Source organism: Streptomyces sp. NPDC031445 (genome assembly GCF_055581365.1).
Map to the genome: position 1 here is coordinate 395,048 of NZ_JBVIJO010000006.1, position 55,154 is coordinate 450,201.

A 55,154-nucleotide genomic window follows, 5' to 3' on the forward strand; every position below is an offset into this window, starting at 1 on the left:
GCGCGGCCATCAGGTTCTTGAACGCCTCGCGCCCGCTGGCGTCGCAGGTGTTGCCACAGGCGTTCGGGTACTCCCAGTCGATGTCGATGCCGTCGAAGACCCCCGCCCACTTGGAGTTCTTCACCAGGTCGTAGCAGGACTGGGCGAAGGCGGCCGGGTTCTTCGCGGCCTCGCCGAAGCCGCCGGACCAGGTCCAGCCGCCGAAGGACCACAGGACCTTCAGGCCGGGGTGCTTCTTCTTCAGCTTCAGCAGCTGGTTGAAGTTGCCGCGCAGCGGCTGGTCCCAGGTGTCGGCGACGCCGTCGACGGACTCGGCCGCGGTGTAGGCCCGGTCGGTGGCCGCGTAGGAGTCGCCCATGGCGCACTTGCCGCCGGTGACGTTGCCGAAGGCGTAGTTGATGTGGGTCAGCTTGGCGGCGGAGCCGGAGGTCTCGACGTTCTTGACGTAGTACTTGCGGTCGTAGGTGCCCCATTCGGTGAAGTAGCCGACGACCTTGGATCCGGCCGCCAGCCGCGGGGCGCTCGGCGCCGCCGCGGTCGCCGTGCCCGTCCCGGCCAGCAGGCCGGCGCCCAGGGCGGCGGTACACGCGGCCGAGACGAGGGTCCGGACGAGGGAGCGGTGGGGAGTGTGCATTCGGGTGTCTCCTCGTGGGGGAGAGGGGAACGCGCGCCGATTGGCATGAACGCGGTAAAGCGTTGGTCATGCACCCTAGGAGGACTAGACCATTAGGTCAATGGTTCGGACCAATCCCGGCCCCCGCGCGGGCCCCGGCTGGACTCCTGAAGTAAGCGGTCGTTAACTGGTGACGGGAGGTCGCTGATCGGGCATACTCACTGCGCATGCCGCTGGTCAGCAGCTTCCGAGACCCGGGAGCGGGCACCTTCGGCGAAGCGCGATCACCGGCCGGAGCCGCCCCCACCCCGGGCCGGACCGGCGGTGTCCGAACAGGGAGGAGCCCGACGCCATGTCCGACCGCGACCCGCAGCCGGTGGAGCGTCAACTGCCGACGGAAGAGGCGAGGGATCTGCTCGCCCTCGTCCGGGAGATCGCCCAGCGCGAGATCGCGCCCAGGGCGGCCGAGGAGGAGGACGCGGGACGCTTCCCGCGCGAGATCTTCACTCTGCTCTCCGAATCAGGCCTGCTGGGCCTGCCGTACCCGTCCGAGCACGGCGGCGGCGACCAGCCCTACGAGGTCTACCTCCAGGTCCTGGAGGAGCTGGCCGCGGCCCGGCTCACCGTCGGCCTGGGCGTCAGCGTGCACACGCTCGCCTCCTACTCCCTCGCGACCTACGGCACCAAGCAGCAGCAGGTCGAGCACCTGCCCGCGATGCTCGGCGGCGGTCTGCTCGGCGCGTACTGCCTGTCCGAGCCGTCCTCCGGTTCGGACGCCGCCTCCCTGCGCACCAAGGCCGTCCGCGAGGGCGACGGCTGGGTGATCGACGGCACCAAGGCCTGGATCACCCACGGCGGGATCGCCGACTTCTACACCGTGATGGCCCGCACCGGGGAGGACGGTCCGCGCGGGATCACCGCCTTCCTCGTGCCCGGCGACGCCCCCGGCCTGAGCGGTGCCGCGCCGGAGAAGAAGATGGGCCTGAAGGGCTCGCCGACCGCGCAGGTGTACTTCGACGGCGTCCGCGTCCCCGACGACCGGCGCATCGGGGAGGAGGGCCAGGGCTTCTCCATCGCCCTGGCGGCGCTCGACTCCGGCCGGCTCGGCATCGCGGCCTGCGCCATCGGCCTCGCCCAGGCCGCACTGGACGAGGCGGTCCGCTACGCCACCCAGCGCCGCCAGTTCGGCCGGACCATCGCCGACTTCCAGGGCCTGCGCTTCATGATCGCCGACATGGCCACCCAGATCGAGGCGGGCCGCGCGCTGTACCTCGCCGCGGCCCGGCTGCGCGACGCGGGCAGGCCGTTCGCCAAGCAGGCCGCCATGGCCAAGCTGCACTGCACCGACACCGCCATGAAGGTCACCACGGACGCCGTGCAGATACTGGGCGGCTACGGCTACACCGCCGACTTCCCGGCCGAGCGCTATATGCGCGAGGCCAAGGTCCTCCAGATCGTCGAGGGCACCAACCAGATCCAGCGGATGGTCATCGCCCGTCACGTGGCGGGGCCAGAAGGTCGCTGAACTGGCCCGTGAGCACCGTCGGGGCCGCCAGCCTGATCCACTCCGGGTCGTGGCGGCCCGGCAGGGTGCGGCCGCGGTCGGCCCAGGTCCGCATGAGGTCACGGTAGATGGGCGGGTCCGGCGGCGCGGCCGGCGGACCCGCTTCTCCGGGGCGGGGGACGAAGATACGGCGCTGACGCCCGGTTGCCGAGTACATGGGGGTCATACCAGGGCAACGCGGCGACGGCCGGGCAGGTCACCCTCCCACGGAATCGAGCTTCAGTTCATCCCCGTCCGGGTTCCCCCTCGGGTTCCCTGAGCCCGCCTGACAGCTCGTCAGACGACCTTCGGTCCCAGGGAGTTGCGGGCCGACGACCGTCCCGTCCGGAGGCCGCCGTGCCCGTGGAGCAGGGCCCGCCGGCCCCGCGCCACGGCGCCGTGCGCGCCCGGTCCAGGGCGCGTACGGGTGGGCGTCGGTGAGCCGGCTCAGGCGGCCTGGCGGCGCATCGACGGCATGCGCATCGGGCGTGAGCCCGGGCCGCCGACGTGCGAGAAGGGCTGCGTCCGCCAGTTCAGGCCCTGGGGGAGCGTGAGCAGCAGAGCGGTGTCCTGCTCCTGCGGCTCGAAGGACTCGTCCGCGGGGCGGGCGTCGGCCGCCGCGCGGCCCGTGCCCGCGCACACCGTGAGCCCGAACGGGTTCCACGGCGAGGCGCACAGCGCGTGCTCCGGCAGGAACTCCTCGTCCGCCAGCAACGCGATCGGCTGCGCGCAGTCCGGGCAGATCACCCGGTACATCTCGAAGGTGTCGTAGGCGTCCGGATCCTCGTCGAAGGCGTCGGTTTCGACGCCCTCCGGCTCGGGTTCGGCGACCGACTGCCGGTGCGCGGACGCGGATCGACCAGGGCGATGGGCACTCTGCATGGGATTCTCCCCCTAAGGCTGGGCCGTGAAGGCACTGCGGCCTCGACCACAGCAAGCACTTCCCGTCCGGTCTCGGCGGTAATCACGAGGACATCACGGAGCCTGCGTCCGAAGCGTGTGGTCTTCGTCACATGCCGTGCGCAGGTGCCCGTCCCGGTGCATTTTCTGCCGAAACAGGGAATGACCTGCACCTCTGAGGTATCCGTGGAGATCAGGCGCACTGTAGGTTTTGGCGGCATGGAGGAGCTGGACCGTCAGATCGTGCAGCTGCTCGTCAAGGACGGGCGGATGAGCTACACAGACCTGGGCAAGGCCACGGGCCTGTCCACGTCGGCCGTGCACCAGCGGGTGCGCAGGCTGGAGCAGCGTGGCGTCATCCGCGGCTACGCCGCGGTGGTGGACCCCGAGGCCGTCGGGCTGCCGCTGACCGCGTTCATCTCGGTGAAGCCGTTCGACCCCAGCGCCCCCGACGACATCGCCGACCGCCTCGCCGGGGTCCCGGAGATCGAGGCGTGCCACAGCGTGGCGGGCGACGAGAACTACATCCTCAAGGTGCGTGTGTCCACCCCGCACGAACTGGAGGAACTGCTGGCCCGGCTGCGCTCGCTCGCGGGGGTCTCGACACGCACGACGGTGGTCCTCTCGACACCGTACGAGGCCCGGCCGCCCAAGATCTGACCGCCGCTCCGCCGACGGCGCGCGGGTGCCTTCCGGGCGCCCCGGGTGCGGCGTCCGCCCGGCGCAGGGAGAAACTGTCGGTCATGAGCAATCGCACCGCCGAGTCCCCCAAGACCGTCCTGCTCCGCCGCGGCGAGGTCCACAGCCCCGCGGATCCCTTCGCGACGGCCATGGTCGTCGAGGCGGGCCACGTCGCCTGGGTCGGCTCCGAGGGCGCGGCCGACGCCTTCGCCGACGGCGTGGACGAGGTGGTCGATCTCGACGGCGCCCTGGTCACCCCGGCCTTCACCGACGCCCATGTGCACACCACCGCCACCGGTCTCGCCCTGACCGGTCTCGACCTGTCCGGCGCCCCCTCCCTGGAGGCGGCCCTCGCCCGGGTCCGCGAGTTCGCCGCCGCCCGCCCCGGCGACCGGGTCCTGCTGGGCCACGGCTGGGATGCCGCCCGCTGGCCCGGCGGCCGGCCGCCGACCCGCGCGGAGCTGGACGAGGCCACCGGCGGACGCCCGCTGTACCTGTCCCGCATCGACGTGCACTCGGCGGTCGTCAGCACCGCCCTGCTGGACCTGGTCCCCGGTGATCTCCCGCGCGAGGACGCCCCGCTCACCAGGGACGCCCACCACGCCGTCCGCGAGGCCGCCCTCGCCGCCATCGCCCCCGCCCAGCGCGCCGAGGCCCAGCGCACCGCCCTGGAGCACGCGGCCTCCCTCGGCATCGGCACCGTGCACGAGTGCGGCGGCCCGCGGATCTCCTCCGAGGACGACTTCACCGGCCTGCTGCGGCTCGCCGCCGGCATCCCGGGCCCCCGGGTGGTGGGCTACTGGGCGGAAGAGGACACCGCCAAGGCCCGCGAGCTGGGCGCGACCGGCGCGGCGGGCGACCTCTTCGCCGACGGCGCCCTCGGCTCCCACACCGCCTGCCTGCACGAGCCGTACGCCGACGCCGGCCACAGCGGCACCGCCTACCTGGACGCCGTCGCCGTCGCCGCCCACGTCGTGGCCTGCACCGAGGCGGGCCTCCAGGCCGGCTTCCACGCCATCGGCGACGCGGCCGTCGCCGCCGTGGTGGACGGCGTGCGGGCCGCCGCCGAGAAGGTGGGCCTCGCCCGGATCCGGGCCGCCCGGCACCGCGTCGAGCACGCCGAGATGCTCACCCCCGAGACCATCGCGGGCTTCGCCGAGCTGGGCCTGATCGCCTCCGTCCAGCCCGCCTTCGACGCGCTGTGGGGCGGCGAGGACGGCATGTACGCCCGGCGTCTGGGAACGGAGCGGGCCCGCACGCTCAACCCGTTCGCCGCCCTGCTCCGCTCCGGTGTACCGCTCGCGTTCGGCTCCGACAGCCCCGTCACGCCGCTGGACCCCTGGGGCACGGTCCGTGCCGCCGCCTTCCACCGCACGCCCGGGCACCGGATCTCCGTCCGCGCCGCCTTCACCGCGCACACCCGCGGCGGCTGGCGGGCCGTCGGCCGCGACGACGCGGGCGTCCTGGTACCGGGCGCCCCCGCCGACTACGCCGTCTGGCGGACCGACGAACTGGTCGTGCAGGCCCCCGACGACCGGGTCGCCCGCTGGTCCACCGATCCGCGCTCCGGAACGCCCGGTCTGCCCGACCTCACCCCGGGCCGTGACCTGCCGGTCTGCCTGCGGACCGTGGTCGGCGGGCGGACGGTGTTCGTACGGCCGGGCGAGTGATCTCCCGGGGTGGCGCGGGCCGCCCCGGCCGCCGGGGCCCCGCCGCCCGACCTGCGCATCCTCCCCACCGTCCGGGCCGCCGGCGCCGGCCGCCCGGTTCGCAGGGCTGTTGACAGTCGGCGGCCAGGGGCCGGTAGGTTCGTCCGAGTCCACCACCGGACGCCCGACCGGGGGACGTTCAGCCGGCTCGTCGCAGCGCCGCTGGGTCAGGGACGGTGTGCCGCACCGGAGCACCGTCGCTGGGAGCCAGGCTCAGCGCCCGCGCCGACGAGGGGGACGTTCCCGCGGGTCGGCCAGGTGTGACCCGGGTGGGGCCCGGGCGCTCAGTAGACAACGGCTTCCGGTCGACCCGCAGCCAGCGGGTCCCGGGTCGGACCGAAGGGCGCCGGGCCCCCATCCGTCGTGGTACGAAGGTGTTCGGCGCCTGGCGGGACGGTACGGAACAGGTCTTCTTACCCCGCTCTTGCGGAACCGACACCACCGTACGAACGCGCTGTCACGTCCGGCCAGGCCGCGGCCACTATGGTGGACCCCTGTGTACGACATGAAGGGGCAGCAGTGAACGACGGCGACGGGACCCTCGCGGCCAAGGCCCAGGGGAGGCAGTTCGGTCCGCTCGGCACGGCCTTGGTGATCATTCCGACCTACAACGAGGCGGAGAACATCAAGTCCATCGTCGGCCGGGTGCGCAAGGCCGTCCCCGAGGCGCACGTACTGATCGCGGACGACAACAGCCCCGACGGCACCGGCAAGCTCGCCGACGAACTGGCCGCCGGGGACGAGCACGTCCACGTCCTGCACCGCAAGGGCAAGGAGGGCCTGGGCGCCGCCTACCTCGCGGGTTTCCGCTGGGGCCTGGAACGGGACTACGGCGTGCTGATCGAGATGGACGCCGACGGCTCCCACCAGCCCGAGGAACTGCCCCGGCTGCTCACCGCCCTCAAGGGCGCCGACCTGGTCCTCGGCTCCCGCTGGGTGCCCGGCGGCCGGGTGGTGAACTGGCCGAAGTCCCGGGAGTTCCTCTCGCGGGGCGGCTCCACCTACTCGCGCCTCATGCTCGACGTGCCCATCCGCGACGTGACCGGTGGCTTCCGGGCCTTCCGCCGCGGGACGCTGGAGGGCCTCGGCCTCGGCGAGGTCGCCTCGCAGGGCTACTGCTTCCAGGTCGACCTGGCCCGCCGAGCGGTGAAGGCCGGCTACCACGTCGTCGAGGTCCCCATCACCTTCGTCGAGCGGGAGCTGGGCGACTCCAAGATGAGCCGGGACATCGTGGTCGAGGCGCTGTGGCGGGTCACCTCCTGGGGCGTCGGGGACCGCCTCGGCAAGCTCACCGGCAAGGGCAGGCAGGCGTAGCGGCGGGTTCGCGGACCGGCCCCGCGGCCGGGCCGGGCCCGGGCTGATCACCCCCTTATCCCGCGCTGAGGCGCGCCCAGGCACACTGGGACCATGACGACTGGCGCTCCGACCTCCGCGTACACCGCCCGCCGCCGGCGCTCCCGGCTGCGCAGGTACCTGCCGCTGGGCCTCGCCCTGTGGCTGGTGCTGGAGATCTGGGTGCTGACCCTGGTCGCGGGCGCCGCGGGCGGCCTCACGGTGTTCCTGCTGCTGGTCGCGGGTCTCGTGGCGGGGTCCGTGGTCATCAAGCGGGCCGGCCGTCGCGCCTTCCAGAGCCTGAACGAGGCGCTGCAGCGGGGCGGCTCACCGGCGCGCGGCGGCGGCAACGGCCTGATGATGCTCGGCGGCCTGCTGCTGATGATCCCCGGCCTGGTCTCGGACGCGGCGGGCCTGCTCCTGCTGCTCCGGCCGGTCCAGAAGGCGGTGAGCCGCTTGGCGGAGAACGCCGTGGAACGGAGTCTGCGCAAGGTCGCCCCGGGCGGCCTGGGCGACGCGTTCCAGCAGGTCCGCATCCACCGGCCCGACGGCAAGGTGGTGCAGGGCGAGGTCATCAGGGAGGACCGGCCCGAGCCGGGGGAGCACAGGCCCCCGCTCACGCGCTGAGCGCCCGGCACCACGAGCACGCGCAACGACCGCGGGCGCCGTACGTCTCTTCACGTACGGCGCCCGCGGTCGTTGTGCTGTGTGCGCGTTACGCGCTCTTGCGGCTGTCCCTGGGGTGGACCGCGATGTTCATCGCCCCCGACCGCAGGACCGCCAGACGCTCCTCGAGGACCTCTTCGAGTTCCTCACGGGTGCGTCGCTCCATCAGCATGTCCCAATGGGTACGCGCGGGCTTGGCCTTCTTCTCCTCAGGGCCGTCGCCGTCCACGAGGAGTGCCTGGGCACCACAGACCTTGCACTCCCACTCCGGCGGGATCTCCGCCTCGACCGAGAAGGGCATCTCGAAGCGGTGCCCCTTCTCGCATGCGTACTCCACGGCCTGGCGCGGGGCCAGGTCGATACCGCGGTCCGTCTCGTAGCTGGTCACCACGAGGCGCGTACCGCGAAGAGCTCGCTCACTCATGAATCGTGCCTCCCGGGCTTGTCGCCCACAGGACAGGTGTCGCTGTCGTCGTCATCCGGTCAACGTCCGGTCGGCGGTAAAGATTCCCGTTCCGAGTCCCGTACCGGGTCATGCGTCGCCGTCGTAGCCGCCCCTTGTTCTACCCACAGGCGCCCGGTTTGTCACATCTGCTAGCAGATGTCACCCAGCGTTTCGGCATCTTTGACGCGCAGTAACGGTACGCCTGGCAGGCCAAACGCGTACACTACCGCCCTTTCACGCCGAGTGCTAAATCGGCGCTGGATCTTCTCCGGAACCGGGTGCCCCGCCTCGGCGGTCGCACGCCCGACCGGGACCCGCGCGAGCAGGTCGAAGCCGAGGACGGAGAAGGCCACCGTCGAGAAGATCGCCGGCCGGGCGGTCAGACCCAGACGCCCCGGTCCTGCATGACCTTGCGCAAGGTGTCGATGCGATCGGTCATGATGCCGTCGACCCCCAGGTCCAGGAGCCGGTGCATCCGGTCCTGTTCGTTGATCGTCCACACGTGCACCTGGAGCCCGGCGGCGTGGGCGGCGCGGACGAAGCGGTGGTCGACGACGGGCACGCCCGACCGGGCCTCCGGCACCTGCGCGGCCACGGCCGACCGGCGCACGGCGGCCGGCAGCCCCCACGAACGCAGCCGCAGGCTCAGCACCCCGCGCGTGCCGAACGAGGTGGCCAGCCGTGGTCCCGCCAGCCGCTGGGCCCGCAGCACGCGCGCCTCGGAGAAGGAGCCCACACAGACCCGGTCCCAGGCGTCCGTGCGCTCGATCACCTCCAGCAGGGGCCGCAGCGCGGGCTCCGCCTTGACGTCGACGTTCCAGCGCACCCCCGGGAAGGTCTCCAACAGCTCCTCGAACAGCGGCACCGGTTCGCGGCCGCCCACGCGCGCGTTCCGTATCTCCGCCCACGGCAGGTCGGCGATCCGGCCCGCGCCGTCGGTGACCCGGTCCAGGGTCGTGTCGTGGAAGGCGACCAGCAGCCCGTCCGCCGTGGCGTGCACGTCCGTCTCGATGTACCGGTAGCCCAGTTCCACCGCGCGCCGGAACTGGGCCACGGTGTTCTCCAGGCCGTCGGCGGCCCCGCCCCGGTGGGCGAAGGCGATCGGCCCCGGGTGGTCCAGGAACGGGTGGCGCGGGCGCGGTGTCGTGAGGCTCACGGTCGCAGTATCGCGCGCCGGGGTGTCGCCGCGGCGACGACCGTGCTGCCCGCCGGTGCCGGCGCGACGGCGAACACCCGCAGGAAGGCCTGCGCCAGCGGTCCGATGGACACCGCGTAGAGCACGGTGCCCACCCCGATGGTGCCGCCCAGGAGGAATCCAGTGACCACCACCGCGACCTCCACCGCCGTCCGCATCAGCCGGATCGACCGGCCGGTGCGCCGGTGCAGCCCCGTCATCAGCCCGTCGCGCGGGCCCGGCCCGAAGCGCGCCGCGATGTAGAGGCCGGTCGCCGCTCCGTTCAGCACGATCCCCGCGAGCAGCAGCGGGACGCGGGCGGTCAGGGAATGCGCCGCCGGAAGCAGGGCGAGCGTGCCGTCCATGACGAGGCCGACCACGAAGACGTTGGAGACCGTGCCGAGGCCGGGGCGCTGGCGCAGGGGGATCCACAGGAGCAGCACCGCCGCGCCCACGATGATCGACACCACCCCGATGCTCAGCCCGGTCAGCTCCGCGAGCCCCTGGTGCAGCACGTTCCACGGCTCCAGGCCCAGCCCCGCCGCCACGAGCAGCGCCGAGCTCGCACCGTAGAGCGCGAGCCCCGCGTACAGCTGGACCAGCCGCCGTCCGAGGTGGCGGGCGGGAGCGGATGGGCTGGGAGTGGACATGGAATTACCCCCCTGGGTGGTGGCAGTGGCCTGATGCATGACACTCTGTGGCTTGGGACGAATCGTCATCCATGGCCAATCCGGGGAAGGTGGACTGATCTTCATGGCGCAGTGGACCTCGGCTGTCGGGGCCGCGCAGCTCGCCCGGCTCCTCAACTCCCAGCAGGACCGCCCGGCCGGTCCCGGCACCCGCCGTCCCCCCGCTTATCGCGCCCTCGCCGACGGCGTCCGGCTGCTCGTGCTGGAGGGACGGGTCCCGGTGGCCGCGCGCCTGCCCGCCGAACGCGAACTGGCCCTGGCCCTCTCCGTCAGCCGCACCACTGTCGCGGCGGCCTACGAGGCGCTGCGCGGCGAGGGCTTCCTGGAGTCCCGGCGCGGCGCCGGCAGCTGGACCGCCGTACCGGCCGGCAACCCCATCCCCGCCCGTGGCCTGGAACCCCTGCCGCCCGAGGCCCTCGGTTCGGTGATCGACCTCGGCTGCGCCTCGCTCCCGGCGCCCGAGCCGTGGCTCACCCGGGCCGTGCAGGGCGCCCTGGAGGAACTCCCGCCGTACGCACACACCCACGGCGACTACCCGGCCGGGCTGCCCGCGCTGCGCTCGATGATCGCCGAGCGGTACACCGCGCGCGGTATCCCCACCATGCCGGAGCAGATCATGGTCACGACCGGCGCCATGGGCGCCATCGACGCCATCTGCCACCTCTTCGGGGGACGGGGCGAGCGGATCGCCGTGGAGTCCCCGTCCTACGCCAACATCCTCCAGCTGATGCGCGAGGCGGGCGCCCGGCTCGTGCCCGTCGCGATGGCCGAGGGCCTGTCCGGCTGGGACGTGGACCGCTGGCGCCAGGTGCTGCGCGAGGCCGCGCCGCGGATCGCCTACGTGGTCGCCGACTTCCACAACCCCACCGGAGCCCTCGCCGACGAGGACCAGCGGCGCCGGCTGGTGGACGCGGCCCGCTCGGCCGGCACGGTGCTCGTCGCCGACGAGACGATGAGCGAGCTGTGGCTCGACGAGGACGTCCGGGACGGCGGCATGCCCCGACCGGTGTGCGGCTTCGACCCGGCCGGCTCCACGGTGATCACGGTCGGCTCGGCCAGCAAGGCGTTCTGGGCGGGGATGCGGATCGGCTGGGTGCGGGCGGCTCCGGACGTCATCCGCAGCCTGGTCGCCGCGCGGGCCTACGCCGACCTCGGCACACCGGTGCTGGAGCAGCTGGCCGTGAACTGGCTCTTCAGCACCGGGGGCTGGGAGCGGGCGGTCGAGCTGCGCCGGGCGCAGGCCCGGGAGAACCGGGACGCCCTGGTGGCCGCGCTGCGCCGGGAACTGCCCGACTGGGAGTTCGAGGTGCCGCGGGGCGGCCTGACCCTGTGGGTGCGCGCGGGCGGACTCTCCGGTTCCCGCCTTGCGGAGGCGGGCGAACGGACGGGCGTGCGTGTCCCGTCCGGTCCTCGCTTCGGCGTCGACGGCGCGTTCGAGGGGTACGTCCGGCTTCCGTTCACCGTCGGCGGAGCGGTGGCGGACGAGGCGGCGGTACGGCTCGCCGCCGCTGCCCGGCTGGTGGAGTCGGGGGCGACGGGGGCGGGCGAGGCGCCGAAGACGTTCGTGGCGTAGGCCGGGGGAACGGGGGGACCGGCGGTTCGGGGCACTGGGTCAGGGGCCTACGAAGGCTCCGCCGCCAGGGCCTCCGCGGGGACCGGTGCCTTCTTCACCGAGGGTTCCGAGACGTCCGCCGGCTTCGAGAGTGCCGTCGGCTCCTCCTCCACGGCGGTGGTCCGCGGAGGCAGCAGCTCCAGTACCGCCTGCCGGTCGGCGTCGCTCGTGGCGTCGTCGTACGGGTCCGGCGTCCGCGGCACCTGGAGCCGGTGCACCGGTCCGGACCCCAGCCGTGCGTACCCGCGCCCGGGTGGCACCTGCGTCGTCGACGTCGTGGGCGGCGGCGCGCCCAGCACCGCCTCCACCTGCTCCGGCGCCGCGGACCCGAGCACGACACGCGCGCGCGTGTGCTGCCGTACCGCGTCGGTCAGCGCCTCCGCGCTGTCGAACTGCTCGGCCACGACCACGGTGACGTTCGCCGCGCGGCCGTGCCGCAACGGCGCCTGGAGCAGCATGTGCGGGTCCTTGCGGCCGTCCCCCGGCGCGAGGTGCGCGAAGACGCTCGGGCGGTCCAGCAGGATCCACAGCGGACGCCGCGTGTCCGGGGGCGGCGGGTCGCCCGCCTGCCGGGCCAGGTTGATCGTGATGAGCCGCCGCTCGGTCTCCCGCGCGGCCCACTCCAGGCTGGCCAGCGCCCCGGACAGCGCGCACTCCACGGCCAGGACGCCGCTGCGTCCGGTCAGGCAGGCGTACTCGCCGGTGCCGCCGCCGTCGACGATCAGCACATCGCCGTACTGGAGGGCCTGGATGGCGACGGAGCGCAACAGGGTGGAGGTGCCGCTGCCGGGGTGGCCCATGGCCAGCAGGTGCGGCTCGGTGGAGCGGATGCCGGTGCGCCAGACGACCGGCGGCACGTCGACCCGTTCCTCCCCGTAGGAGAGGGGGAGCGTGCGCTGGACCTCGCTGGGGTCGGTGAAGCCGAGGACGGTCTCGCCGGGTGCGGTGACGAAGCGCTGGGCGGGGATGTCGGCGGGCAGCGGGGGGAGGGCGGTGACGGTGAGCTGGTTGGCCTCCTCCTCCCACGCGAAGTGGTACTCCCGGCTCCGCCCGGCCTTCGCGGTGAGCAACTGCTCGATCCGCGCGCGGGCCGCCGGCTCGCCGTCCGGGAAGTAGGCGGGGTAGCGGATCACGAGGTGGCCGATGCGCCCGGCGTCGTCGAACTCGTGCGCCGCGTAGGCCTTCTCCCACTCTCCGCCGTGCGCGTACAGCGGTGCCGGGTCCTCGGAGCTGGAGAAGTACGGCACCAGGGCCTCGTACAGCGCCTGGAGCCGTTGGGTCTGGGACTCGTCGGGCCCCTCGGGCGCCGGCGGGGTGCGGTCGCGGCCGTGCCAGGCCGCTGCCGCCATCACGGCGATGACGGCGAACAGCGGCCCGTACGGCATCAGGGCCACGACCAGGACCATGGAAGCCGCGAAGAACAGCAGTGGCCCGCGCTTGTCCTTGGGCGTGTCCGCCCACCTGCGCCGGCCGGCCGCGGCCAGCAGGCGCAGCCCGCGCGTCACGGTGATCAGCGGCTGGAGGACGTCGGTGGCGCTGTCGGCCGCCGTCCGGGCCAGCTCCCTGCTCCGGGCGAGCTGCGTCCGGGCGATCTGGGCGCTGTCCTTGCTCAGGATGCGGGGGAGGGGGCGCCGGGCCACTGCTGTCTCCTGAGGGTGCGTGCGTGCGGGCGGGACGGGAGGGGTCAGAACTTGATGCCGCCCAGGAGGCTGGCCAGGCTCTCTCCTCCGGCTTTGATGCTCGGGGCGATGCCCGTGGTCGACAGGTAGAAGCCGAAGAGGGCCGACACCGTGGCGTGCGAGCCCTTCAGTCCGTCCTTGCGGAAGAACAGGAAGACGACGACGCCGAGCAGCAGCACGCCTGAGAGCGAGAGGATCATTTGGGGCCTCCTGGTGTCGATGGTGGGGGACAGTCACCATGAGTTCTTCCAGGATCACAGGATGTATCCATACGATTAAAGGTGCAACTGGGTGAAAAGCGGTGGAATTCGCTCACTCGGGCGAGTGTGTCAAACCGCGACTGACCAGGTGTGTTGCCGGCGTGGCGCCGCCGGCGGGCGCTGCCGTTGATCTTTACCTCGGGCAGATCGGGTCATGTGCCGCGCGAGCCAGTACGCTGGCGATTCACCCGTACGAAGCAGTCCCCGAATCAGCATGGAGAGGCGGTCCGGCCGATGAGTGACGTTCCCGACCCCGAGGTCGTGGAGCTGGCGACCAAGATCTTCGATCTGGCCCGGCGGGGGCAGACCGAGGCGCTCGTGGCGTACGTCGACGCGGGCGTTCCGGCCAACCTCACCAACGACCGCGGCGACTCCCTCGTGATGCTCGCCGCCTACCACGGCCACGCCGGCGCGGTGCGCGCGCTGCTCGCCCGCGGCGCGGCGGCGGACCAGGTCAACGACCGGGGCCAGACCCCGCTCGCGGGTGCCGTCTTCAAGGGTGAGACGGACGTCATCAAGGCCCTCCTGGAGGGCGGAGCCGATCCTTCCGCAGGCACGCCGTCGGCCGTCGACACGGCCCGGATGTTCGGCAAGAAGGAGCTCCTGGAACTGTTCGGCGTCCACTGACGTTGACGCACTGACCAGGTACGACACGGAAAACGGGGGAGGCGGTACAGGGCCGCCGGAAATACGGTCGCGGCAGCACACACCGCGGGTCATCATGACGTCGTGATTCACGGACGCGATGGCCGGGCAGGTGTTGCCGCACCGCGCGGGCCGTGATGCGGTCCGCATGGGCCACCGACGAGAGGCAGAGAGAGATGGTCTACAGCAAGCAAGAGACGGCGGGCGCTCCGACGTTGTGTCACGCGGCCAGGTAATGCGCGTTTCCCGGTTGCGTCGACGCTTGATGTGAGGCTGTTTCCCATGTTCGATCCGGTCATAGCGCCCAGCGGTACGCTGCTCGGCCTGCTCCAGCGCGGCCGTGGCGACGGCACGCTGCACGCGCTCACGGCCCCGCGAGCCGAGGCGCTCGCGGCCCTGAACCACTGTGTGCTGCGCGACCCCCGCCACGACTGGCAGGTGGAGAACCGCTCCCTGTACTACGCCCGGCTCTACCTCGACCTGAACGGCGAGCTGGACGCCGTGGAGGCGCACCTCTTCGACCCCGAGGACGTCGTCGACGCCGACGAGTCCCGCACCGGCCTGGCCCTGGCCGTCCTCGGCCACCTCGCCTCCTACGGCAGGCGGGACGCCCTGGAGCTGCTGCGCAGGTACGCCGCGCACGGCTCCAACTGGGCATGGGCCCTGGACGAGCTGGCCCTCAGGGACGACGACGCGGGCCTGCGCGCCCTCGCCGCCCCCGTCCTGGCCCGCTTCCCCACCGATCCCGAGGGCGAGGCCGAGCTGGCCGCCGCCGTACGCGACGCCTTCGAGCCACGGCCCTGGCGGCTGTGGGCCGAGGATCCGCGCGCGTCGATCGCCACCCGGGTGCGTGCCGCCCAGGAGGCCGGCTGCTTCGACCGCTGGCAGCGGCAGATGCGGCCCGCCGGCCCCCGCCCCGACTGGAGCGTCCGCGCCGTCTTCGAGTGGGCCCAGCAGGGCATGGAGCGCGGTGCCGCCCTGCACGTGCCCGCCGCCCGCTGCCTGGTCGCCGTGGCCGGCCCGGAGGACCGGCACGAGATCCTCCAGGCCGCCCGTACCGGCACCGACGGGGCCCGCTGCACCGCACTGCGCTACCTCGCCGACAGCAACGACCGTGACGCGCTGGACCTGATCGAGGCGGCCGTCGTCGACGGGACGGCACCCGTCGTGGAGGCCGCAGTCGACGCCTTCGAACGCATGCGCAGCGTCGCCGCCGTCGACCGCGCGCGCGGCTGGGCCCAGCGTCCCGACGCGCTCGGCGCCGCCGCCTCACGCATGCTCGCCTGCCGCGGCGGCACACGGGACCGCGACCTGGTCCTCGGCGCCCTCCGCGAGGCCGTGCGCGGCGAGGGACCCGACGCGCCCACCCTGTGGACGCTCGTCGACGGCGCCGGACGCCTCGGCATCGTCTGCGCCGCCCCCGTCCTGCGCCATGTCTACCGCGAGACGGCCTCCTCCCATCTCCGCGGCCGCGCCGCCCGCGCGCTGGCCGCCACCGATCCCTCCTTCGCCACCGGCTTCGCCGTCGAATGCCTGTGGGACTGCGAGGAGACCACCCGCGAACTGGCCGCCCGGCACGCCGAGACCGGCGACGCCCGGGTCGTGGAGCGCCTGCGCCGCCTGGCCGCCGATCCGGCGGAGGAGGACGAGGTGCAGACCGCGGTACGCAGCCGCTTCGGACCGGACGCGGCTCTCGGCTGAGCCGTCCCGGACCCGGAGGGAGCCTCCGCCGGGCGAGTCCGCCGGCACCCGGCCCCACCTCCGCTCGGCGGACGGGCGCCCGTCGGGTGAACACCCGGTGACCCGCGGGTCAGGCGGCCATGACGGCCGCCTGACCCGCTCGGGTGCGCAGCCCAACGCTCATGGGACGTTCCCCGCGCCGAAAGATCGAAGTTGACGCGGGCACGTCCAGCGCGGCGACAACACCCGTATGCGTGTCGTCATCGTGACCGAATCCTTTCCCCCCGATGTGAACGGCGTGGCCCACTGCGCGCTCCAGACCGCCCGGCACCTCGTGGACCGCGGTCACCTCCCCCTCGTCGTCGCCCCCGCTCCCGCGCCCGGCAGCGGCCCGGACACGGACGCCCCGTGCCCGGTCGTCCGGATCCCCTCCCTCCCGCTCCCCGGTTACCCCCAAGTCCGCGTCGCCCTCCCCAGCCGGCGTCTCGCCGCCGCCCTCGTCGCGCACCGCCCCGACGTGATCCACCTGGCCAGCCCCTTCGTCCTCGGTGTCCGCGGCATGGCCGCAGCCGCCCGGCTCGGCGTCCCGGCCGTCGCCGTCTACCAGACCGACCTGGCCGGCTACGCCCGCACCTACATGGGCGCCGGGGAGGCCGCGGCCTGGCGGCGCATCCGCTCCGTGCACGGCGCCGCCGACCGCACCCTGGCCCCCTCCAGCGCGGCCCGGTCCGACCTGGAGGAGCACGGCGTCCCCCGGGTACGGCTCTGGCCGCGCGGGGTGGACACCGTACGTTTCCGGCCACAGCACCGGGACGAGGCGCTGCGCCGCAGCCTCGCCCCGAACGGCGAACTGATCGTCGGCTACGTCGGCCGGCTCGCCCCGGAGAAGCACGTCGAACTCCTCTCCGGGGTCTGCGGGCTGGCCGGGGTGCGGGTCGTGGTCGTCGGCGACGGACCCAGCCAGGCCCATCTGACCGAGGCCCTGCCCGGCGCCGTCTTCCTCGGCCGTCGCACCGGCGACGAACTGGCCCGGATCTTCGCCTCACTCGACCTGTTCGCGCACACCGGCCCCTTCGAGACGTTCTGCCAGACCGTCCAGGAGGCCATGGCCAGCGGAGTCCCGGTCGTCGCGCCGGCCGCCGGCGGCCCGCTCGACCTGGTCGACCACGGCCGCACCGGCCTGCTGGTCCCGCCGCGCGACGCCGCCGCCGTACAGGAGGCGGTCCGCGCCCTGGCCGCCGACCCCGCGCGGCGCGCCGCGTACGGCGCCAGCGCCCGCGCGACGGTCGAGGGCCGCACCTGGGCCGCCGTCGGCGACCAGCTGATCGCCCACTACGACGACGTCCTCGCGGACCGGAAGACGGCGGTGGCGGCATGACCGGGCAGTCCCTGCGCATCGTCCGCCTCGCCAACTTCGTCGCCCCCGCCTCCGGCGGGCTGCGCACCGCCCTGCGGGAACTCGGCAAGGGCTTCCGGGCCGCGGGCCACGAACCGGTCCTGGTCGTGCCCGGCGAACGCCACACCGACCGCGACACCGAACAGGGCCGGGTCATCACCCTGCCCGGCCCGCTGCTGCCCGGCACCGGCGGCTACCGCGTCCTCACCGACAAGCGGCGCGTGGCCGCCCTCCTGGAGGAACTGGCCCCGGACCGCCTGGAGGTCTCGGACCGCACCACCCTGCGCTGGACCGGACGCTGGGCCCGCCGCGCGCGCGTGCCCGCCGTGATGGTCTCCCACGAGACCGCCGACGGCGTGCTGCGCACCTGGGGCCTGCCCGAGCACCTGGCGCGCCGCGCCGCCGACTCCCTCAACACCCGGACCGCGCACGTCTACTCGCGGGTGGTGTGCACCACCGAGTTCGCCGAGCGCGAGTTCGTGCGCATCGGCGCGCGCAACGTCGTACGCGCCCCCCTGGGGGTCGACCTGATGGAACGGCACCCCGCGCTGCGGGACCCCGGGCTGCGTGACCGCCACGCGCGCGGGGACGAGGCGCTGCTCGTGATGGCGTCCCGGCTCTCCGTCGAGAAGCGCCCCGGCACGGCCCTGGACGCCCTGGAGGCGCTGCTGCGGCGCGGACGGCGGGCGGTGCTCGTGGTCGCCGGGGACGGGCCGCTGCGGGCCCGCCTTGAGCAGCGCGCACGGGACCGCCGGCTCCCGGTGACCTTCCTCGGGCACGTCTCCGACCGTACGTCCCTCGGCGCGCTCCAGGCGTCCGCCGACGTGTGCCTCGCGCCCGGGCCCGCCGAGACCTTCGGACTGGCCGCGCTGGAGGCCCTGGCCTGCGGCACACCCGTGGTGGCGAGCGCGTCCTCCGCGCTGCCCGAGGTCATCGGCTCGGCGGGCGCCACCGCGGTGGGCGGCGGGGAGGCGTTCGCGGACGCCGTGGAACTGCTGCTGGAGCGCGCCGAGCCCGAGCGGCGCGAGGCGGCACGCGCGCGTGCGGAGTGCTTCGGCTGGGCGACGGCCGTGGAGGCCTTCCTGGCGGCCCACGACACGGAGGTGCTGCGTCCCGCCGACGCCCGGCCCGCCGTACCGGAGGGTGTGGCATGAGCGCCGACGCCGCGCCGCGGCGCGGCGGCCCCGCGCGCGTGGGCGGGCGTGGCCCGGAAGCCGGTGCCGCGACGGGGCGCGGTGGCTCCTTGCGTTTCGTCGCGCTCGGGGACTCGCTGACCGAGGGCGTGGGTGACCCGGTCGGCGCCGGATGGCGGGGCTGGGCGGCGCTGCTGGCCGCGTCCCTCGCCGGGGACGGCGAGGAGGTGCTGTTCACCAATCTCGCGGTCAGCGGGGCGCAGACGCGGGACGTGCGGGAGAAGCAGACGCCGGCCGCCCTGGAACTGAGCCCCGACCTGGCGTCCGTGGTCGTCGGCGTCAACGACACGCTGCGCCGCACCTTCGACGTCCACGCCGTGGCCGCCCACCTCGACCAGGTCTACGGCTCCCTCACCCGTCAGGGCGCCACCCTGCTCACCGCCTGCCTGCCCGACCCCGGCGCCGTGCTCCGGCTCCCGGACGCCCTGGCCCGTCCGCTGGCCCGGCGGCAACGGGCGGTCAACGCGGTCGTCCACGCGCTGTCCGAGCGGTACGGCGCCCTCCACCTGCACGCGGCCGACGACCGCTGGACCAGCGACCGGAGCCTGTGGAGCGCGGACCGGCTGCACCCCGCGGAGCGCGGCCACCGGCGGTTCGCCGTCCGCTGCCACGCCCTGCTCGCCGACGCGGGCCGCGCGACCGGGCAGCCTCCCTCACCCGAACCGGAGTTCCCCGCGCCGACCCGCACGGCGCGCCTGTGGTGGCTGGCCACGGCGGGAACCGCCTGGGTGCTCCGGCGCTGCCACGACCTGCTGCCGCAGCTGCTGCTCCTGGCCGCCGGCGAACTGCGCCACCGCGCCCGGGGCACCGGAGTCCACCTGGACCTCCGCGCGTCGGCGGCGGTGTCGGCGGCGCTGGCGGCCTTGCCGGACGCCTCCGCCGAGCGGGCAGCGGCTCGGTGGCGCGGCGACGGGAGGGACGGGGCGGTGGAGGTGGTCGGCCTCGGGGAGACGGCGGTGGTGGAGACGGCCGCCTCCGCGGGGCCGGTTGCGGCTGGTTGAGACCGGCGGCGCTGACCGCCGGGGCAGCGGGGGAGCGGGGGACCGCCGTCCCGGCCGCAGGGGCTCAGCGGCGGCGCACCGGTACGAAGCGGACCGGGGTGCCCGGGAGGGCCTGGGCGGCGGACGGGAGGTCGGCGGCGCGCACGACCGCGATCACCGGGTAGCCGCCGGTGGTCGGATGGTCCGCGAGGAAGACCACCGGGCGTCCGTCCGGCGGGACCTGGACCGCGCCCAGGACCATGCCCTCGCTGGGCAGTTCACCGGTCCGGGCCCGCTCCAGCGCCGGCCCCTCGGTGCGCAGGCCGATGCGGTTGCTCGCCGCGGAGACCCGGTACGCGCGCGTGGTGAGATCCCGCACCGCCCGTGCCGTGAACCAGTCGTCGCGCGGGCCGGGCGTCACCCGGAGCACGAGCTCGGCCGGCGGACCCGGCTGCGGCACCCCGTCCACGCGCGCGGGAGGGCCGGCCGGGGCGCCCAGCGGCAGCACCGTACCGTCCGTGAGCGGTGCCGGACCGAGGCCGGACAGCAGGTCGGTGGCGCGGCTGCCGAGGACCGGCTCCACGGCGACGCCGCCGCCGACCGCGACGTAGCCGCGCACGCCGGCCGTGGCCGTGCCCACGTCCAGCAGTTCGCCCGCCGGTACCACGACCGGCACGCCCCACGCGGCCGGGCGGCCGCCCACCGTCACCGGGCAGGGCGCACCGCCGACCGCGACGGTCACCGTCGAACGCGGGCGCAGCGCGCAGCCGTTGAGGGTGGTCTCCAGGACGGCGGCGTCCGGGGGATTGCCGACGAGCCGGTTCACCAGTGCGGCGGCGGGCGCGTCGAGCGCTCCGGAGCGGGGCACGCCGAGGTGCGCGTAGCCCGGCCGTCCGCGGTCCTGCACGGTGGTGAGCGCCCCGGCGCGCACGACGACCAGCGCACGGTCGGTCATAGGGCCTCCCAGGCCACGGGTCGGGCAGGCGGCGGGCACGCGCGCGCGTGGGCTGCCGTCCGCCGCCCGGCCACACGGTCCTCCCCGGCGCGTACGACTGCCGGTGCGGCTGCTCCTGCCCTGCGTAGCGCCACCGGTGCGGCCGCCTGCCCGGTGCGCACCCCTGCCGGTACGCCCCGGTGCTGCCCGCTCACGCGTCCCCCACCGGCACGAACCGCACGCGCGTGCCCGGCTCCAGCAGGGCCGCCGGGGCGCGTGCCGGGTCCCACAGCACCGCGTCCGTCGTGCCGATCAGTTGCCAGCCACCGGGCGAGGAGCGCGGGTAGACGCCGGTGTACGGGCCGGCCAGGGCCACGGCGCCGGCCGGAACCGCCGTGCGCGGGGTGGCGCGGCGCGGCACGTGGTAGCGCTCCGGGAGCCCGGTGAGGTAGCCGAAGCCGGGGGCGAAGCCGCAGAAGGCCACCGTGAACTCGGTGCCGGCGTGGACGCGGGCCACCTCGTGTCGCGGCACCTGCCAGTGCGCGGCGACCGCCGCCAGGTCGGGGCCGTCGTACCGCACGGGCAGTTCGACCAGCTCGCGCGCCCGGGCAGGCACCCGCGGCACCCGCGCGCCGGTCAGTTCCGCCGCCCAGCGGGCCGGCTCGGCCAGCCCGTCGAGCAGGACCGTACGGGCCGCCGGGACGATCTCGCGCACGGTGAGCGAGCCCTCCGCGCGGCGCCGCAGCAGCTCCGCGTGCACGGCCTGCGCCTCCTGCCCGGAGGCGACCTCGACGAGCAGCGCGTCGTCGCCGACGGGAAGCGCCCTCACGCGAACGCCTCCACTCGCACGCCCGCGGCCACCAGCCGCTCCCGCACCCGCCGGGCCAGGCCGACCGCGCCCGGAGTGTCGCCGTGCAGGCACAGCGACCGGGCGCGCACCCGGATCCGTGCGCCGGAGTGCGCGATCACCGCGCCGGAGCGCGCGAGGCTCACCGAGCGCTCCACGACGGTGTCCGGGTCGGTCACCACGGCGCCCTCGTGGCCGCGCGGCACCAGCGTGCCCTCGTCGGTGTACGCGCGGTCCGCGAAGGCCTCCGTGACGGCCGGAAGACCTGCCTCGCCCGCCAGCTCCAGGAACCGCGAGCCGGGCAGCCCCAGCACCGGCAGCGAGGCGTCCGCGAGGCGCACCCCCTCGATCACCGCGCGGGCCTGTTCCCCGTCGTGCACGACGCGGTTGTACAGCGCGCCGTGCGGTTTGACGTACGCCACGCGCGCGCCCGCCGCCCGTGCGAACACCTCCAGGGCACCGATCTGGTAGGCCACTTCGGCCGCCAGCTCGGCGGGCGGCACATCCATCGCGCGCCGCCCGAAACCGGCCAGGTCCCGGTAGGAGACCTGCGCGCCGATCGTCACCCCTCGCTCGGCCGCCCGTTCGCACACCCGGCGCATGGTGGCCGCGTCCCCGGCGTGGAAGCCGCAGGCCACGTTGGCGCTGGTGACGACGGACAGGAGCTGGTCGTCGTCGGTCAGCCGCCAGCGGCCGAAGCCCTCGCCCAGGTCGGCGTTCAGATCGATCGCGGTCATGGTGTCCTCGCGTCTCCGGTTCTCGTGGCGCTCTGTCGTGCGCGGTTTCGGGGTTGCGGTACGCACGGCCGCGGCTCAGTCGACGCCCGTCAGCCGGTACTGCTCGTCCCGTGCGTCGGTCAGGAACATCTGGCCCGGCGCGTGGGTGATCGCGAACGGCGGCCGGGACGCCATCACGGCCGCCTGCGGGGTCACCCCGCAGGCCCAGAAGACCGGGATGTCGCCGTCGGCGACGGTCACCGGGTCGCCGAAGTCGGGCCGGCCGAGGTCCTCGACGCCGAGGGCCGCGGGGTCCCCGCAGTGCACCGGGCCGCCGTGCACGGCCGGCAGCAGGCTGCTCTCCCGGATCGCCGCGCCCAGACGCTCGGGCGGCACCGGCCGCATGGAGACCACCATCGGCCCGCGCAGCCGGCCCGCCTCCCGGCAGGCCCTGCTGGTCACGTACATCGGCACGTTCCGGCCCTGCTCGACGTGCCGGATCGGCACGCCCGCGCGGGCCAGCGCCCACTCGAAGGTGAAGCTGCACCCGAGCAGGAACGACACCAGGTCGTCCCGCCAGTACGCGCGCGCGTCCGTGGGTTCGTCCACCAGCTCGCCGTCCTGCCACACCCGGTAGCGCGGCAGATCGGTGCGCAGGTCGGCGCCCTCGGCGAGCACGGTCGTCGGGGAACCGGCGTCCGTGACGTCGAGCACGGGGCACGGCTTGGGGTTGCGCTGGCAGAACAGCAGCATGTCGTAGGCCCAGTCGGCGGGCACCGCGATCAGGTTGGCCTGGGTGTGGCCCGCCGCGACGCCGGCGGTCGGCCCGGTGAGACCGTCGCGGAAGCGGGCCCGCGCGGTTCGCGGGCTCCACGCGTGCGCGTGCGCGTCGACGGTGGTGACGGGCCGGTCCTCGGTGCGGTTCACCCGTGTCATGCCAGCTCCTTCCCGCGCGTCTCCGGCAGCCCGAGCAGCGCCAGCGCCGCGAGGCCGTAGCCGATCGCGCCGAAGACCAGCGCGCCGCCGACGCCCCAGCTGTCCGCCAGGAAGCCGACCAGGGTCGGGAACACCGCGCCCACCGCGCGGCCCGTGTTGTACGTGAAGCCCTGCCCGGTGCCGCGTACCGCCGTCGGGTACAGCTCGCTCAGGTAGGAGCCGAAGCCGCTGAAGATGGCCGACATGCAGAAGCCGAGCGGGAAACCGAGCACCAGCAGCAGGGTGTTGGCGCCGTGCGGGATGTTGGCGTACGCCAGGATGCACACCGCCGACAGCAGCGCGAACAGCCAGATGTTGTTCCGCCGGCCGAGCCGGTCGGTGAGGTGGCCGCCGGTCAGGTAGCCGAGGAAGGCGCCGGAGATGAGGAAGGCCAGGTAGCCGCCGGTGCCGACGACCGACAGACCGCGGTCGGACTTCAGATACGTCGGCACCCAGGTCGCCAGCGTGTAGTAGCCGCCCTGCACGCCCGTGGAGAGCAGGCTCGCGAAGACCGTGGTGCGCAGCAGGCCGGGGGCGCCGTCGCCGCGGGCCGGCCGGAAGATCGCGGCGAACGAGCCCCGGCGCGGGTCCTGTTCACGGGCCGCCGTCGCCGCGGGGGCGTCGTGCACCGAGCGGCGCAGCCAGACCACGAGCAGTGCGGGCAGCGCGCCGGTCCAGAACATCACCCGCCAGGCCAGGTCGTCGCCGGCGAAGGAGAACACCAGGGTGTAGACGACCGCCGCCAGCCCCCAGCCGACCGCCCAGGAGCTCTGGACCGCGCCGAGCGTACGGCCCCGGTGGCGCGCGCTCGCGTACTCGGCGACCAGGATGGCGCCGACCGCCCACTCGCCGCCGAAGCCGAGGCCCTGGAGGGCGCGGAAGACCAGCAGGGTCTCGTAGGTGGGCGCGAAGCCGCAGGCGACGGTGAAGACGGCGTACGTGACCACCGTGATCATCAGGGCCCGGACGCGGCCCACCCGGTCCGCGATCACGCCGGCGGCGGCGCCGCCGGCCGCCGAGACCACCAGGGTGACGGTGGTGAACAGGCCGGTCTGGCCGCTGCTGAGGCCGAAGTAGGCCGAGAGCGCCACCATGCTCAGCGGCAGGGTGAAGTAGTCGTACGAATCCAGGGCATAGCCGCCGAAAGCTCCGGCGAACGCGCGCCGGCCGCGCGGGCCGAGGGCGCGCAGCCAGGCGAACGCGCCGTCCTCGGCGGTGTGTTCGGCCGGGTCCGGGCGGAGGCCGGTGGGAGGCGCGGACCGTGGCGGTGGGGTCGTGCTCATGGGCACCTCGCAGGAGAGGGACGGAGGGTGCTGGGAAGTGAGCCGTGCGGAGCACCGTAGAGGATTGTTCAACGATCCTTCAATACCCGTGTTGTTTCGTCCTGGTGTCTGCGATTGAATTCCGGGCATGGCAGAGGAGCTGACGGGACTGGCCGGCGACCGGGTCCTTCTGGGCCGCACGAGCACCGCGGAGCGCGTTTCGGACATCCTCAGAAGCCGCATCTCCGAGGGCTACTTCCCGCCCGGCACCCGGCTGTCCGAGGACGGCATCGGCGGGGCGCTCGGCGTCTCCCGCAACACCCTGCGCGAGGCGTTCCGGCTGCTCACCCACGAGCGCCTGCTGATCCACGAACTCAACCGGGGCGTGTTCGTCCGGGTCCTGACCGTCGAGGACGTGGAGGACATCTACCGCACGCGCTCCCTCGTCGAGTGCGCCGTCGTCCGCGGGCTGGGCGAACCGCCGTACCGGCTGGACGGGCTGGTCGCGGCCGTCGAGGAGGGGCGCGCGGCGGCCGCGGGGAATGACTGGAAAGAGCTGGGCACGGCCAACATCCACTTCCACCGGGAACTGGTCGCCCTCGCCGGCAGCGAACGCACCGACGAGCTGATGCGCAGCGTCTTCGCCGAGCTGCGCCTGGCCTTCCACGTCGTGGACGACCCGCGCCGGCTGCACGAGCCGTACCTCACCCGCAACGCCCAGATCCTCCAGGCGCTCCAGGCCGGCGACCGGCGCGGCGCCGAACGGCTCCTGGAGACCTACCTCACGGACTCGCTGGAACGGGTCGTCGAGGTGTACCGGCGCAGGGTGGGCGAGGAGGGCGCCCCGTAGCGGGGCGGGGAACCGCGCGACGGGCCGGGCGGCCGGGCGAGGAGGATGTCCCTCAGCGGCCCGCGAGCCGCCCGGACGGCCCCGCGGACCGCGTGCCGGCGACGACCCGCGGCCAGGCCGGGGAACCGGCGGAACCGCTCGTTTGGGCCGATGTCAGACCCAGGACCTAGTCTGTGCACCGTGACTTCGCCTGCATCGACGGACCGTGTTCCGCCCCAGCTCAGCGCGGGGCCGCGCCCGGCTCCGGGCCCGGCCGCCGACGAGGGGCTGGCGCGTCGGCTGCGCGCCCTCGCCTGCACCGCGCCGCTGCACGACCTGGACGCGCGCAAGGCCAACCTGGCCGGCGAGTACTCGGTGTACGGGATGGCCGAGGTGGCGCTGGCCGCCATCGACCTGGTCACCCTGAACATGGACTTCGACACCGGCGCCGACCACGAGCAGATCGTGGCCCGGCTCGTCCCGCGCATCGCCGCCCAGGCCCCGCGCCGGCCCGCCGCCGAACACGAGCGCGTGGCCCGCTGGGTGCTGGAGAACCTGATCAACGTCGGCAGCGTGGACCGCGGCTTCCGCGCGGTCTACGGCACCTTCGCGCCCGACGGCACCTACGTCCGCCGCGACTACGACTTCAAGCTGATCGAGGAGGTCCCCGGCCCCGGCGGCACGGTCTACCTGCGGACGACGGACGAGGCGGTCAACGTCCTGGTCGGCGCCCTCGACACCGACGTCACCAGCGCCCAGATCGCCGCCGAGGTCAAGCTCGAGGTGCTGATCAGCCGCGGCCGGCTCGCCGACGCCCAGCTCGCCGCCGAGCAGGCCCGCTACCGCACGGTCCAGTACTCCGAGACGCTGCGCCGGGCCCTGGAGGCCACCCGGCGCAACGTCCGCGCGGTCGACTGGCTCAAAGCCGTCCCCGACATGATCGCCGAGGCCCTGGACCACGTGGCCGAGCGCTACCGCCACGAGAACGCGATCCTCACCAACATCCGCAAGGCCCGCGACGAGACCGAGGACCCCGAGCACAAGCGCCGCGCCGCCGAACTCGTCGACATCGTCAAGGACTGCATCCGGCGCCACACCCAGCTCCAGTCGCGCCTGCTGGAGGCGGGCCCGCTGTTCCGCGCCGAACAGGACCGGCAGGCCTTCGCCACACCGGCGACGGCGTCCGGGATCGACCTCTACGGCCATCTCGTCGCCCCCGTCCTGCCGCTGCCGCTGGAGCAGGCGAGCCGGGTCACCGACGCCTTCTTCGCGCGCGGCACCGGACTGCGCACCCCGGTGTCCGTCCGGGTCGGGGATCTCGTGGACATACTGCTGACCCCGCCCGTGGAGCGCGAGCACCTGGGCGCGGAGATGCCCGAGCCCGACCTGATCGCGACGCCGGACGACAGCCGCTTCAGCGAGGAACAGCTGGCTACGGCCAGGGACCTGCTGGACCTGCCGGCGGACGCCCCGAGGAGACTGTCCGGGCTGCTGGCCGAGGCCCGGCGGACCGGGGACCCCGACCTCGCCTACCTGGTGGCGCTGCTGGCGGTCCACGCCGCCAGCCCGCCCGTCGGCACCGCCTACCGGCAGGGCGAGGAGAAGCTGCTGTTCGCCGTGGACGACGGCACCGAGCTGGACGATCCCGAGTTCGGCGGGGCGGACCTGATCGTGGGGACCGCCCTGCTGGACGCGGCCGGGATGGCCGCGGACCGGACGGAAGCGGCATGAGCGGTATGAGTGGACAAGAGCACGACAAGGAGCCGAACCCGTGACCGAGCACGTCGACCGGAGTGAATCCGAGCCTGCCGCCGCCCCGGCGGGCTCCGCAGTCACCCCCGCCGACGCCGCCGACGCGGCGCGGCTCGTCGCCTTCGGCCTCCAGCCCAAACTGGCGCCCGCCCGCGACCAGGAGTACACCGAACTGCTGCGCCGCTACCGCGAGGACCCGGCGTTCGCCCGGCTCGCCGACGCCGTCGCGGCCGGTCTCGGGCTCGTCGTGCTGGAGGTGTCCCCGCGCGCGGGGATGGCCGTGACCGCCGCCGAGGACTCGGTGTTCGCCGTCCGCATGGGCGACTACGCGCGTCGCACCGCCGCCGACTCCGGCGACCGCTTCCTGCACGGACTCGCCCATCTCGCGGTCGCGGCGCTGGCGTTCCCGCGTCCCGAGGACCTGGCCGACGACTCCTACATCGGCCGGGTCACCGTCAACGGCGTCGACGCCTTCGTCCGGCAGGCCTGCCGCCGCCTGGAGGAGCGCGCCGAGGAGCAGGGCGAGAACACCGACCCGGCGACCGACGCGCCCGGCCTGGAGGCGGCCTGGCGGATCTGGGCCAGACGCAGCGCCACGGGCGCCACCAAGGACGCCCGCCGGCCGGCCGCCTCCACCACCGGCATCGTGGCGAAGGCCATGGCCTTCCTCACCGACTCGGGCTTCCTGCAGCGCACCGGCGACGACAACGGCGGCACCTACCGCACCACGGCCCGCTACCAGCTCCAGGTCCGCGACCTGGCCGGCAGCGCCGCCCTGGCCGAGCTGGTGGAGCTGGGCATCGTTCCGGTCACCGACGGCACGGCCACCCTGCTGCCCGCCCAGGACACCGACGACCTGGACCTGGTGGCCGACGCCGGACTGCCGTTCCACTCCTGACGGGCTGAAGCTCCCGCAGCGCCAGACCTCCCGAACCACCGCACCTTTCACCAGACTTACGAGAGTCCGCCATGTACGAGCTGTCCCGGGTCCGCCTCTACTCCATCGGTCCCGCCGGTGCGCGCTACGCCGACACCGTGCTGGACCTGCGGGGTGTCGGCGAGCCCGTGCCCGACCCGGCGCCCGCGCAGGCGGAGTTCTTCGAGGAGGAGCCGTCCGGTCCACCGCGCCGGCCCGCGCCCGCGGGCGTGCTGTTCCTGGAGAACGGCGGCGGCAAGTCCGTCCTGCTCAAGCTGATCTTCTCGGTGATGCTGCCGGGCCACCGCAACACCCTCGGCGGCGCCAGCTCCGGCGTGCTGCGCAAGTTCCTGCTCGCCGACGACTGCGGCCACGTGGCCCTGGAGTGGCAGCACGTGCTGACCGGCGAGTGCGTCGTCGTCGGGAAGGTCAGCGAGTGGCGCGGCCGGCAGGTCTCCAACGACCCGCGCAAGTTCGCCGAGGCCTGGTACTCCTTCCGGCCCGGCCCCGGCCTCAGCCTGGACAACCTGCCCGTCGCCGAGTCCACCGCCGTACGGCCGCCCGCCGAGGGCACCTCGGGCGCGCACGGCCGCCGCCGCACCATGAAGGGCTTCCGCGACGCCCTCATGGAGGCCGGCAAGGTCTACCCGCACCTGGAGGTGCACTGGGAGGAGATCCACGAGCGCTGGACCGAGCACCTCGGCGACCTCGGCCTCGACCCCGAACTCTTCCGCTACCAGCGCGAGATGAACGCCGACGAGGGCGAGGCGGCCGGCCTCTTCGCGGTCAAGAAGGACTCCGACTTCACCGACCTGCTGCTGCGCGCGGTCACCGATACCCGGGACACCGACGGCCTCGCCGACCTCGTCAGCGGCTTCGGCAACAAACTCGGGCGGCGCGCCGAGCTGATCGCCGAACGCGACTTCACCGCCGGCTCGGTCGACCTGCTCGGCAGGATCGTCGAAGCCGCCGAGACGCGTGCGCGCGCGCGTGACGTCCACGCGGGCGCCGAGCGCCGCACCCGCACACTGGCCAGGCGGCTGTCCGCGCGAGCCGTGCGGGAGCGGATCCGGGCCGCCGACCTCGCCCAGCGGGTGACGGCCGCCGCGTACGCCGTCACGCACTCGGAGGGCGCCCGCGAACGCAGCGCCCTCGTCGCCGCGGAACTCGCCTACCGGCACGCCTCCCTGGCGCTGGCCGCCGCCGAGAAGTCCGCCGCCGCACAGAAGCGCGAGCTGGCCGACGCCCGCACCCTGCACGCCGCCTGGCAGGCCGCCGAGGCCGTGCTGCGCCACCGGGCCGCCGCCGACCGCGTCGCGCGCGTGGCGGCCGCCATCCAGGAGGCCGAACGTGACGCGGCCCCCGCGCTCGCCGCCCGCGCCAAGGCCGCCGTGGACCTCGTAGGGGCCCTGCACGCCGCCGCCGGCGGCGCCGAGGCCCTCGCCAACGAGCAGGAGGAGCGCTCCGCGGCCCTCCAGGAGGTCAGCGACACCGCCTACCGGGACTCCACCGCCGCCGCCACCGAGGCGCAACGGGCCCGCAGCGAGACCGGGCACCTGCGCCAGCGGCTCGCCGAGGTCGAGCAGGAGACCGCCGAGGCCGTTCGCGCGGGCTGGCTGGACGACAGCGCCCCGGACGCCGATCCGGCGCGGGCCGCGCTCGCCGCCAGCGACGCCGAGAAGACCGCCGTCGCCGCCTGGGACGCGGCCCGCGAGGTCGCCCGCAAGGCCACCGAGCACGCGCGCGAGGCGGCCTCCGCCGAATCCCGCGCGGAGCTGACGGCGGCCCGCGCGGCGGACGCGGCCACCGCCGCCGAGCGCGCCCACGAGGCCGAGCGGCGCCTCGCCGAGTCGCTGGCCGCCGAGGAGCGGCTCGCGGAACTGCTGAGCCTGCCGGGCGCGCCGAGCGTGGCCCGGGTGCCCGCGCCCCGGACGGAGGAGGCCGGCACCACCCGCGCACCGGCCGCCGAGGCCGGCCACGGCACCCTCACCCCCGAGGAACTCGACCGCTTCGCCGACGAGTTGCGCGAACTCCTCGACGACGCCGTGTCCACCGCCGAACGGCACCTGTTCGACCTGCGTACGGCCGCCGCCGACGACGCCCGCATCCTCGGCGCCCTCGGCGACGGCGGCCTGCTGCCGCCCGGCCCGGACGTGCTGGCCACCGTCGAGTTCCTCGGCGAACACGGCATCCCGGCGCTGCCCGGCTGGCGCTACCTGGCTCAGGCCGTCGACCCCGCCGACCACGCGCGCGTGCTCGCCGCCCGCCCCGAACTGGTCGACGGCGTGATCATCACCGACCCGGACACGCACGCGCGTGCCCGCGAGGCCCTCGGCGACGCCGCCCTGCTGCCCCGCTCCGCCGTCGCCGTCGGCACCGCCGCCGCGCTGCTCGCCCCGCCCCCCGCCCAGGGCACCACCTCCGGCGACGTGTTCCTCGTGCCGCCGAACCCGGCCATGCACGACGAGCATGCCGCCGACGAGGAACGCCAGGCACTGCGCGCCCGGGCCACCGCGCGCGACGAGGAGATCCGCGCCCTCGCCGCCCGCCTCGGCAAGGACCGCGAACTGGCCGCGCGGCTCGCCTCCTGGCGCACCGGCTGCCCCGCCGGGCGCCTCACCGAGCTGGCCCGGGCCGCCGAGGAGGCCCGCGCCTTCGCCGAGGAGGCCGAAGCGGAACTCGCCGAGGCACGCACGGTACGCGCGGAGGCCGACGAGTCCGCCGCCGAGGCCGCCCGGATCCGCGACGAACGGCAGGAGGCCGCGCAGAAGGCCCGGCGCGCCGCCGACGCCCTCGCCGGCCTCGCCTTCCGGCTCCGCGAACGCGCCGGCTGGCAGGTCAGACTGCGCGAACTCGCCGACGAGGCCGCCGAGTCCGAGGCCCGCGCCCAGACCTGCCTCGACCGCGCCCGCGCCGCGGACGAGGACCGCCGCGCCGCCCAGCGCGCCGCCGACGACGCCCGCCGCACCGCGCGCGCCCTGCGCGCCGAGCGCGCCGAGATCGCCGGCGCCCCCGACGACGTACCCGACGCCGACGACGACGCCCCGAAGGCGTCCCTGCCCGCCCTCCGCGAGGCCTACCGGGCCGCCTCCCAGGTGTACGAGAAGGTCGGCGTCGGCGCCGACCTGCGCGCCGAGCAGGCCCGCGCCGAGAGCGACGAGAGCGCCGCCCGAGCCGAACTGGACCGGCTCAGCAACAAGGTCCGCACCCGCGCCGAGCAGCTGCTCCAGTCGCCCGACGGCGCCGACGGACCCTCCCGGCAGGCCGCCGCCGCACGCGCCGAGGAGCTGGTACAGCTCCTGGAGACCCGGATGTCGACGGCGAGCGAGCAGCTCGGCCGGCTGCGCGGAGAGGCCGAGCGGCACGCGCCCGAGGACGGCGAGGCGCACACCGAGCTGCCCGAGGAACTCGTCCCGCGCGACGCCGAGCACGCCCAGGCGCTGCTGCGCACCGCCACGGCCGAACTCGCCGCGCGCACCGAGGCCCTGGCCGAGGCCCGCGAGGCGCACGCGGAACTGCTGGACGCCCACCGCGCCGCCGAGGACGCGGCCGGCGGCTTCGACGAGATCGCCGCGATGCTCCGCGACCTGCTGCGCGAACACGCCCCCGAGGAGGAGCAGGAGGACGCCGAGCCCTACCCGGGCACCCTGGAGGAGGCCCGGCACTCCGCCGCCGAGGCCCGCCGTTCGCTGCGGGGCTGCGCAGCCGACCTGTCCGCCGCCGAGGCGGCCGTGCGCGAGGCGAGCGACGTCCTCGTCCGGCACGCCAACTCCACGCGCTACGAGCAGGTCCGCACCCCCGCCCGGCAGCAGATCCGCGAACTGCCCGCCTCCGCGCTGCCCGAGCACGCCCAGAAGTGGGCGGACGCCTTCGCGCCCCGGCTGCGCGTCCTGACGGACGAACTGGCCCAGCTGGAACGCAACCGCGACTCGATCGTGGACCGGCTGCGCGGTCTCGTGGAGTCGGCGCTGGCCACCCTGCGCTCCGCCCAGCGGCTCTCCCGGCTGCCGGAAGGGCTCGGCGAGTGGTCCGGCCAGGAGTTCCTGCGCATCCGCTTCGAGGAGCCCGACCACGCCACACTCACCGAACGGCTCGGCGAGGTCATCGACGAGGCCACCCGCGCGGCCGTCAGGAAGAACTCCGACCTGCGCCGTGACGGCATGTCCCTGCTGCTGCGCGGCGTCGCGGCGGCCCTGCAGCCGAAGGGCGTGGCCGTCGAGATCCTCAAGCCCGACGCCGTGCTGCGCGCCGAGCGCGTCCCCGTCGGCCAGATGGGCGACGTCTTCTCCGGCGGACAGCTGCTCACGGCGGCCATCGCCCTGTACTGCACGATGGCCGCGCTGCGCTCGAACGACCGGGGCCGGGACAAGCACCGGCACGCCGGCACGCTCTTCCTGGACAACCCGATCGGCCGGGCCAACGCGACCTACCTGCTCGAACTCCAGCGAGCGGTGTCCGACGCGCTGGGCGTCCAGCTGCTCTACACCACCGGTCTGTTCGACACCACCGCCCTCGCCGAGTTCCCCCTGGTCATCCGCCTGCGCAACGACGCCGACCTCAGGGCGGGCCTGAAGTACATCAGCGTGGAGGAACACCTGCGGCCCGGTCTTCCCCAGCCGCCCCAGGCCGGAGAGGCGGTGCACAGCGAGATCACTGCGACCCGGATGTTCAAGAAGCCCGCGCCGAGCGTCCCGTAGGCCCGCGGTTCCCGGGCCGTGGCAATCCCGCGGCCCGGGTCCGGTGGCCGGCTTCCGTGCGTCGCGTCACCGGGTCACCGGACGCGCGGCGACCAGGCTCGCGGCACCCGGGACTTCGCTGAACGCGACCGCCGGCGGTCGCAGTGCCGTCCGTCAGGCGTCAGGGATGCGACAGCCGCCCCGCGCCGCCGGTCCGGCGTATCCGGTCCTGCTCCCGCACGCTGACCCGCTCCTGGCGCCGGCGGGCTCGCCGCTCCCGGCGCAGGGCCCTGGCCGTGCTGCTCGGCTCGGAGACCACGCCGTACCGCTGGTTCCACACCTGGCGGGTGACCCACACGTCGACCACGGCCCAGGTGGCCACCACCGTGCTGGCCACCCCGCTGATCACCATGGGGAACGCCAGCCAGGACCCGGCCAGCGTGCACAGGAACGCCACCATCGCCTGGATCAGCGTCACCGCGATGACGAGGACCGCCCGCACCGCCGCCGTACGCACCGGATCGGGCAACGGATGCCGGCGCGCGGGCTCCTCGATCCACAACGGGTGGTAGTTCTGCCGCGGTTCGTCACCACCGGGCTCCCCGGCGCGATCCGTCCCTGATATGTCCCGGCCCGGAGCCTGCCCGTGCCACCGCGCCTGCGGGTGCTCCGCCACGCTCTCCCCGGGCGCCCCGCGCCGCTCAGCCGTGCCCATCACCGTGTCACTCCCCACCGCCGGCCAACCGTTCGCCCCGGCATCCGAAGACCCCGACTCCCCAGTGGCTGCCCGGCTTGCGCTGTTTTACGCCGCCGGAGTGCGGGATGCGGCTCCTGTGGCCCATTCCGCCCCCCTCTCCCGTGGGTAAGGACGCACGAGATCCCCGGAAGATTCCCCACTGGCGAAAAATTCCGGCCAACCGACCGGCCGCGCGCCGGTCACAGGCACCGCGTGGGTGTCCGGATCGCGGTGGCGATCTCCCCACATGCCCGGACAACTCGCCATGTCCGGCGCCCAGTGCGGAAGTTCGCCCTCCGGACATGTCTTCGAGTTAACTGTGAGGCAGGTAGTAGGCTCGCGCCGTTTGCTGACGGACATGAGCACCCCCGGCCGGCGGGGGTCGAGCTGGGGGAGGCCATGCGCTTTCGCGGGAAGTCGATCCGCCGGAAGATCGTGGCGCTGCTTCTCGTGCCGCTGGTGTCCCTGACCGCCATCTGGGGTTTCGCCACGGTGCTCACGGGGCGCGAGGCCACCCAGCTGTTCCGCGTGACCGACACCGTCGAGGACATCGGCTACCCCACCGAGGACACCGTTCGCGTCCTGCAGCAGGAGCGCCGCCAGACCCTCGTCTACCTCGCCGACCCGCGCGCCTCCGAGGCCCTTTCGGCACTGCGCCGCACCCGCGCCGCCACCGACCGGGTGATCGCCACCATCCGCCGGAACGCCGAGGACCACGACATCCGGGCCGGCCTGGACGCGGACGACAGCGAACACCTCACCGCCGTCCTGGACGCCCTGGGCGGTATCGGCCCCCTGCGCCGCGGCGTCGAGGGGGGCACCCTCACCCGCGCCCAGGCGTTCGACCTCTACAACCGTCTCGTGGACCCCTGCTACACGCTTCTCGCGTCCCTCGACGGCCTGGACGACGTCGAACTCGACAAGCGGGCCCGCGCCCTGGTGAACGTCACCCGCGCCCGCGAGCTGCTCTCCCGTGAGGACGCCCTGCTCGGCTCCTCCCTCGTCGTCGGCCGGCTCACCCGCGACGAGACCCGTCACATCTCCGACCTCGTCGCCCAGCGCACCCTCCTGTACGACATCAGCCTCCCCCTGCTGCCCGCCGCGGAGCGCGACCGCTACGAACGGTTCTGGAAGAACGCCACCACCGCCCCGCTGCGGGAGGCCGAACGGACCGTCATCGCCTCGGACTCCGGCACCCCCGGCGATGTCACCGCGAAGAGCTGGGACTCCTCCGCGGCGACCGTCCTGCACGAACTCGGCACCCTGGACGACCAGGTGGGCGACCGCTTCCAGGACCGTACGCGCCCCGTGGCCGTCGGCGTCATCGTGCAGGCGGCAGTCGCCGGCGCCCTCGGCCTGGTCGCGCTCCTGCTCTCCGTCGTGCTCTCCATCCGGGTCGGCCGTGCCCTCATCCGCGACCTGCGCCAGCTGCGCCTGGAGGCGCACGAGGCGTCCGGTGTCCGGCTGCCCAGTGTGATGCGCCGGCTGTCGGCGGGCGAACAGGTCGACGTCGAGACCGAGGTCCCGCGCCTGGAGTACGACAAGAACGAGATCGGCGAGGTCGGGCAGGCCCTCAACACCTTGCAGCGCGCGGCGGTCGAGGCCGCCGTCAAACAGGCCGAGCTGCGGGCCGGTGTCTCCGAGGTCTTCGTCAACCTCGCCCGGCGCAGCCAGGTGCTGCTGCACAAGCAGCTCACGCTGCTCGACAGCATGGAGCGCCGGACCGAGGACACCGAGGAACTCGCCGACCTGTTCCGCCTGGACCACCTCACCACCCGTATGCGCCGGCACGCCGAGGGCCTCGTGATCCTCTCCGGGGCCGCGCCCTCGCGGCAGTGGCGCCGGCCCGTACAGCTGATGGACGTGGTCCGCGCCGCCGTCGCCGAGGTCGAGGACTACGAGCGCATCGAGGTCCGGCGCCTGCCGCGGGTGGCCGTCACCGGGCCCGCCGTCGCCGACCTCACCCACCTCGTGGCCGAACTCCTGGAGAACGCCACCGTCTTCTCGCCCCCGCACACCGCCGTCCAGGTCCTCGGCGACCGGGTCGCCAACGGTTTCACCCTGGAGATCCACGACCGGGGTCTCGGTATGACGGCCGAGGCGCTCCTGGACGCCAATCTGCGTCTCGCCGAGACACCCGAATTCGAACTCTCCGACACCGACCGGCTCGGCCTGTTCGTGGTCAGCCGCCTCGCCCAGCGCCAGAACGTCCGGGTCTCCCTCCAGCCGTCGCCGTACGGCGGCACCACCGCCGTGGTGTTCATCCCCGACGCCCTGCTCACCGACGACATCCCGGACACCAACGGTGTCGGCTTCCGGCTCGACCGGGACCGTCCGGCGAAGGGCGCCGAACAGGCACTGGGCCGCGGTGCCGGGCTTTCCCCGGCCCCGCTGCAACTGCCCGGCCTGCCGACCTCCCTGCTGGACGGCCCGGTCGAGCTGGAGGCGCCCGTCGATCTCGACGCGCTGGACGACTTCCCCGGCGCCCTCCCGGACGAGGACAGCGAGCGCGGCGGTCTGTTCCGCCCCCGCAGGATCCGCCCTGGCGACGAGGAGCAGGCAGCCATCCCGCCGGCCGACCACCCGCCGCACGACGGGACCCGTGAGCACGGGGCCGTACCGCTGCCCCGGCGGCAGACACCCAAGCTCGTCAGCTCGCACGGCAAGCCCGTCACCGACCAGCGGCCCCGCCGCGGCGAACCGGATCCCGGGCCCTCGGCCGTCACACGCCGCTCCGACATGGACGGGCCGGCTCCGCTGCCCACCCGCCGCCGCACGTCCTCCCGGCGTCCCGCCGGACGCACCGACCACGCCGAGGACGGCACCACGACGCCGGCCGAAAGCGCCGCAGCGGCCTCCGGGACTCCGGCGCTGCCCAGGCGCACCCGGACCGAGACCCCGTCCGGCACCGGCGGCCCGGAGGACACGGCCCCGCCCCGCTCCCGTGCCGCCGCACCCGCCGGTGACCCGGCGCCGGAGCCGGGCTCCGGGCCGCTGCCCCGGCGCGTACGCCAGGCGAGCCTGGCGCCCCAGCTCAAGCACGGCGCCGGCCCGCGCGCCGAGCGCGCTACGGATCCCGCCGACCGCGATGCCGAAGAGGTCCGCAGCCGGATGGCCTCGCTCCAGCGCGGCTGGCAGCGCGGCCGCGAGGAGAACGCCGCGGGCGACGAGGCCCGGAACGGCACAGCACAAGGAACGACTAAGGGGGACGGTCGATGACCGCACCGAAGGCGACCGGCCACACGGCGACGGACAAGGGGGAGCTGAACTGGCTCCTGGATGATCTGGTCGACCGGGTCGCCAGCATCCGCAAGGCCGTCATCCTGTCCGGCGACGGGCTGCCCACGGGGGTGTCCAAGGACCTGACCAGGGAGGACAGCGAGCATCTGGCCGCCGTGGCGTCCGGCTTCCACAGCCTCGCCAAGGGCGTCGGCCGGCATTTCGAGGCGGGCAGTGTCCGGCAGACGGTGGTCGAGCTGGACGACGCCTTCCTCTTCGTCACCGCCGCCGGGGACGGCAGCTGCCTCGCCGTCCTCTCGGACGCCGACTCCGACGTCGGGCAGGTCGCCTACGAGATGACGCTCCTGGTCAAGCGGGTCGGCGTCCATCTGGGCACCGCCCCGCGCACCGATCTGCCCGCAGGCGGGTAGTGAGATGACATGAGCGCAGACGGTCAGGCAAGAAACCACTGGTTCGACGACGAGGCGGGGCCGGTCGTCCGTCCGTACGCCATGACGCGTGGCCGCACCACGAGCGAGGGCCAGCACCGCCTCGACCTGATCGCGGTGGTCGTCACGGAGCCGGACACGGGCGACCCGGAATCGGACCCGACACTGTCCCCCGAACACGTGGAGATCGTCGGGCTCTGCCGGGACGTGCCCCAGTCGGTCGCCGAACTGGCCGCGGAACTCGACCTGCCCATCGGCGTCGTCCGCGTCCTCATCGGCGACCTGGTGCACGCCAAACTCGTCCACGTCACCCGCCCGGTGCCCCCGGCCGAGCTGCCGGACGAGAGTATCCTGCGCGACGTGATCAACGGCCTCCGGGCGCTGTGACCGGCGCGGAAGCGGGGTGGTGACGTGACTGGCTGGCAGTTCTGGGTCGACCGAGGCGGCACCTTCACCGACATCGTCGCGCGCCGCCCGGACGGGCGGCTGCTCACGCACAAACTGCTGTCCGACAACCCGGCACGGTACTCCGACGCGGCCGTCGCCGGCGTACGCGAACTCCTGGACGGCTCCCAGGAGCCCGTCGAAGCCGTCCGCATGGGCACCACGGTCGCCACCAACGCCCTGCTGGAACGCAAGGGGGAGCGCACCCTCCTCGTCGTCACCCGCGGCTTCCGCGACGCCCTGCGCATCGCCTACCAGAACCGCCCCCGCATCTTCGCCCGCCGCATCGAGCTGCCCGAGCTGCTCCACGAACGGGTCGTGGAGGTGGACGAACGCATCGCCGCCGACGGCACCGTCCTGCGCGCGCCCGACCTGGACGCCCTGGAGGGTCCGCTCCGGGAGGCGTACGACGACGGCATCCGCGCGGTCGCCGTCGTCTGCCTGCACAGCCACCTCCACCCCGCCCACGAACGCGCCGTCGGCGAACTCGCCGCCCGCGTCGGTTTCCCGCAGATCTCGCTGTCCAGCGAGGTCAGCCCGCTGATGAAGCTCGTCCCGCGCGGGGACACCACCGTCGTGGACGCGTACCTCTCGCCCGTGCTCCGCCGCTACGTGCGGCACATCGCCGACGAACTGCGCGGCGTACGGCTGATGTTCATGCAGTCCAACGGCGGGCTGACGGAGGCCGGGCAGTTCCGCGGCAAGGACGCCGTCCTCTCCGGACCGGCAGGTGGCATCGTCGGCATGGCCCGCATGTCGCAGCGCGCCGGCTTCGACCGCGTCATCGGCTTCGACATGGGCGGCACCTCCACCGACGTCTCGCACTTCGCCGGTGCCTACGAGCGGGTCTTCACCACCCAGATCGCGGGTGTCCGGCTGCGGGCGCCCATGCTGGACATCCACACCGTCGCCGCCGGCGGCGGCTCCGTCCTCCACTTCGACGGCTCCCGCTACCGGGTGGGCCCCGACTCGGCCGGCGCCGCCCCCGGTCCCGCCTGCTACCGCGCGGGCGGCCCGCTCACCGTCACCGACGCCAACGTCATGCTCGGCCGCATCCAGCCCGCCCACTTCCCGAGTGTGTTCGGTCCCGGTGGTGACCAGCCGCTGGACGCCGCGCTCGTCCGCGACCGGTTCACCGCCCTCGCGCGCGAGATCCACGAGCGCACCGGTGACGACCGCACCCCGGAGCAGGTGGCCGAGGGCTACCTGCGGATCGCCGTGGCCAACATCGCCAACGCCGTGAAGCGGATCTCCGTCCAGAAGGGCCACGACGTCACCCGCTACGCCCTGACCACCTTCGGCGGGGCGGGCGGCCAGCACGCGTGCCGGGTCGCCGACTCGCTCGGCATCCGCACCGTCCTCGTGCCCCCCATGGCCGGTCTGCTCTCCGCGCTCGGCATCGGCCTCGCCGACACCACGGCCATGCGCGAGCACTCCGTGGAAGCACCCCTGGAAGCCGCCTCCATGCCCGGCATCCACAAGACGGCCGACGACCTGGAGGCCGCCGCACGGGCCGAACTCGTCGCCGAGGAGGTCCCGGAGGACCGCATCCGGGTCACCCGCCGCGCCCAGCTCCGCTACGACGGCACCGACACCGCCCTCACCGTCGAACTGGCCGGGCCCGACGCCATGCGCCACGCCTTCGAGGAACGTCATCGCGCCACGTACTCCTTCACCCTCGACCGCCCGGTCGTCGTGGAAGCCCTCTCCGTCGAAGCCACCGGCATCACCGCACCCCCCGACCTCTCCGCCCTCGCCCCGTACGAGGGCCGTGCCCGGACGCCCGGTACCGTCCGTCTCCACACCGGCGGCGCCTGGCGCGACGTACCCCTGCACCGCCGGGAGGCCCTTCCTCCCGGCGAGACCGTCACCGGCCCGGCGGTCATCACCGAGGCCGGCGCCACGACCGTCGTCGACGACGGCTGGCGGGCCGCCGCGACCGAGGACGGGCATCTGCTCATGGAACGCACGGCGGTCACGCAGAGTTCCGAAGCGGACACGGAATCCGATCCGGTTCTGCTCGAGGTCTTCAACAACCTCTTCATGTCGATCGCCGAGCAGATGGGCGCGCGGCTGGAGTCCACGGCCCAGTCCGTCAACATCAAGGAACGGCTGGACTTCTCCTGCGCGCTGTTCGACCCGGACGGGAACCTGGTGGCCAACGCCCCCCACATCCCCGTCCACCTGGGGTCCATGGGCACCAGCGTCAAAGAGGTCATCCGCCGGCGCGGCTCCGCCATGCGGCCGGGCGACACCTACGCCGTCAACGACCCTTACCACGGCGGCACGCACCTGCCCGACGTCACCGTGATCACCCCCGTCTTCGACACCGACGTGGCCGCGGACACGCCCGGTGAGCCGCGGGTCCTCTTCCACGTCGCCTCACGCGGTCACCACGCCGAGATCGGCGGCATCGCCCCGGGCTCCATGCCGGCCCACAGCCGCACCACCGAGGAGGAGGGCGTCCTCTTCGACAACTGGCTCCTCACCGAGGACGGCCGCTTCCGGGAGGAGGAGACCCGCCGCCTTCTCACCGAGGCGCCGTACCCGTCCCGCAACCCACGCACCAACCTCGCCGACCTGCGCGCCCAGATCGCCGCCAACCAGAAGGGCGTCGACGAGGTGCGCCGCATGATCGGGGAGTTCGGCCTCGACGTCGTCCAGGCCTACATGCGGCACGTCCAGGACAACGCCGAGGAGGCCGTCCGCCGGGTCATCGACGCCCTGGACGACGGCGAGTACGCCTACGAGACCGACTCCGGGGCCGTCATCCGGGTCCGCGTCCGCGTCGACCGCACCGAGCGCCGGGCGGCCATCGACTTCACCGGCACCTCCGCGCAGCTCACCACCAACTTCAACGCACCCTTCGCGGTGGTCAGCGCCGCCGTGCTGTACGTCTTCCGCTCGCTCGTCGCCGATGACATCCCGCTCAACGAGGGCTGTCTGCGTCCGCTGGACATCATCGTGCCCCCGGGTTCGATGCTCGCCCCGGAGCCGCCCGCCGCCGTGGTCGCGGGAAACGTGGAGACCTCCCAGGCCATCACCGGCGCCCTCTACGCCGCGCTCGGCGTCCAGGCCGAGGGCTCCGGCACGATGAACAACGTCACCTTCGGCAACGAACGGCACCAGTACTACGAAACCGTCGCCTCCGGATCCGGCGCCGGCGACGGCTTCCCGGGCGCCGACGTGGTCCAGACCCACATGACCAACTCCCGGCTCACGGACCCCGAAGTCCTGGAATGGCGGCTACCGGTCCGGCTGGAGGAGTTCGCCGTCCGGCGGGGCAGCGGCGGCGCGGGACGGTGGCGAGGCGGCGACGGAGCCGTGCGCCGGATCCGCTTCCTCGAACCGATGACCGTCTCCACGCTCTCCCAGCACCGCCGCGTGCCGCCGTACGGCATGGCGGGCGGCGGCCCCGGAGCGCTCGGCGCCAACCGGGTGGAGCACGCCGACGGCACGGTCACCGACCTCGGCGCGAGCGGCTCGGCCGACGTCGGCCCGGGCGACGTACTCGTCATCGAAACCCCCGGGGGCGGCGGCTACGGCCGGCCGTCCTCCGACCCCCGTCAAGCAGGAGAAGAGATCGATGATCTTCGGGCGTTCTGAGCGTGGCAAGGCTCCGGTCGAGCCCGTCACCCTCAAGATCCTCGTGGCCGGCGGCTTCGGCGTGGGCAAGACGACCCTCGTCGGCGCGGTCAGCGAGATCAGGCCGCTGCGCACCGAGGAACTGCTCACCGAGGCCGGGCGTCCCGTCGACGACACCAGCGGTGTGGAGGGCAAGCGCACCACCACGGTGGCCATGGACTTCGGCCGCATCACCCTGCGCGAGGACCTGGTGCTCTACCTCTTCGGCACGCCCGGGCAGGAGCGGTTCTGGTTCATGTGGGACGAGTTGGCCGAGGGCGCGCTCGGCGCCGTGGTCCTGGCCGACACGCGCCGCCTGGAGGACTGCTTCGCCGCCGTCGACTACTTCGAGCGGCGCTCCATTCCCTTCCTCGTCGGCGTCAACTGCTTCGAGGGAGCGGCCCGCCACCCCGCGGAATCCGTCCGTCAGGCCCTCGACCTGGACGACGACGTGCCTCTGCTGCTGTGCGACGCCCGTGACCGGGAGTCGGTCAAGGAGGTGCTCGTCGGACTCGTCCAGCACGCGATGGAGTACGCGGCCGACCTGCGCGGGGCCGTCGTGCGCTGACCGCCGGCACGGCCCGTACCCTCGCCGACCGGGGTACGGGCCGTGGTCCTGTGCGGAGCGCCCACGCGCGCGTGCGGCGACTTCCCGGCTTCCTGGCCGCCGCTAGTCCCCGTCCTCCTCCAGCCAGCCGAAGCTCTTCTCCACCGCCCTGCGCCAGTTCCGGTACTCGCGGTCGCGGTCCGGCGCCCGCATGCCGGGCGTCCACTCCGCGTCCTTGCGCCAGTGCGACCTCAGCTCGTCCAGGCCGTTCCACACGCCCGTGGCCAGTCCGGCCGCGTAGGCGGCGCCCAGGCACGTCGTCTCCGACACACGGGGCCGGATCACCGGCACGCCGAGGACGTCGGCCTGATGCTGCATGAGCAGGTTGTTCCGGGTCATGCCGCCGTCGACCTTCAGCGTGCTGATCCGCACCCCGGAGTCCTGGTACATCGCGTCCACGACCTCCCGGGTCTGCCAGCTCGTCGCCTCCAGCACGGCGCGCGCGAGGTGGGCCTTGGTGACGTACCGGGTGAGGCCGGTGACGACGCCGCGCGCGTCGGAGCGCCAGTAGGGCGCGAACAGGCCGGAGAAGGCCGGCACGATGTAGGCGCCGCCGTTGTCGTCGACGCTCGCCGCCAGTGTCTCGATCTCGTCGGCGGTACGGATGATCCCGAGCTGGTCGCGGAACCATTGGACCAGCGCGCCCGTTATCGCTATGGACCCTTCCAGGCAGTACACCGGCGCCTCCCCGCCGATTCTGTAGCCCACCGTCGTCAGCAGCCCGTTCTTCGACGGCACCGGCCGGTTGCCGGTGTTCAGCAGCAGGAAGCTGCCGGTGCCGTAGGTGTTCTTCGCCGTGCCGACGTCGTAGCAGGCCTGACCGAACACGGCGGCCTGCTGGTCGCCCAGCGCGGAGGCGACGGGCACCCCGGACAGCAGCCCGACGGCGGTCCCGTACACCTCGGCGGAGGACCTGATCTCGGGCAGTACGGCCTCGGGCACGTTCATCGCGGACAGGACGGAGGGGTCCCACTGGAGGGTGTCCAGGTTCATCAGCATGGTGCGGCCGGCGTTGGTGACGTCGGTGACGTGCCGGCCGCCGTCGGTGCCACCGGTGAGGTTCCAGATCAGCCAGGAGTCGATGGTGCCGAACGCGATCTCTCCACGCTCCGCCCGCTGCCTCAGACCGGGCACGTGGTCCAGCAGCCAGGCCGCCTTGGGCCCGGAGAAGTAGCTGGCCAGCGGCAGCCCGGTCGTCTCGCGGAAGCGGTCCTGGCCGTCCGCTCCGCCCAGTTCGCCGCACAGGGCCGCGGTACGGGTGTCCTGCCAGACGATCGCGTTGTGCACGGGCTTGCCCGTGGTGCGATCCCACAGGACCGTGGTCTCCCGCTGGTTGGTGATGCCGAGGGCGCTCAGCTGGTCGGCGCGCAGCCCCGCGCGGGCCAGCGCCCCGGCCACCACGGCCTGCACCTTGGACCAGATCTCGGTGGCGTCGTGCTCCACCCAGCCGGGCCGGGGAAAGATCTGCCGGTGCTCGCGCTGGTCGACGGCGACGATCGCGCCGCTGTGGTCGAAGACGATGCAGCGGCTGGACGTGGTGCCCTGGTCGATGGCGGCGACGTACGTGCCGGCGGTGTCCGTCATGACTGCCCCTGGGTCGCTGGGTCGCTGGGTCGCTGGGTCGGGATCGCTGGGCGGGAGGACGCGTGCGGATCCGGATCGTGGATGGCGGGAGCGGGGGGTTCAGAAGGCCAGGTTGTAGACGAGGCCGGCCAGTGCCCCGCCGATCAGCGGCCCGACGACCGGGATCCAGGCGTATCCCCAGTCGGATCCGCCCTTGTGGGGGATCGGCAGGAAGGTGTGCACGATGCGCGGCCCGAGGTCGCGGGCCGGGTTGATGGCATAGCCGGTGGGACCGCCGAGGGAGAGGCCGATGCCCACGACCAGCAGGGAGACGATGAGTACGGTGGTGCCGGACTCGCCGAGTCCCCTGGTGAGCCCGAAGGCGAGGACCGGCAGGACGAGCGCGACGGTCGCGATGATCTCGGTGACGAGGTTGGCGACCGGGTTCCTGATCTCCGGGACGGTGGAGAAGATGCCGAGGGTCGGGACGGGTTCGTCCGTGGTGCCTTCGGTTCGCACGTTGGCCTGGAACTGGGCGAGGTAGGCGAGGTAGGCCAGGACGGCGCCGAGCATCGCGCCGACGAACTGCCCGAGCAGGTACACCCAGACCCTGCCCCACTCGCCGGTGCCCACCGCGATGCCGAGGGTGACCGCGGGGTTGAGCTGACCGCCGGAGAGGGGAGCGGCGGTGTACGCGCCCGCGAGGACGCCGAAGCCCCAGCCGAACGCGATCACGATCCAGCCCGAGGCGCGCGCCTTGGAGTACCTGAGGGTGACGGCGGCGCAGACGCCCGCGCCGAACAGGATCAGGATCGCGGTGCCGATGACCTCGCCGAGGAATATGTCTCCGTTGCTCATGGCGGCTCCCTTGGCGCCGGCGGGGGGCGATCGGCCCCCTGCCCGGCGGGCAGGACGGTTCCCTTGGCGACTTCAGCCGAAAGGCAGGGAGGGCCCCGCGCCCCGCCCGGCGTCGGTGACGAGCGTGCCGTCGCAGCCGGACCGCCCTCGAACGCCGGGCCGTGAGCAGGACAGACCCGTGCCGCGGTGCCTGGTAACGCCGAGAATGTACGGCGATGTCGGCTGACACCGGGAAGTGTTCACCGGTGCCCCGGAGGCGTCAAGGCTGTCGGCGACGACGGTGACACGGGCGCTGCGCCGGCCTCGGCGGAGCGCCCGTGCCGCAACGGACGTGTGCGCGAGGGCCGTTCACCACTGTGGCTCGGCGGTCGCGTAGCCGGCACCCGACGGGGCCGCGCCCGGGCCGCCGCGCCGGATCTCGTGACCGGGCAGCCCGGCGCGCCCGAGCACCCAGCTCCCGCCGTTCAGCGCCTTGGCGGCCTTCTTCAGCGGGGCCAGCTGGGCGGCGGCCTGGTGATGGTCGCTCACGCTGCCCGGGCCGCAGACGACCGTCGCCAGGGAGAGCGTGACCGGCCGGCCGCCCGCCGCCCAGGGAACGTCCAGCACGGCGGTGACCAGCGGACCGAGCGCCTGCTCGTCCGCCAGCACCAGGAAGTCGTCCCCGCCGATGTGCCCCACGCGCGCGTGCTCCGCGACCGCCTGCTGGAGCGCGCGGCCCACCGCGCGGATCAGTTCGTCTCCCGCGGCGAATCCGGCACCGTCGTTGACCTGCTTGAAGTGATCGATGTCCAGCCAGCTGAGCGTGAACGCCCGCCCGTCGGAGATCCGCCGGTCCACCTCGCTCGCGATCGCGTCCGAACCGGGCAGCCGGGTCAGCGGGTTGAGCCCGGCCGCCTCCTCCACCCGGCTCTCGGCCAGCGCCCGCACCAGATCCGCCAGCCGTACGACGCCGACGCACCGGCCGTGTCCGTCGACCACCGCCACGTCGTCGGAGGTCCGGTCCCGGCCGCCGACCGCCACCACGTCCAGCACCTGCCAGGCCGTCGCGTCGACGCCGACCGTGCGGGGGGCGTCGCCCAGTTTGAAGGCCGGCCGGTCGGCGTACAGGGCGTGCCCGTAGCGTCCCGACATCGACAACAGGAAACGCGACCGGTGCACCGACCGGACGGGCCTGCCGTACTGGTCCACCAGCAGTACGCCGGAGACGTCCGGGGAACCGGTCAGCAGTGCCCGCACCTGTCCGGCCGAGGCGGTCAGCGGCAGCACGGCGGCCGGCCGTACGAACTCCCGCACGGAGGGCCCGGAGCGGGGGACGGTCCCGGCGCCGGGTGCCAGGGACGGAACGTACACGTCCGCCGCGGGAACGCGGGCGGGGGGAGCGAACAGCTCGCCCTGGGCCAGTTGCGCACCGGCCGACAGCGCCGCCGCGCACTGCCGTTCCGTCTCCACTCCCTCCACCGCGACCAGGGCGCCCAGCTCCTCGCACAGCGTCCGCATCGCCCGCACCGCGGCCGGCCGGGTGAGCAGCGAGGCGTCGAGTTTGACCAGGTCGGGGGAGAGGTCGGTGAGCAGCCTGAGCGGAACGTCCCCGTCCCCGATGCCGTCCGCGCTGATCCGGAACCCCTGCGCGCGCAGGGAGGCCACCGCCTCCAGCAGCGCCCGCTGCGGCACATGCGTGTACGGCGGGACGATGTCGAGCGTCACCTCCCAGGCCCTGCGCCCCGCCGCGCGCACGGCGTCGTACAGCGGTGTCAGGCCGCCGAGGTCGGCGAGCGTGCCCGCGAACACGTTCAGGTGCAACGGCAGCAGGGTTTCCTTGCGGGCCGCTGCCCGGAGCGCCGACACGGTCAGCCTGCCGTCCAGCACGGGATCCCGGCGGGCCTCGGCCAGGACGTCACCGGTCTCCGGGCGGGCGAGTATCTCCAGTGCGGCGACCGCGCCCGTCCTCAGGTTGACCACCGGCTGGAAGGCGAAGCGGAGAGTATCCGTCCAGGGATGCACGGGAGCATGATGGCGCTGCCCCCGTACGCCCAGGCGCAGTTCATGAGACGTTCACACAGGATTCCGGAGTGAACACGGAGAGTGGACGGTGTCCGGCGAGTCCGCCGCTGGTCTGCACCGATATCCGGCCGCCCGGGGCGGTCACGCCCTCGACGCGGGCGCAGGCCGTACAGCGGGTGCGCGAAGGAGCCGGAAGTCGTCGCCCTCGCCGGTGAACCAGCCGGCGACCGGGGGCTCGCGTGTGCGCGGCACGGGACCTCCTGCCGGGGCATGCCTGACGGGTCGCCGGAAGGGCGCCACGGGCCACCGGAAACAGACAGGGCGATTCGGTGAACCGAACGGCGGCGCACGGCGTCGTGGTACACGAGGGGCGGCCGGGACCGACGGGGGTGATTCCGGCCGCCCCTTACGGTTCCGCTCGTTCCTGATGCCTCACTAGCGGAACACGCCCCTCCCCTGATCGGATACAGTCCGCGCGTGTCCGAAACTCAGCAACCAACTGCCAACTCCGCGCCCGATTCCCACTGTTCGAGCTGCGGAGCGCCCTATGGAGAGGGCGTTTCCGGATGGCCGCGCACCTGCCCGGCCTGCGGTACCGTCGCCTACCGCAATCCGCTGCCGGTCGCGATCGCCCTCCAGCCGGTGTACGACACCAAGGGCACCGCCCTGGTCGTCATCACCCGGACCGTCGCCCCCGCGCGCGGAGGAATCGCCCTGCCCGGCGGGTACATCGACGACCGCGAGGACTGGAAGCAGGCCGTCGTACGGGAACTCAAGGAAGAGACCGGCATCGAAGCGGCCGCCCGTGACGTGCGGCTCGTGGACGTCATGAGTGCACCCGACGGGCACCTGCTGCTGTTCGGCGTGCTGCCGGAACGTCCTGCCGACGGACTGCCGCCCTCCGGCCCCACCGACGAGACCGAGGGCTGGTCGCTGCTGCGCAGGCCCGAGGAACTCGCCTTCCCGCTGCACACCGTGGCCGTCAAGGCATGGTTCGAGGGCCGCTACGTCTGAGCCCGCGGTTCAGCCGAGCCCGCGCACGCGCACCGGGTAGGGCGGCTCCGCCACGCCGTCCTCCCGGTCCCGGGTGACCACCACCCGCCCGCCGTGCCTGCGGGCGACGTAGCGTTCGGCCTCCGGTTCGTCCCACCCGTCGCCCGGGTCCGCCACGACCAGGCCGGCCCCGGTGCGTCCGCGCGCGGGCGCCCACACCTCCAGCTCCAGCCCCCCGTCGGCGCCCCGCACGGGCACCACCGCTCCCGCGCGCGCGAGCACCGGTATCCGGGACAGCGGCGCGTCCACCACGACCCGCCCCGGGCCCTCATGGACCTCCTCCGTCACCGTGTCGTACCAGCGGCCCCGCGGCAGCCGCACCGCACGCCGGCGGACACCGGGATCCAGGACGGGGGCCACCAGGAGGGCGTCGCCCAGCAGAAACGTGTCCTCGCAGTCGCGCAGCGCCCGGTCCTCCGGCGCCCCCCACCACACCGGCCGCACATAGGGCGCGCCGGTCCGCCGGGCCAGGTGCGCCAGCGTCATGAAGTACGGCAGCAACCGCCGCCGTTCGAGCAGCGCCACGCGCGCGTGCTCCAGTACCTCGGCACCGAACTCCCAGGGCTCCCGGCGCCCCGCCCGCAGACCCGCGTGGGTGCGGAACAGCGGCAGATACGCGCCCAGCTGGAACCAGCGCAGATACAGCTCCGGCGACGGACTGCCGTCGAAACCGCCCACATCCGGACCCGAGTACGGCACCCCGCACAGCCCCAGGCCCAGCACCAGCGACAGCGACGCCCGCAGCCCCGGCCAGCCGGTCGCCACGTCCCCCGACCACGTGCCCCCGTACCGCTGCAACCCCGCCCAGCCCGAGCGGGAGAACAGGAAGGGCCGCTCCTTCGGCGCCAGCGCGCGCAACCCCTCGTAGGCGGCCTGCGCCATGCACAACGCGTACACGTTGTGCCCTTCCCGGTGGTCGCCGCCACGCCCCTCCAGGGCGTGCCGGGCCGAACGCGGCAGCGTCGGCTCGCCGAAGGCGCTGAACGACGTCGGCTCGTTCATGCCGTGCCAGAAGCCGGAGAAGCCCTGCTCCAGCCGCTCCTCGTACAGACCGCCCCACCACGCACGCGCGCGTGCGTCCGTGAAATCAGGGAAGACCGACTCGCCGGCCCACGCGACACCCCGCACCGTCCGGCCGTGCGCGTCCCGCACGAACGCGTCCGCCGCCGCGCCGCTCTCGAACACGGCGCTGCCCGGCTCCGCCCGCACCGCCGGATCGACGATCGACACCAGCCGGATCCCGTCCCGGCGCAGCTCCTCCGCCAGCACCGGCAGCTTGGGGAAGCGCTCCTGGTCGACCGTGAACACCTGATGGTCGTCATAGTGGTCGATGTCCAGGTGCACGGCGTCCAGCGGCAGCCCGTGCTCGTGATAGCCCGCGACGATCCGGCGCACCTCCTGCTCACTGCCGAAGCCCCACCGCGCGTGCTGGTGGCCCAGTGCCCAGGCGGGCGGCAGGGCGGGTGCCCCGGTCAGCGAGGCCCAGGTGTGCAGCACGCGCGCGGGGTTCCCCACCATCACCCAGCAGCGCAACGGGCCGCCGTCCATCCGCACTTCGCAGTGCCCCGCCCGGTCGTGCCCGGACCCGGCACCCTCCTCACCCTCCCGCAGGACCACCGTCCCGTCCCAGGTGGTGTCGTGGAACACCAGATGAGTACCGGCATCCGCCACCACCAGCTGCACCGGCATCGTCAGATACAGCGGATCGTCACCGGGCCCGAACGCCCGGCCGGGATCGGTGTTCCACAGCCGGTACCTGCCGTCGCGCAGCCGCGGCCCGTCCGCGCGCCCCCCCAGGCCGAAGATCCGGGCGTCCGCGGCCACCTCCGACCGCTGCACCCACCGCGCCGCACCCCCGCCGACCGGCTCCCACCAGCGCGGCGGCAGATCCCGCCGCAGCCTCACCCCGCCGGGCGTGCACACCTCCACCGCGCCGTGCCGCGAGACCACGACGGTCGCCCGCTCGGCCACCACGCGCCAGCCACCGTCCTTGTCCGGCTCCAGCACCGCCCGCGGATCCGGCTCGGGACCGCTGCCCGCGAGCGCGTACGACGGCTGCGGACCAGCCCCGTCCCACCCCCAGAAGACCGCCCCGTTCACCGCCACGACGATCCGCAGCTCCGAGCGGCCGAACCGGATCAGCCCACCGCCGGGACCCGGCTTCGCGTCCCGCACCTCGCCCGGCACCCGGGCCCGCTCGGGCCCCCGCCGCGGCAGCCCGGCGGCGTCGATACGCCTCCTGCGCCACGCGGCCCGTACGGTACGCAACCCCTGCGCCGCCTTGCCCGAACCGACCACACTCACCGAACGCACCAGGTCACGACCGTCCATGCTGCTCACCCTGCCACTGAGCGCCCCACGCGCGCGTGTCGTTCAACTGCCGTTCACCCGTGCCCGGACCACATCTTCATGACATGGACTGTGTGGAGCGCACCCTGGTGCAGAAGTCGATCACATGGCATCGTCCCTGTCAGCCGCGTCACGCGCACACCCCAGCCCGTGCGCGGACCGACGCACACGACGCGCACAGCCCGGGAGCCGCACCCATGTCGACCGCGAACCCCCAGCCGCTCTGGCAGCCCGATCCCCAGCGGATCGCCCAAGCCCGCATCACCCGGTTCCAGGCATGGGCCGCCGAACACCACGGCGCCCCGGCCGAGGGCGGGTACCCGGCCCTGCACCGGTGGTCCGTCGAGCAGCTGGACACCTTCTGGAAGGCCGTCACCGAGTGGTTCGACGTACGGTTCTCCACGCCCTACGCGCGCGTGCTCGGAGACCGCGGCATGCCCGGCGCCCAGTGGTTCCCAGGGGCCACCCTCAACTACGCCGAACACGCCCTGCGCGCCGCCGCCGACCGCGCTGACGAACCCGCCCTGCTGCACGTGGACGAGACGCACGAGCCCCGCCCGGTGAGCTGGGCCGAACTGCGCCGCCAGGTCGGCTCCCTCGCCGCCGAACTCCGCGCCCTCGGCGTCCGCCCCGGCGACCGCGTGAGCGGCTACCTCCCCAACATCCCCCAGGCCGTCGTCGCCCTCCTCGCCACGGCCGCCGCCGGCGCCGTCTGGACCTCGTGCGCCCCCGACTTCGGCGCCCGCAGCGTCCTGGACCGCTTCCAGCAGGTCGAACCCGTCGTCCTGTTCACCGTCGACGGCTACCGCTACGGCGGCAAGGAGCACGACCGCCGCGAGGTGGTCGCCGAACTCCGCCGCGAGCTGCCCACCCTGCGCGCCGTCGTCCACATCCCCCTGCTCGGCACCGAACCCCCCGAGGGGGCCCTGGAGTGGTCGGCGGTGACCGCCGGGGACACCGAGCCGGTCTTCGAGCAGGTCCCGTTCGACCACCCGCTGTGGGTGCTCTACTCCTCCGGCACCACCGGCCTGCCCAAGGCCATCGTCCAGTCGCAGGGCGGCATCCTGGTCGAACACCTCAAGCAGCTCGGCCTGCACTGCGACCTCGGCCCCGAGGACCGGTTCTTCTGGTACACCTCGACCGGCTGGATGATGTGGAACTTCCTCGTCTCCGGCCTGCTCACGGGCACCACGGTCGTCCTGTACGACGGCAGCCCCGGCTACCCGGACACCGGAGCCCAGTGGCGCGTCGCCGAACGCACCGGAGCCACCCTGTACGGCACCTCCGCCGCCTACGTCATGGCCTGCCGCAAGGCCGGCGTGCACCCCGCACGCGACTACGACCTGTCCACGGTGAAGTGCGTCGCCACCACCGGCTCCCCCCTGCCGCCCGACGGCTTCCGCTGGCTGCACGACGAGGTTCGCGAGGACCTGTGGATCGCCTCCGTCAGCGGTGGCACCGACGTCTGCTCCTGCTTCGCCGGCGCCGTGCCCACCCTCCCGGTGTACACCGGGGAACTCCAGGCACCCGGCCTCGGCACCGACCTCCAGTCCTGGGACCCGAGCGGGAAGCCCGTCATCGACGAGGTCGGCGAGCTGGTCGTCACCCGTCCCATGCCGTCCATGCCGATCCACTTCTGGAACGACCCCGACGGCAGCCGTTACCACGACAGCTACTTCGACACCTACCCGGGCGTCTGGCGGCACGGCGACTGGATCACCGTCACCTCACGCGGGACCGTGATCATCCACGGCCGCTCCGACTCCACCCTCAACCGGCAGGGCGTCCGCATGGGCTCGGCCGACATCTACGAGGTCGTCGAGCGCCTGCCAGAGATCAAGGAGTCCCTGGTCATCGGCATCGAGCAGCCCGACGGCGGCTACTGGATGCCGCTGTTCGTGCACCTCGCACCGGGCGCCGTCCTGGACGACGCCCTCCTGGACCGCATCAAGCAGGCCATCCGCCAGCAGCTCTCCCCGCGGCACATCCCCGACGAGATCATCGAGGTCCCCGGCGTCCCGCACACCCTCACGGGCAAGCGCATCGAGGTCCCGGTCAAGCGCCTGCTGCAGGGCACCCCCCTGGAAAAGGCGGTGAACCCCGGCTCCATCGACGACCTCGCCCTGCTCGGCTTCTACGAGGAACTCGCCCGCAAACGCGCATGACCCCCGGACGATCACCCTCCGCATCCGGGCCTGTGGGCAGCCCGAGCGGTGTGACCTGCGCAGACGACCTCACCACCGGACCGTGACCACCGGCGGCACCGCCATTGTCAGTGCCGCCGGTTACGGTGAGTGAGCATTGATCGACCGCGCATTGGGGGAATTCATGGCGCACACCGACCACCAGACCATGCGGCGCGTCCTGCGCCGCGAGATCGCCGGCACCATCGGCGTACTCACCGACGACCACGACTTCCGCGCCATGCGGCGCTACCGCAGCTTCACCTTCGACGACCACACCACCTACCTCCAGCAACTGGAGGCCGTCCTGCGGGACCGCGCCGCACAGGGCAACCACACCACCCTCGCCCTGTTCGACCCGGAGGACTACGCCGTGTACTGCGCGGACACCGGCCTCGACCCCGAAGCCCCGGCCAGCCGGACCCGCTTCACCGCGGAACTCGCGGCCACCGGCCCGACCATCCCCTACGACGGCCGCCCGCTCACCGTCCTCCTGCCCGCCCTCGTGGACGAAGCCGTGCGCCAGGCCACCTGGGAGTACGCCACCACCCTCCTCACCCGCCTCGGCCCCTGCCCCACCTGCGGCGAGGACATCGGCAGGGCAGCCTTCACCCGCGCCTCCGAGCTCCTGGTCCGCATCCTCGACACCGCCCCACCCGGCGACCGGCACCTCGTGTGCACCGTCTCCGGACCCCCGGACACCCTCGTCTCCGTCCTGCACGGCGACCAGGACCCCCACGGCGCGACTCGCCTCGACGAGGCCGAAGCCCTCGAATTCGCCAGCGTCCTCGCCCTCGGCCTCGCGACCCGCAGCCCCGGCGGACTCGTGATCCGCGTCAGCGCCGCCGGCACGGCCGACCGCGTCTACGGCTGGCGACTGCGCGGCGGCGCCCTCGAGCCACTGACGGCGTCCGAGGTGTTCGACGCCTACTGCACCGACGTCGAATCCGGCGAGCCGATCTCCCCGGAGCCCGGCGTCGACTACCGCGAGCCGCCCGCGCTCGGAGAGGAGAGCACCGCCCCGGACCACCGCCACTGAGGCCCGCGCGCACACGGCGGCCGGAACGCGGCAGGGGCGCCCCGCCCGCAGGCAGGACGCCCCTGAACGGGCACCCCGGCGGCGCCCGGTACGGCTACTCGCCGGACAGCACCGCCTGAGCCGCGGTGCGCGCCTCCTCGGCACTGTCCGCGGCACGCGCCGCCGCCGCGGCCCGCTCACACTGCGCCAGCGTGTACTTCGCCAGCGTCGCGCGGACGTACGGAATCGACGCCGCTCCCATGGACAGGGAGGTGACACCCAGACCGGTCAGCACACAGGCCAGCAGGGGATCCGACGCGGCCTCGCCGCACACCCCACAGCTCTTGCCCTCGGCCGTGGCCGCCTCCGCGGACAGCGCGACCAGGTCGAGCAGCGCCGGCTGCCACGGGTCCTGCAGGCGGGACACCGCACCCACCTGCCGGTCCGCCGCGAACGTGTACTGCGCGAGGTCGTTCGTCCCCAGCGACAGGAACTCGACCTCTTGCAGGATCGAGCGCGCCCGCAGCGCGGCCGAGGGGATCTCGACCATCGCGCCGAACTTCGCCCGCAGCCCCGCCTCACGGCAGGCGTCGGCGAAGGCCTTCGCGTCCTTGCGGTCCGCCACCATGGGAGCCATGACCTCGAGGTAGACGGGCAGCCCCTCGGCGGCCTTCGCCAGCGCCGTCAGCTGGGTGCGCAGGACCTCGGGGTGGTCGAGCAGCGTCCGCAGCCCCCGCACGCCGAGCGCCGGGTTCGGCTCGTCCGCGGGCGTCAGGAAGTCCAGGGGCTTGTCCGCACCCGCGTCGAGCACCCGCACGACGACTCGGCTCTCGGGGAACGCCTCCAGCACCTGCCGGTAGGCCTCCACCTGCTTCTCCTCGGAAGGAGCGTTCTTGCTGTCGTCCAGGAACAGGAACTCGGTACGGAACAGACCGACACCCTCCGCCCCGGCCTCGACGGCCGCCGGCACGTCCGCCGGGCCGCCCACGTTGGCCAGAAGGGGCACCTTGTGCCCGTCCGCGGTCACCCCCGGACCCGTCGAAGCGGCCAGCGCGGCCTTGCGCGCGGCAGCCGCGGCCTCCAGCTCCGCCTTCTTCTCCTCACTCGGGTTCACGAAGACGTCGCCGGTGCTGCCGTCGACGGCGATCAGCGTGCCCTCCGCCAGCTCACCGGCACCGGGCAGCGCCACGACGGCCGGCACGCCCAGTGCCCGCGCCAGGATGGCGCTGTGACTGGTCGGACCGCCCTCCTCGGTCACGAAACCGAGGACCAGGGACGGGTCGAGCAGCGCGGTGTCGGCCGGGGCCAGATCACGGGCCACGAGCACATAAGGCTGGTCACTGTCCGGGACGCCCGGCATCGGCACGCCCAGCAGCCGGGCGACGATACGGTTCCGCACGTCGTCGAGGTCGGCCACGCGCCCGGCCAGGTACTCACCCGCGGCGGCCAGCAGCTCCCGGTACGCCGCGAAGGCGTCGTACACCGCACGCTCGGCGGTGCTGCCGACGGCGATCCGCCGGTCCACGTCGGCCATCAGCTCGGGGTCCTGAGCCATCATGGCCTGGGCCTCCAGCACGGCCTGGGCCTCGCCCCCGGCCAGGTTGCCACGCGCCGTCAGGTCGGCGGCGACGGCGTCCACGGCCTGACGGGCACGTCCCTGCTCACGCTCCGCGTCCTCGGCGGAAATCTGCTTGGCCGGAGGCTCCAGAACCGCCGTGCCCATGTGCCGTACCTCGCCGATCGCCACGCCATGGCTCACGCCGACGCCTCGCAGCGTTGTCTCCATCTCACCCGTCTCCGGATAGTGCGGCGGGTCCCGCCGCCGCGGTGGTTGTCCTGTTCGCCGCCTTATAGACGGCAGTGCTGTCAGTTCCAGGAGAAGAGGCTGTCGCCGACCTTCACGTCCCCGTCCTCACGGAGGTCGGAGAGGGACTCGGCAGTCGCTTCCAGCGCGACGACCGGGCACACCGGCGACTTGCCGGCGGCCTCGACCGCGGCGGGGTTCCAGCGCACGACGGCCTGGCCGCGGGTCACGGTGTCGCCCTTGTTGACGAGCAGCTCGAAGCCCTCGCCGTTGAGCTGGACCGTGTCGATGCCGAGGTGGGTGAGCACGCCGTGTCCGCTCTCGTCGACCACGACGAACGCGTGCGGATGCAGGGAGACGATGATGCCGTCGACGGGTGCCACGGCCTCGGAGATCTCACGCACGGGGTCGATCGCGGTGCCCGGGCCGACCATGGCCCCGGAGAAGACCGGATCCGGCACTGCGGCCAGTCCGATGGCACGCCCGGCAAGAGGGGACGTCACGGTGGTCATGGGAAGCCTCCCAAGGAGTGGAGCTGTTCACGGGCCGTCACTGGCAGTCCCGGACGGCGCACTGAGCAGCAGCGTATGTCATGTGAACTGGCGGTTCCGGATGGAAGCTACCAGTTAGTGGTCTAGACCACCAGCTCACCGGATTTGCATGGCCTCCGAGGCCCCGTGTACAGTCGTACTCCTGCCGGGGGGCAGTGAGGCGTGCAACCGCATCCTCCTCCGACAGCAACCAAACTCTTCAGATCCTATCTCTGGATCATCCTTCTGCATGCTCGCAGAGGGGCGGTCAGAGAGACGGAAAAACCCTGATAGAGTTTGAAACACCGAAGGGAAGCGCCCGGAGGAAAGCCCGAGAGGGTGAGTACAAAGGAAGCGACCGTTCCTTGAGAACTCAACAGCGTGCCAAAAATCAACGCCAGATATGTTGATACCCCGTCTCCGGCATCTGCCGGGACGAGGTTCCTTTGAAAAAACACAGCGAGGACGCTGTGTGCGAGGGGACTATTCCTCCTCTCGCACCGCTCTCGTGGTGTTGCACCGGATTACCGGTAAACATTCACGGAGAGTTTGATCCTGGCTCAGGACGAACGCTGGCGGCGTGCTTAACACATGCAAGTCGAACGATGAACC

At 73.6% G+C, this 55,154-nt stretch carries 42 protein-coding genes and 1 rRNA gene (1 of these 43 cut by a window edge); 24 read left to right on the forward strand and 19 right to left on the reverse strand.

Going from position 1 to position 55,154, the window contains the following annotated elements; all coding sequences use genetic code 11:
* On the reverse strand, positions 1-634 hold the 5' portion of the coding sequence (locus tag ACZ5DC_RS19165) for a glycoside hydrolase family 18 protein (protein WP_468654105.1). 599 nt of this gene lie to the left of the window's left edge; 634 of the gene's 1,233 nt are visible here — the first part of the coding sequence; it begins with the start codon at positions 632-634; its stop codon lies beyond the left edge, outside the window.
* A 331-nt stretch (positions 635-965) separates the two neighbouring features.
* On the opposite strand from ACZ5DC_RS19165, the gene ACZ5DC_RS19170 reads away from it, so the two are divergent.
* Entirely contained in the window at positions 966-2,138 is a 1,173-nt protein-coding gene (locus tag ACZ5DC_RS19170) for an acyl-CoA dehydrogenase family protein (protein ID WP_468654107.1), read from the forward strand.
* Positions 2,139-2,603: 465 nt separating this feature from the next.
* On the opposite strand, the gene ACZ5DC_RS19175 is transcribed toward ACZ5DC_RS19170, so the two are convergent.
* Positions 2,604-3,038, reverse strand: coding sequence for a hypothetical protein (locus ACZ5DC_RS19175; RefSeq protein WP_366754551.1), 435 nt, complete (start codon positions 3,036-3,038; stop codon positions 2,604-2,606).
* A 237-nt stretch (positions 3,039-3,275) separates the two neighbouring features.
* Here ACZ5DC_RS19175 and ACZ5DC_RS19180 point away from each other — a divergent pair, with 237 nt between their 5' ends.
* The 4 genes from ACZ5DC_RS19180 (at position 3,276) to fxsA (ending at position 7,405) form a co-directional block, all read left to right on the forward strand.
* Positions 3,276-3,716 carry an Lrp/AsnC family transcriptional regulator gene (locus tag ACZ5DC_RS19180; protein WP_014671472.1) on the forward strand — a complete coding sequence of 147 codons (441 nt, stop codon included), beginning with the start codon at positions 3,276-3,278 and terminating at the stop codon, positions 3,714-3,716.
* A gap of 83 nt (positions 3,717-3,799) precedes the next feature.
* Positions 3,800-5,407, forward strand: coding sequence for an amidohydrolase (locus tag ACZ5DC_RS19185; RefSeq protein WP_468654109.1), 1,608 nt, complete (start codon positions 3,800-3,802; stop codon positions 5,405-5,407).
* A gap of 558 nt (positions 5,408-5,965) precedes the next feature.
* Positions 5,966-6,760 (forward strand): polyprenol monophosphomannose synthase, encoded by a 795-nt coding sequence (locus tag ACZ5DC_RS19190; RefSeq protein ID WP_468654111.1) that lies wholly within the window; start codon positions 5,966-5,968, stop codon positions 6,758-6,760.
* 93 nt (positions 6,761-6,853) lie between these two features.
* Entirely contained in the window at positions 6,854-7,405 is a 552-nt protein-coding gene (fxsA, locus tag ACZ5DC_RS19195; protein ID WP_468654113.1) for an FxsA family membrane protein, read from the forward strand.
* Between the two features lie 88 nt (positions 7,406-7,493).
* Here fxsA and ACZ5DC_RS19200 read toward each other — a convergent pair whose 3' ends face one another.
* The 3 genes from ACZ5DC_RS19200 to yczE all read right to left on the reverse strand — a co-directional run bounded on the left by ACZ5DC_RS19200 (position 7,494) and on the right by yczE (position 9,713).
* Positions 7,494-7,868: an RNA polymerase-binding protein RbpA gene (locus tag ACZ5DC_RS19200; protein ID WP_003977404.1), complete on the reverse strand. Its 375-nt coding sequence runs from the start codon at positions 7,866-7,868 to the stop codon at positions 7,494-7,496.
* 400 nt (positions 7,869-8,268) lie between these two features.
* Entirely contained in the window at positions 8,269-9,045 is a 777-nt protein-coding gene (locus ACZ5DC_RS19205) for a glycerophosphodiester phosphodiesterase (protein ID WP_468654115.1), read from the reverse strand.
* Positions 9,042-9,713, reverse strand: a complete 672-nt coding sequence (yczE, locus tag ACZ5DC_RS19210; RefSeq protein WP_468654117.1) for a membrane protein YczE — start codon at positions 9,711-9,713, stop codon at positions 9,042-9,044. Before yczE ends, ACZ5DC_RS19205 begins: the two co-directional genes overlap by 4 nt.
* A gap of 103 nt (positions 9,714-9,816) precedes the next feature.
* Between yczE and ACZ5DC_RS19215 the strand changes: the two genes are divergently transcribed.
* Positions 9,817-11,325 (forward strand): SCO1417 family PLP biosynthesis transcription factor, encoded by a 1,509-nt coding sequence (locus ACZ5DC_RS19215; RefSeq protein ID WP_468654119.1) that lies wholly within the window; start codon positions 9,817-9,819, stop codon positions 11,323-11,325.
* 47 nt (positions 11,326-11,372) lie between these two features.
* Here the strand turns inward: ACZ5DC_RS19215 and ACZ5DC_RS19220 are convergent, their stop codons facing one another.
* On the reverse strand, positions 11,373-13,004 hold the full coding sequence (locus ACZ5DC_RS19220) for a hypothetical protein (protein WP_468654121.1): 1,632 nt from the start codon (positions 13,002-13,004) through the stop codon (positions 11,373-11,375).
* 44 nt (positions 13,005-13,048) lie between these two features.
* Entirely contained in the window at positions 13,049-13,243 is a 195-nt protein-coding gene (locus ACZ5DC_RS19225) for a hypothetical protein (RefSeq protein WP_014671463.1), read from the reverse strand.
* Positions 13,244-13,537: 294 nt separating this feature from the next.
* Here ACZ5DC_RS19225 and ACZ5DC_RS19230 point away from each other — a divergent pair, with 294 nt between their 5' ends.
* The 5 genes from ACZ5DC_RS19230 (at position 13,538) to ACZ5DC_RS19250 (ending at position 19,218) form a co-directional block, all read left to right on the forward strand.
* Positions 13,538-13,930 carry an ankyrin repeat domain-containing protein gene (locus ACZ5DC_RS19230; RefSeq protein WP_366754559.1) on the forward strand — a complete coding sequence of 131 codons (393 nt, stop codon included), beginning with the start codon at positions 13,538-13,540 and terminating at the stop codon, positions 13,928-13,930.
* A 300-nt stretch (positions 13,931-14,230) separates the two neighbouring features.
* The gene (locus tag ACZ5DC_RS19235) at positions 14,231-15,649 is read left to right on the forward strand and encodes a HEAT repeat domain-containing protein (RefSeq protein WP_468654124.1); all 1,419 of its coding nucleotides are present in this window, start codon (positions 14,231-14,233) and stop codon (positions 15,647-15,649) included.
* A gap of 229 nt (positions 15,650-15,878) precedes the next feature.
* Positions 15,879-17,006 carry a glycosyltransferase family 4 protein gene (locus ACZ5DC_RS19240; protein ID WP_468654126.1) on the forward strand — a complete coding sequence of 376 codons (1,128 nt, stop codon included), beginning with the start codon at positions 15,879-15,881 and terminating at the stop codon, positions 17,004-17,006.
* The gene (locus ACZ5DC_RS19245) at positions 17,003-18,178 is read left to right on the forward strand and encodes a glycosyltransferase (protein ID WP_468654128.1); all 1,176 of its coding nucleotides are present in this window, start codon (positions 17,003-17,005) and stop codon (positions 18,176-18,178) included. Before ACZ5DC_RS19240 ends, ACZ5DC_RS19245 begins: the two co-directional genes overlap by 4 nt.
* Positions 18,175-19,218, forward strand: coding sequence for an SGNH/GDSL hydrolase family protein (locus ACZ5DC_RS19250; RefSeq protein ID WP_468654130.1), 1,044 nt, complete (start codon positions 18,175-18,177; stop codon positions 19,216-19,218). Before ACZ5DC_RS19245 ends, ACZ5DC_RS19250 begins: the two co-directional genes overlap by 4 nt.
* A gap of 64 nt (positions 19,219-19,282) precedes the next feature.
* On the opposite strand, the gene ACZ5DC_RS19255 is transcribed toward ACZ5DC_RS19250, so the two are convergent.
* From ACZ5DC_RS19255 to ACZ5DC_RS19275, 5 genes are all read right to left on the reverse strand, one after another.
* Complete coding sequence (locus tag ACZ5DC_RS19255; RefSeq protein WP_468654132.1) at positions 19,283-20,152, reverse strand: 5-oxoprolinase subunit C family protein; 870 nt, start codon at positions 20,150-20,152, stop codon at positions 19,283-19,285.
* Positions 20,153-20,342: 190 nt separating this feature from the next.
* Positions 20,343-20,960, reverse strand: a complete 618-nt coding sequence (gene pxpB / locus ACZ5DC_RS19260; protein ID WP_468654134.1) for a 5-oxoprolinase subunit PxpB — start codon at positions 20,958-20,960, stop codon at positions 20,343-20,345.
* Positions 20,957-21,715: a LamB/YcsF family protein gene (locus tag ACZ5DC_RS19265; protein ID WP_468654136.1), complete on the reverse strand. Its 759-nt coding sequence runs from the start codon at positions 21,713-21,715 to the stop codon at positions 20,957-20,959. The genes pxpB and ACZ5DC_RS19265 overlap by 4 nt, the downstream gene beginning before the upstream one ends.
* Before the next feature lie 75 nt (positions 21,716-21,790).
* Positions 21,791-22,630, reverse strand: a complete 840-nt coding sequence (locus ACZ5DC_RS19270) for a putative hydro-lyase (protein ID WP_468654138.1) — start codon at positions 22,628-22,630, stop codon at positions 21,791-21,793.
* On the reverse strand, positions 22,627-23,952 hold the full coding sequence (locus tag ACZ5DC_RS19275; protein WP_468654140.1) for an MFS transporter: 1,326 nt from the start codon (positions 23,950-23,952) through the stop codon (positions 22,627-22,629). Before ACZ5DC_RS19275 ends, ACZ5DC_RS19270 begins: the two co-directional genes overlap by 4 nt.
* A 127-nt stretch (positions 23,953-24,079) precedes the next feature.
* Between ACZ5DC_RS19275 and ACZ5DC_RS19280 the strand changes: the two genes are divergently transcribed.
* The 4 genes from ACZ5DC_RS19280 (at position 24,080) to ACZ5DC_RS19295 (ending at position 32,125) form a co-directional block, all read left to right on the forward strand.
* Positions 24,080-24,781, forward strand: a complete 702-nt coding sequence (locus tag ACZ5DC_RS19280) for a GntR family transcriptional regulator (protein WP_468654142.1) — start codon at positions 24,080-24,082, stop codon at positions 24,779-24,781.
* A gap of 180 nt (positions 24,782-24,961) precedes the next feature.
* Positions 24,962-26,491: a hypothetical protein gene (locus ACZ5DC_RS19285; RefSeq protein ID WP_468654144.1), complete on the forward strand. Its 1,530-nt coding sequence runs from the start codon at positions 24,962-24,964 to the stop codon at positions 26,489-26,491.
* 40 nt (positions 26,492-26,531) lie between these two features.
* Positions 26,532-27,410 (forward strand): hypothetical protein, encoded by an 879-nt coding sequence (locus tag ACZ5DC_RS19290; protein ID WP_468654146.1) that lies wholly within the window; start codon positions 26,532-26,534, stop codon positions 27,408-27,410.
* A gap of 71 nt (positions 27,411-27,481) precedes the next feature.
* Positions 27,482-32,125, forward strand: a complete 4,644-nt coding sequence (locus ACZ5DC_RS19295; protein WP_468654148.1) for a hypothetical protein — start codon at positions 27,482-27,484, stop codon at positions 32,123-32,125.
* 160 nt (positions 32,126-32,285) lie between these two features.
* Here the strand turns inward: ACZ5DC_RS19295 and ACZ5DC_RS19300 are convergent, their stop codons facing one another.
* A complete protein-coding gene (locus ACZ5DC_RS19300) occupies positions 32,286-32,819 on the reverse strand; it encodes a hypothetical protein (protein ID WP_468654150.1) in 534 nt (177 codons plus the stop codon).
* Between the two features lie 420 nt (positions 32,820-33,239).
* On the opposite strand from ACZ5DC_RS19300, the gene ACZ5DC_RS19305 reads away from it, so the two are divergent.
* Genes ACZ5DC_RS19305 through ACZ5DC_RS19325 form a run of 5 tightly spaced genes read left to right on the forward strand, consistent with a single transcriptional unit; the run spans position 33,240 to position 41,144 of the window.
* Complete coding sequence (locus ACZ5DC_RS19305; RefSeq protein ID WP_468654152.1) at positions 33,240-36,059, forward strand: sensor histidine kinase; 2,820 nt, start codon at positions 33,240-33,242, stop codon at positions 36,057-36,059.
* On the forward strand, positions 36,056-36,490 hold the full coding sequence (locus tag ACZ5DC_RS19310; RefSeq protein ID WP_030644885.1) for a roadblock/LC7 domain-containing protein: 435 nt from the start codon (positions 36,056-36,058) through the stop codon (positions 36,488-36,490). Before ACZ5DC_RS19305 ends, ACZ5DC_RS19310 begins: the two co-directional genes overlap by 4 nt.
* Positions 36,491-36,499: 9 nt before the next feature.
* The gene (locus ACZ5DC_RS19315) at positions 36,500-36,895 is read left to right on the forward strand and encodes a DUF742 domain-containing protein (protein ID WP_468654154.1); all 396 of its coding nucleotides are present in this window, start codon (positions 36,500-36,502) and stop codon (positions 36,893-36,895) included.
* Positions 36,896-36,919: 24 nt separating this feature from the next.
* Complete coding sequence (locus ACZ5DC_RS19320) at positions 36,920-40,558, forward strand: hydantoinase B/oxoprolinase family protein (protein WP_468654156.1); 3,639 nt, start codon at positions 36,920-36,922, stop codon at positions 40,556-40,558.
* Entirely contained in the window at positions 40,539-41,144 is a 606-nt protein-coding gene (locus ACZ5DC_RS19325) for a GTP-binding protein (RefSeq protein ID WP_468654158.1), read from the forward strand. The genes ACZ5DC_RS19320 and ACZ5DC_RS19325 overlap by 20 nt, the downstream gene beginning before the upstream one ends.
* A 102-nt stretch (positions 41,145-41,246) precedes the next feature.
* On the opposite strand, the gene glpK is transcribed toward ACZ5DC_RS19325, so the two are convergent.
* The 3 genes from glpK to ACZ5DC_RS19340 all read right to left on the reverse strand — a co-directional run bounded on the left by glpK (position 41,247) and on the right by ACZ5DC_RS19340 (position 45,605).
* Positions 41,247-42,767 (reverse strand): glycerol kinase GlpK, encoded by a 1,521-nt coding sequence (gene glpK, locus ACZ5DC_RS19330; protein ID WP_468654160.1) that lies wholly within the window; start codon positions 42,765-42,767, stop codon positions 41,247-41,249.
* Between the two features lie 99 nt (positions 42,768-42,866).
* Positions 42,867-43,604, reverse strand: coding sequence for an MIP/aquaporin family protein (locus ACZ5DC_RS19335; RefSeq protein ID WP_468654162.1), 738 nt, complete (start codon positions 43,602-43,604; stop codon positions 42,867-42,869).
* 348 nt (positions 43,605-43,952) lie between these two features.
* Positions 43,953-45,605 (reverse strand): EAL domain-containing protein, encoded by a 1,653-nt coding sequence (locus tag ACZ5DC_RS19340; protein ID WP_468654164.1) that lies wholly within the window; start codon positions 45,603-45,605, stop codon positions 43,953-43,955.
* Between the two features lie 477 nt (positions 45,606-46,082).
* Between ACZ5DC_RS19340 and ACZ5DC_RS19345 the strand changes: the two genes are divergently transcribed.
* A complete protein-coding gene (locus ACZ5DC_RS19345) occupies positions 46,083-46,619 on the forward strand; it encodes an NUDIX domain-containing protein (RefSeq protein WP_468654166.1) in 537 nt (178 codons plus the stop codon).
* A 9-nt stretch (positions 46,620-46,628) separates the two neighbouring features.
* Here the strand turns inward: ACZ5DC_RS19345 and ACZ5DC_RS19350 are convergent, their stop codons facing one another.
* Entirely contained in the window at positions 46,629-48,989 is a 2,361-nt protein-coding gene (locus ACZ5DC_RS19350) for a glycoside hydrolase family 31 protein (RefSeq protein WP_468654168.1), read from the reverse strand.
* A gap of 215 nt (positions 48,990-49,204) precedes the next feature.
* On the opposite strand from ACZ5DC_RS19350, the gene ACZ5DC_RS19355 reads away from it, so the two are divergent.
* Both ACZ5DC_RS19355 and ACZ5DC_RS19360 read left to right on the forward strand, forming a co-directional pair.
* Positions 49,205-51,172 (forward strand): acetoacetate--CoA ligase, encoded by a 1,968-nt coding sequence (locus ACZ5DC_RS19355; protein ID WP_468654170.1) that lies wholly within the window; start codon positions 49,205-49,207, stop codon positions 51,170-51,172.
* 163 nt (positions 51,173-51,335) lie between these two features.
* The gene (locus ACZ5DC_RS19360) at positions 51,336-52,229 is read left to right on the forward strand and encodes a hypothetical protein (protein WP_366754584.1); all 894 of its coding nucleotides are present in this window, start codon (positions 51,336-51,338) and stop codon (positions 52,227-52,229) included.
* Between the two features lie 94 nt (positions 52,230-52,323).
* On the opposite strand, the gene ptsP is transcribed toward ACZ5DC_RS19360, so the two are convergent.
* On the reverse strand, positions 52,324-53,994 hold the full coding sequence (gene ptsP, locus ACZ5DC_RS19365; RefSeq protein WP_468654172.1) for a phosphoenolpyruvate--protein phosphotransferase: 1,671 nt from the start codon (positions 53,992-53,994) through the stop codon (positions 52,324-52,326).
* 80 nt (positions 53,995-54,074) lie between these two features.
* Positions 54,075-54,524: a PTS sugar transporter subunit IIA gene (locus tag ACZ5DC_RS19370; protein ID WP_171158315.1), complete on the reverse strand. Its 450-nt coding sequence runs from the start codon at positions 54,522-54,524 to the stop codon at positions 54,075-54,077.
* Positions 54,525-55,079: 555 nt separating this feature from the next.
* Between ACZ5DC_RS19370 and ACZ5DC_RS19375 the strand changes: the two genes are divergently transcribed.
* Positions 55,080-55,154 (forward strand): 16S ribosomal RNA (locus ACZ5DC_RS19375); the annotation flags it as partial.

Excerpts from the sequence above, each read along its gene's own strand:
- ACZ5DC_RS19170 (WP_468654107.1), top strand. The coding sequence starts at position 966 with ATGTCCGACCGCGACCCGCAGCCGGTGGAGCGTCAACTGCCGACGGAA.
- ACZ5DC_RS19175 (WP_366754551.1), bottom strand. The coding sequence starts at position 3,038 with ATGCAGAGTGCCCATCGCCCTGGTCGATCCGCGTCCGCGCACCGGCAG.
- ACZ5DC_RS19180 (WP_014671472.1), top strand. The coding sequence starts at position 3,276 with ATGGAGGAGCTGGACCGTCAGATCGTGCAGCTGCTCGTCAAGGACGGG.
- ACZ5DC_RS19185 (WP_468654109.1), top strand. The coding sequence starts at position 3,800 with ATGAGCAATCGCACCGCCGAGTCCCCCAAGACCGTCCTGCTCCGCCGC.
- fxsA (WP_468654113.1), top strand. The coding sequence starts at position 6,854 with ATGACGACTGGCGCTCCGACCTCCGCGTACACCGCCCGCCGCCGGCGC.
- ACZ5DC_RS19200 (WP_003977404.1), bottom strand. The coding sequence starts at position 7,868 with ATGAGTGAGCGAGCTCTTCGCGGTACGCGCCTCGTGGTGACCAGCTAC.
- yczE (WP_468654117.1), bottom strand. The coding sequence starts at position 9,713 with ATGTCCACTCCCAGCCCATCCGCTCCCGCCCGCCACCTCGGACGGCGG.
- ACZ5DC_RS19215 (WP_468654119.1), top strand. The coding sequence starts at position 9,817 with ATGGCGCAGTGGACCTCGGCTGTCGGGGCCGCGCAGCTCGCCCGGCTC.
- ACZ5DC_RS19225 (WP_014671463.1), bottom strand. The coding sequence starts at position 13,243 with ATGATCCTCTCGCTCTCAGGCGTGCTGCTGCTCGGCGTCGTCGTCTTC.
- ACZ5DC_RS19230 (WP_366754559.1), top strand. The coding sequence starts at position 13,538 with ATGAGTGACGTTCCCGACCCCGAGGTCGTGGAGCTGGCGACCAAGATC.
- ACZ5DC_RS19235 (WP_468654124.1), top strand. The coding sequence starts at position 14,231 with ATGTTCGATCCGGTCATAGCGCCCAGCGGTACGCTGCTCGGCCTGCTC.
- ACZ5DC_RS19240 (WP_468654126.1), top strand. The coding sequence starts at position 15,879 with ATGCGTGTCGTCATCGTGACCGAATCCTTTCCCCCCGATGTGAACGGC.
- ACZ5DC_RS19245 (WP_468654128.1), top strand. The coding sequence starts at position 17,003 with ATGACCGGGCAGTCCCTGCGCATCGTCCGCCTCGCCAACTTCGTCGCC.
- ACZ5DC_RS19250 (WP_468654130.1), top strand. The coding sequence starts at position 18,175 with ATGAGCGCCGACGCCGCGCCGCGGCGCGGCGGCCCCGCGCGCGTGGGC.
- ACZ5DC_RS19255 (WP_468654132.1), bottom strand. The coding sequence starts at position 20,152 with ATGACCGACCGTGCGCTGGTCGTCGTGCGCGCCGGGGCGCTCACCACC.
- ACZ5DC_RS19265 (WP_468654136.1), bottom strand. The coding sequence starts at position 21,715 with ATGACCGCGATCGATCTGAACGCCGACCTGGGCGAGGGCTTCGGCCGC.
- ACZ5DC_RS19270 (WP_468654138.1), bottom strand. The coding sequence starts at position 22,630 with ATGACACGGGTGAACCGCACCGAGGACCGGCCCGTCACCACCGTCGAC.
- ACZ5DC_RS19275 (WP_468654140.1), bottom strand. The coding sequence starts at position 23,952 with ATGAGCACGACCCCACCGCCACGGTCCGCGCCTCCCACCGGCCTCCGC.
- ACZ5DC_RS19280 (WP_468654142.1), top strand. The coding sequence starts at position 24,080 with ATGGCAGAGGAGCTGACGGGACTGGCCGGCGACCGGGTCCTTCTGGGC.
- ACZ5DC_RS19295 (WP_468654148.1), top strand. The coding sequence starts at position 27,482 with ATGTACGAGCTGTCCCGGGTCCGCCTCTACTCCATCGGTCCCGCCGGT.
- ACZ5DC_RS19300 (WP_468654150.1), bottom strand. The coding sequence starts at position 32,819 with ATGGGCACGGCTGAGCGGCGCGGGGCGCCCGGGGAGAGCGTGGCGGAG.
- ACZ5DC_RS19305 (WP_468654152.1), top strand. The coding sequence starts at position 33,240 with ATGCGCTTTCGCGGGAAGTCGATCCGCCGGAAGATCGTGGCGCTGCTT.
- ACZ5DC_RS19310 (WP_030644885.1), top strand. The coding sequence starts at position 36,056 with ATGACCGCACCGAAGGCGACCGGCCACACGGCGACGGACAAGGGGGAG.
- ACZ5DC_RS19315 (WP_468654154.1), top strand. The coding sequence starts at position 36,500 with ATGAGCGCAGACGGTCAGGCAAGAAACCACTGGTTCGACGACGAGGCG.
- ACZ5DC_RS19325 (WP_468654158.1), top strand. The coding sequence starts at position 40,539 with ATGATCTTCGGGCGTTCTGAGCGTGGCAAGGCTCCGGTCGAGCCCGTC.
- glpK (WP_468654160.1), bottom strand. The coding sequence starts at position 42,767 with ATGACGGACACCGCCGGCACGTACGTCGCCGCCATCGACCAGGGCACC.
- ACZ5DC_RS19335 (WP_468654162.1), bottom strand. The coding sequence starts at position 43,604 with ATGAGCAACGGAGACATATTCCTCGGCGAGGTCATCGGCACCGCGATC.
- ACZ5DC_RS19350 (WP_468654168.1), bottom strand. The coding sequence starts at position 48,989 with ATGGACGGTCGTGACCTGGTGCGTTCGGTGAGTGTGGTCGGTTCGGGC.
- ACZ5DC_RS19355 (WP_468654170.1), top strand. The coding sequence starts at position 49,205 with ATGTCGACCGCGAACCCCCAGCCGCTCTGGCAGCCCGATCCCCAGCGG.
- ACZ5DC_RS19360 (WP_366754584.1), top strand. The coding sequence starts at position 51,336 with ATGGCGCACACCGACCACCAGACCATGCGGCGCGTCCTGCGCCGCGAG.
- ptsP (WP_468654172.1), bottom strand. The coding sequence starts at position 53,994 with ATGGAGACAACGCTGCGAGGCGTCGGCGTGAGCCATGGCGTGGCGATC.
- ACZ5DC_RS19370 (WP_171158315.1), bottom strand. The coding sequence starts at position 54,524 with ATGACCACCGTGACGTCCCCTCTTGCCGGGCGTGCCATCGGACTGGCC.